The sequence below is a fragment of the Rhodococcus sp. Leaf225 genome (assembly GCF_001426145.1).
Classification (GTDB): Bacteria; Actinomycetota; Actinomycetes; order Mycobacteriales; family Mycobacteriaceae; genus Rhodococcoides.
In genome coordinates, this window is the sequence record NZ_LMRN01000008.1 from 112,269 (window position 1) to 169,075 (window position 56,807).

Sequence of the window (56,807 nt, forward strand, 5' to 3'; positions counted from 1 at the left end):
GGACATCGTCGCCACGGAGATATTCGGACCGGTCGCTGCCATCACCACGTTCGACAACGACGACGAGGCGGTCCGCGCAGCCAACTCGTCCGAATACGGGCTCAGCGCCTATGTGTTCGGCCGGGACCTCTCGCGCGCGCTCGCTGTGGCGGGACGACTGGAAACCGGGATGGTCGCCGTCAACCGAGGGCTGGTGTCCGACCCGGCGGCGCCGTTCGGCGGAGTGAAGCAGAGTGGTCTCGGCCGAGAAGGAGCACACGAGGGAATGTTGGAATACACCGAGACCCAGTACACCGCGGTGGACTGGTGACCGACATGAACGCACCGGTAGAAACTCTGTCCGAGAACGGCGCGTGGACCCCCGCATCGTCCGGCGCCCGCCACCTCGCGGCATTCACCGACGACCTTCTGCGATCCGGCTCGGTGGATCGTGAGGTGACCGCCGACTACTCGTCACTGTGGCGGTGGTCGATCGACGAACCCGACGCTTTCTGGCGAGCGTTCGCGTCGTTCTCGGGAGTCGATGTTGCGACTCCACCGGACGTGTCCGTGGTCCCGGACGCGATGTCCGGTGCCGGCTGGTTCCCCGGCACCACCGTCAACTACGCCGAGCAGGTCTTCCGCGGCCCGCCGCGCTCGGGGAACGCCGTCCTCGCTGTGGACGAGGACGGAACCACCGTCGGAACGTCCTGGCAGGAATTGAAGCGACAGGTTGCGTCGGTCGCAGAGTTCCTCCGTCGGTCCGGAGTCGGTCACGGTGACCGGGTGGCCGCGGTGCTTCCCAACCGTCTCGAGGCAGTCGTGGGACTGCTGGCCGCCGCGTCCGTCGGTGCGGTCTGGTCGGTCGTCGCGCCCGAGTTCGGTTCCGAGGCCATCGTATCGAGGCTGCGCCAGCTCGATCCCGTCGTTCTTCTCGCGACCACCGGATACGACTACGGGGGAGTGCGACGGGATCGGGAAAGTGTCGTCCTCGAGGTGGTCGGGGCGATCCCGAGTCTGCGCGAGATCGTGTGGGTGGGTCCGATGCCGACGGCGAACGACGCGAGGGGCCGGAGGTGGGACGAGATCGTCTCCGGGGATGCTCCGTGGCAGCCCGAGAGTGTTCCGTTCGATCATCCTCTGTGGGTCCTGTTCTCCTCGGGTACGACGGGAGTTCCCAAGGGCATCGTGCACGGACACGGGGGTGTTCTGCTCGAACACCTCAAGACCTGGACTCTGCACGCGGACCTCGACCCGGGGGATCGGTTGTTCGTCGTGGGATCGACGAGTTGGGTCGTGTGGAACACCTTGGTGTCCGGGTTGTTGCGCGGCGCGACGATCGTTCTCCTGGACGGTAATCCGGCGTATCCGACGCTCGATCGCGTGTGGCAGGTGGCTGCCGAGCACCGCGTCTCCGTGCTCGGTCTCGGTGCCGGGTACGTCCACGCGAGCATGCATGCCGGCCTACCCGTCGCGGACACGAACGATCTCACCGCCCTCCGGATGGTGCAGGTCACGGGTTCGCCGTTGTCGACCGACGCGTACACCTGGCTCAGGAGTGAGCTCGGCGATCTCTGGCTGGCCTCGGTCAGCGGGGGAACGGACGTGGCCGGCATCTTCCTCGGCGGCGCTCCCACCGAGCCCGTCCGCCCGGGACGACTGCAACCTCCCGCGCTCGGTGTGGCAGCCGCAGGGTGGGACGCCGACGGCAGAGCAGTCCTCGACGAACCCGCCGAGCTGGTCATCACCGTGCCCATGCCCTCGATGCCGCTCCGCTTCTGGAACGACGAGGACGGTTCGCGATTCCACGAGTCGTACTTCGCCACGTATCCCGGAGTGTGGAGGCACGGCGACCTCGTCGAGTTCGCCTCCGACGGTTCGTCCGTCATCGTCGGTCGTTCGGACTCCACGCTCAATCGCAACGGCATCCGTCTGGGCCCTGCCGATCTCTACCGCGTGGTCGAGGCGCTGCCGGAGGTGCGTGAGGCGCTCGTTGTCGGCATCGAGGATGCCGGTGACTACTACATGCCGATGTTCATCGACGTCGCCGACGGCGTGGACGACGGCGCAGCGGTCGATGCCGTTCGTGCTGCGATACGTGCGTCGTTGTCGCCGCGGTACGTACCCGACGACATCGTTCCGGTACGCACCATCCCGCACACGCGCACCGGTAAGAAGCTCGAGGTGCCGGTGAAGCGTGTGCTGCAGGGCGTTCCCGTCGACGAGGTCGTCGATTCCGGGTCCGTCGACGACGCCGCGGTGCTCGGTGAGATCCGCAGCGAGATGGTGCGTCGTCGTCCCGGTCGGTTGTCATGAGTGTCTGTGCGGCCGTGCGAGACATGCTCGCTCGCGATCACAGCGCCACCGGCAACGGGATGACGGTCCTGTCCGCGGAGAACGGCAGTGCATCGGTCTCGGTGGTGGTGGACCGTTCGTGGGTGAACGGACACGGGCTCGCCCACGGCGGCCTCGTGTTCAGCCTGGCCGACACCGCCTTCGCCTGTGCTGCGAACAGTCGGTCGCCGGGCACCGTGACCGCCGGCGCGGAGATCGTCTACTACTCGCCTTCTCTCGAGGGTGACACTCTGGTGGCCGACGCGACGGTGCGCCACGTGGCCGGCCGACACAGCCTCGTCGACGTCACAGTTCGGCGAGGCTCGGTGGTCGTGGCCGAATACCGCGGGCGAGGCGCTGTCGCACGCCCTCCCGCACAACAGACCGAGCTCGGCGCAGCCGCCGACGACGAGAGAAAGTGACGCCATGACCCGATTCGCTCTGGGGACGTTCGATGCAGGGGACGGCCCGTTTCCCGGCATCGTGATCGACGAGAACATTCACGACATCACTGCGTTCACCGACTATGCGTCGACCGACGAGGTCCTGCAGGACTGGACGAGGGCGTTCGAGCGTCTCGCCGCCGAGGCCGATGCTCCGACGACTCCGCCGACACCTGCGTCCGCCGTGCGCACGCTGCCGCCGGTGGCACGAGCCGGGCAGATCTACGGGGCCGGCGCGAACTACCGCGAGCACGTGATCCAGATGTCTGTCGCGCACAAGCTCGGAACCGAGGGACTGTCCGAGGCCGAGCTCGCCGAGGAAGCAGCTCGCGACATCGACGAGAGGAAGGCGAACGGGGAGCCGTACGTGTGGACGGGCGTGCCCTCCGCGATCAGTGGAGCGTACGACGACGTCGTCCTGCCTGCCGCCTGGGACGACCACGACTGGGAGCTCGAACTGGGTGTCGTCATCGGGACACGCGCACATCACGTCTCTGTGGACGACGCGCTGGATCACGTTGCCGGCTACACCATCTGCAACGACCTGACCACGCGCAGCCTGGTGCCCCGCAAGGACATCGCCATGATGGGTACGGACTGGATGCGTGCCAAGAACTTCCCGACGTTCTACCCGACGGGCCCGTGGCTCGTCCCGGCGCAGTTCGTCGACGATCCGCTCGACCTCGGGATTCGCCTGTCGCTGAACGGGAAACTGATGCAGGACAGCAACACCGGTGACATGGTGTTCGGACCGGCCGAACTCATCTCGTACATCTCGAAGTTCGTCGCGCTCGAACCCGGTGACATGGTCATCACCGGATCGCCGCCGGGAAACGGGTCTCACTGGGGCCGGTTCCTGCGTCCGGGCGATGTCATGGAGTGCGAGATCGACGGCTTGGGAACGCAACGAACGGAATGCGTACAGGGAGACTGACAGACGGTTCGGTGTGGCCCTCCTCCGAACTGTCGGGGGAGGGCCACAGGCGCTCAGTGCTGTCGGACGATCGACGCAGCGCGCTTGACGTCGAAATCGACGGACTCCAGGGTGGCCCTGTCGATCGCACCCGGGACGGCGAGCAGAGCCCGTGCGGAGATGTGTGCGGCAGGATGATTGACCGACTCCACGCAGACGAGGGTGTCCTGCTGGAAGCGAAGTATCGAGAATTTGCCCCTGTCGACATCGCCGATCACCGTCACGGGACCCTCGGTGTGCGCGATGCCGGCGATCTGAATCTTCGTGGGGCCCTGATGACTCCAGAACCACGGCACGTGGTGGTACTCGGTGGGATGTCCGGTCAGAGTCCTGGCCAGCGTCCGTGCATGATCGACGGCGTTCTGGACCGACTCGAGTCTCGTGGCGAGTCCCGTGTGGCGAGAGGGAAATCGGGCGCAGTCACCGATCGCCCAGACGTGGGAGTCGGTGGTGCGGAGATACTCGTCCACGACGATTCCGTCGTTCGTGTCCAGGCCACACTGCGCGGCCAGGAGGTCGTCGGGCAGCACTCCGACTCCCACGACCACGAGATCCGCCGGGTGGCGGGTTCCGTCGTCGGTGACCACGGTGTGCACCCTGCCGTCGACGCCGAGAATCTCGGTGACGACGCGACCGAACTCGAATCGGACGCCGCGAGCCTCGTGCGCACCGCGGACGTGTGCCGAGATCTGCGGGCACACTGCTCGCCCCATGGCGCGGGACCCGAGTTCCACGACAGTGACGTCGAGACCGCGATCGAGCGCTGCAGCGGCGAGCTCGAGTCCGATGAATCCGGCCCCGATCACGACAACTCGTCGCGCCTGGTCCAGTTCCGATCGTACGGTCGCAGCGTCGGCCGCATCTCGAAGCCTGCACACGCCGGCGAGATCGACTCCGGGGACGTCGAGTCTGCGCGGCCGGGCACCGGTGGCGAGCACGAGTGCCGAGTAGTGCACGACCCGTCCGCGAGACAGGGTGACCGCCCGTGCGGAACGATCGACCGAGACCACCGGGTCACCCTCGACCAGTTCGACGTCTCGGTCGGCGAAGAAACTGCGCGCGCGCAGCGGCAGGTGTTCCGGATCGCCGGCGGCCCCGAGGTAGTCCTTCGACAACGGTGGACGTTGGTAGGGCAGTCCCACCGCGGTGTCGACGAGGGTGATCCGACCTTCGAATCCTTCGGCGCGCAGTGAATCCGACAGTTGGACGCCGGCGTGACCGGCTCCGGCGACGACCACGTGGTTCGTCGTCATACCTGGGTGTCCGGCAGGTCGACGACGATCTCGTCGAGGCGTCCTCCGACCACGATCTGGCATCCCAGGCGTGAACGTGCCGGATCGCGGTCGACCGCAGTGCAGTCGAGCATCTCGTCCTCGTCCTCACCGACAGGGGGTAGAAGCTCGAGGTAGTCGTCGTGGACGAGAACATGGCAGGTCGCGCACATCGCCTGACCGCCGCACTCGCCGATGATGCCGTGGACTCCGCCCGAGACCGCGGCTCGCATGATCGACGTGCCGTCGGCGACGTCGAGGGTGTCGGTACGGCCGTCGGAATGATCGAATCGAATAGTTGCCATGATGTCGCTCTCAGTCGTCCCAGGTGACGGGCAGGGTGGTCAATCCCCGGAAGACCCAGCCGTTCCACTCGGTCTCCCGGCTGCGATCCACTCGGAGGGTGGGGAAGGCGTCGAGCAGTTTCGGAACAGCGATCTGTCCGACCGACGATTTGGCGGCCCAGTGCCCCGCGCAGAGGTGAACGCCGCTGCCGAACGCGAGATGTGGCAGTTTCGGCCGGTGGATGTCGAAGAGTTCCGGGTGGTCCGCAACATGGCGGGGATCCCGGTTGGCCGCGGCCACCACCGCTCCCAGAGGTGCGCCTGCGGGCAGTGCAATACCGCCCAGAACGGTCTCGCGCGTGGTCTCACGCGGGTACATGCCGATCGGCGACAGCCATCGCGCGGTCTCGTCGAACACGGCGGCCCACGATGATGGGTCGCTCTCGACGTGGCGCCGCTGATCAGGATGGTGGTCGAGTGCCCACACCATGTTGGTGACCATGTGTTGCGGCTCGTTCATTCCGCCCGCAATGGTCAGTTTGACGTTCGCTGCCACGGTGCGGTGGGGGAGGCCGCTCGCGACCAGCGCCGAGGTGATCGAGTGATCCGGGTGCTTCTCGTAGTGCGGGACGAGGTCGACGAGCAGTTCGTCGACCTCGGTGCGTGCAGTGTCGGCGGCATCCCAGATCTCGGCGTCGTCGAGCAGATTTCCGGTTCCGGCGATCAACGCGTGCGACCACCGACTCATGGTGGTGGTGTCGACTCCGGGCAGACCGAGCATGTCGATCAGATTCTGTGATGCCAAGGGGGCCGCGAAGTCCCGGTTCAGTTCTGCTTCCTCCGGGCCTGCGTCCGCGAGCGCGGCGAGGAAGCGATCGGCGTTGCGTTCGAAGATCGGGGCCCATACCTGCGTGACGGATCTGGGTCGTAGCGTCGGGTTGACGGCCTGACGTTCCACGGCGTGTTCGGGGTCGTCCTTGCGCAGCATCGGATTTTCCCCGAGCGCACGGATCATCGTCGCTCCACTGCCACGGACGCGCGCGGAGAAGACGGTCTGGTCGAGCTCGACAGCATGACACTCCGGATACCCGGTGATCAGATACTTGTTCACCGCGGGAACCCACGCCACGGGCGACTCGGCGCGCAATTTCTCGTACGTGTCGTAGGGATCCGTCATCATGACGTGTGGATCGACCCAGTTCGCCGTGGGCGCTGTCAGGTCCGCCATGGCGGCCTCCTCGATAGTTGTGTGGATCACACTGTGCTGTTGTTCGATTCCACATCACATCGTAATTCGCGTAAAGTGCGCATTAGAGTGCTCATTCCCCTATCGAATCGAAGAAGCATGGCCTCGTTCACGCTGCGACAGCTGGAGCTGTTCTGCGCCATCCCCGATCATCCGACTCTCGGCGCTGCCGCGGCGGCTCTCCACATGTCCGAATCCGGTTTGTCGCATGCGATCACCGAACTCGAAAGGATTGTGGGAGAGCAACTCTGCGTGCGTCGCAAGGCCCGTGGTGTGCAACTGACGCCCGCCGGGCAATTCTTCGCAACTCACGCACGAGCTCTGCTCGCGGACGCGGACGAACTCGTGAGCCGTCTGGCGGCCGAACGCGGAGAGCTCGTGGGGCCACTGTCCATCGGGTGCTATGAGGGCATCTCCACCACCATTCTCCCGGCGGTGCTCGACGGGTTCGCCTCGGCACATCCCCGTGTCGACGTCAGCGTGCACACGGGACACGACGACGAGCTTCTACCCATGCTGAATGCCGGTCGACTCGATGTGGCGATCACCTACGACATGTCGTTGACGGACGAGTTCCGCAGTCGGCGGATCTACGACACCGAGGTGTTGGCCGTTCTGCCGGAACGGCATCCGTTGGCCGGGGCGGAGGCAGTGGACCTGTCGGAGTTGGCGGCGGATCCTTTCGTCCTGTTGGACACGACGCCCAGCGCTGCCAACACCAGACGCGTCTTCGACGAACATGGGATGGTTCCGCGCACGGTGCTCGCGGTGCCCAATCTGGAACTCGTGCGCGTACTGGTCTCACGAGGTCTCGGGTACAGCTTGCTGATGTGGCGGCCCAACTACTCGATGACGACTCTCGAGGGTGGCTCCGTGGTGATGCTCCCGCTGTCACCCCGCACCGGTCTCTCGTCCGTGGTCGGAGTGTGGCCGAAGCATGCCACCCTCGGTCGGCGGGCGGACGCGCTTCTCACCCGTCTGGGGCGTGATCTGGGCTCAGTGCGGAGCGAAGCCCGTCAGCACGGCGTCGAGTAGCGCCTCGGTCGACGCGCGGTCGAGTTCGCCGGTCTGGAAGAGCAGTCGAAAGTAGATCGGTGCGTAGAGGGTCTCGGCGATGAGGTCGGTATCCAGCCCGGGGGTCAGATCTCCTTCCAGCACAGCCCGTTCGATCAAGGATTGCGCCGCGGCGACCCGGCCCTTCCAGAACCGTTCCTTGAACTCGGCGAGAGTCGCAGCGTCGTACTGGCATTCGGCGATCAGCTGAGCGATCAGGCGACCCTCGGGTCCGCTGTAGACACGGGCGAGCGATGCGAGGTGCTCGCGCAGCGCGGCGAGGGCCGGACCGTCCTGTCTCACCGGGGTCTGCACGACGTGGTTGTCGATGAAGGAGTCGATCACGATCGCAGCCTTGTTCGGCCACCAGCGATAGATGGTCATCTTGCTGACGCCGGCCTGACGGGCGATGCTTTCGATGGACAACTTCTGGAGCGTCACCGCAGGGGTGCCTCCCCGGCCGTCGAGGAGTTCCATCGTGGCCTGGAGGACTGCCTTCCGGCTCGCTTCACTTCGTACCGCCATGCCGGACATGATACGGCCCGTATCGCCTCGCCGAGTGCACCCTGACGACATGTCCGGCCGCCGCCCCGCATGTCACGGATGAGGGTCGTCGACCGAGCGCAGCGTCGACGCCGGAGCGGCCGTCGCTGTCGGACGGAGCCGTTGCGCCGTCGGGTCCACGACGCGAGTCGGGGACGGAGCCGGCAGAGTCAGGAAGGCCAGGGTGCATCCGGCGGTCAGCACTGCGCAGACCAGCAGGGTCGCGGTGTAACTTCCGGTCGCATCGTAGGAAGCGCCGATCGCGAGGGGCGCGATCCCCGCAGCCACGACGAAGCCCGCATACATCCAGGAGTACGCGCGGGCGTATCCGTCCAGCGCGAAGTACCGCGCGGTGAAATAGCTGATCATGTCGATCTCTGCGCCTATGGCCAGGCCTAAGGCCACCGCCGCTACCGGAGCCCACGGTGCACCGCCGGCGACCAGCACGAGAAGACCGGCAGTACTGACGCCGCACACCACCCCGGCCACCAGTCCTGGCCTCAGAAGGTCGAGCAACCATCCGACCAGGACACGACTGAAGATGACAGCCACGCCGATGATCGACGCCAGTGTGGCCGCGTGTGCCGGGGTGGACCCCATCGACCGCAGCATGGGAACGAAGTGGCTCAGAAGGCCGGTGAATGCCATGGCCATGGCGAAGAAGGTGGCGAGCAGACGCCGGAACATCTGGGTACGGACGATCTGGTCGAAAGCGGTCCGTGCGACGCGGGCCGCGTCCGCTCCGCCGGCGACGAGGGTCGTCGACGTCGCTACCGAACCGGATCCGGCGGCGACGGCCCGAGGCTCACGGAGAAGGGCCAGCACCGGCACGACAGCGCTGGCGGCCAGGGCGGCGAGCACGAGGAAGCCGCTGCGCCAGCCGAATCGAGTGATGACGTCGTTGAGAACGACGGGGACGACAGCAGCGGACACTCCGATGCCGGTCATCGTCAGGCCCAGTGCGAGTCCGCGGGCAGTGCGGAACCACATGGCCACGACACGGGTGTACCCGAGTGGGCCGGTCCCGCTCGCCAGCAGTCCCATGGCGAACATGACGCCGAGAAAAGTGGGCACGGAGTCCACCACGAGCCCGAGCAACGCGTAGCCGGCAGCCAGCGCTGTCGCGCCGGTGGCCACCACGGCGCGAGAACCGAACCTGTCGATCAGCCGTCCACAGGTGATAGTGCCGATTCCGACCCCCGCAGACACGAACAGCAGTCCCAGTCCGTATGCGGTACGGCTGAGGCCCAGGTCCGACTCGAGATCGGCCACGAACAGTCCGATCGTGTAGAGGAGCAGCCCGGACAGGCCCACTCCCGACCCGAAGGCGGCAACGGCCACGACGGGCCATCCTCGGCGGAATTCTTCGATTCGTGTCACAGTCGGTCCCGTTCTGTCGAGAGGTTCGGGGCGCATCGCGGAATGTCATCCACGTCACAGCGCGTGGGATCATCCGACCTCACCGAGACACGTCCGTAAAGTGACTGTCGCGCAGAATGTTCCACGACACATTCGAAATTCTCGCCAGTAGCTCGGACGTTCTCGGTCCCCGATGTCGTCCGTACGAGCATGAAGGTCGAGGAAACGCCCTGCCGACGCTTCGGATCCGCGGGCCAGTAGGGCGGCGTCGGCTCCGACGAGGACGAAGGTGGCCCCCCCAAGATGTGGGCGTCGGCCCGACGAGGGTCGAACGCATCGACGCCGAACGGTTACGGGACTGTCGCATCTATTCGACTACTCGCGTCGCCGCAGCGACGACATCGGGATGGTCCGTTGTCCGAGCAGGCACATCGACGCCGACAGATCGCTCGGTCAGGCGAACACCCCGTCGATACCTGGAGTCGCAGCGATGTCCGTTGCGCAGTGGACACCGATCGTCTCGCTGGACGATTGACGACACGTGATCGGTCGCGTCGGCGGACACCACGAGCACCGGCGTACGTCGTACCGAGAGAGTGCACCGCACGGAGTTGTGCGAGAGTGCCAGTCCGCCGGCCTTCGGACATCGGGAATTGCTGTACGGGGACCGGTCAGCCGCCGAGGATCATGGCGCTCATCGATCGAACACGACCGTCGAGGTTCCGTTACGGAGCACGCGTTCTTCACAGTGCCAACCAACCGCACGAGCGAGGACGAGTCGTTCGACATCGGCCCCCCGTTGTGCGAGCTCGGCTGCCGATGCTCTGTGGGTCACGCGAACGACATCTTGTTCGATTATCGGACCTTCGTCCAGGTCCTCAGTGACATAGTGAGCCGTCGCTCCGATCAACTTCACGCCACGCTCCTTCGCCTTCTTGTACGGCCCGGACCCCACGAACGCCGGCAGGAACGAATGGTGGATGTTGATCATCGGGACTCCCACCTCACGAATGAAGTCACCGCTGATGATCTGCATGTAACGCGCCAGAACCACGAGATCGACATTCCCGGCCAACAATCCGAGGTGCTCGGCCTCCGCGGCCGCCTTGTCACCGGCCATCACAGGAACATGGTGGAACGGAACGCCGAACGAGCGCACGTCGTCGGCCAGATCAGGGTGGTTGGATATGACCATCTGAACGGAAATCGGTAGCTCGCCGCGCCGCTGACGCCACAGCAAGTCCAACAGACAGTGATCGGTCTTGGAGGCGAAAATTGCGATCCGCTTCGGCTTGGAGCTGTCGATCAGCTCCCAGCGCAATCCGAGCTCCTCTCGCACAACACGATCGAGTGTCGACTCCAGCGAGTCCCGGATCACGGCCAGATCCGCGATTCTGACCACTGTTCGTTGGTGGAACCGACCCGCCTGCGCGTCGGTGGAATACTGATCGAGGGAGACGATCTGCCCGCCGGCCTCTGTGATCGCCGCCGAGATCGCCGCCACGATCCCGCGGCGGTCCTGGCCTTGCACGATGAGTCGGAACTCATCGTCGAGTGTGACATCGGAGGTGGCCAGTGCAGTAGGGCTGGAAAGGGTCATGTCTCACCTTCACCGGGAGTCGCGATCAGGACTGCGAGACGCGGAGCCGCTCGGCGGACGCGGTGCAGGCTGAACGACATTGTCTCGAGTGCGAACAAATACGAACCGTATCGTATCGCATAGCTCCGAACGCTACTCGGTTTTCGACTTTGACGATCGAGGCGATAGCCCACGATTCAGGCGTCAGCAAGGCGACCACTACAGATGGTGGGACAGCAAGACTGCCGTCGTCCTCGATGCAGTTGTCGGTGAGTACCTGCGCAATACCCCTGTTCGCGACGACGTGCCGTTCGCCGAAGCTCTGCGTGCGCATGTGTCATCGGTTGTCCATCAGTACGCGGGCGTCGACGGGGAGACCGTGGCGCAACTCGTCGCAGGAAGCCAGTACGGCACACAGGCATTGTCGGAGTTCCACAACCGCTTCTGGGACGATCGCCGAGCCGCTGTGCACCAGCTCGTTTCAGCGAAGAATCGTCGAAGGCGCGGTACGGACAGACATCGAACCGGCGCTGATCGGCTGCATCGTCCACGCGTCGAGATATCAGAGGCTTCTGTTTCGAGACGGTCCCCTCGATGCCCGGTTTGCGGACCAGATCGTGACCTTGGCTTGGGCGGACTGGCCCGCAAGTAGGTCCGCTCCGCCTCTGCGCGGCTTGCCCGGTCGCCCAAAGCCTGTTGTGACGCAGCGCCTGTGGCGGTGCAGATCTCTCCGTCACGCAGTCTCGAACTGGGTGAACGAATGCGATACGAGCCGTTCAGTATCGTGTTACCCTCGTCACGATCGTGCCGCAAGGACTTCTCGCCGACGGCTTGGAGGGCATCACCCGCACGGTATGCAGTGTCACCTGCGTCGGATGACCGACCGACTTTTGTTTGTCACCTCCTCCGGCCGTCGGTGCAGCACTGCAGCAATCTCGGGGCGACGACTCGTCAAAGACAGGTAAAGGATTCGACATGAGCAGACCCGATTCGCCGACAGGCTTGAGTGAAGGGACCTTCGGGCTCGCGCGACTATCGCGTGCCGGGGAGTCGGCGTTCAATGCCTTGGTACGTCCCGGCGGCGAGGTCGTCGACATCTCCTCCCGCTACTCCTCATCGACCGCTCTGTATGCGGAATGGGACGCCACATTCGACGAGTTGGACTCGGTGAGCAGGCAAGCACGGTCTACCGGTATCGATTTCGCAGATTACGACGTTCTGCCGCCGGTGGAGCGTCCTCAGATATTCTGTGCGGGGTCGAACTATCGGCAACATGCAGCCGAGATGTACACCTTCAACGAGGGTGCTTACCAGGAAGAACGGCTGCCGGGTGAAAAAGACGAGGCTTTCTTCGCGCGAAATTCGCAGTTCGTCACCGAAAAGCGGGCGAAAGGGATGCCGTTCATCTGGCTTGCGACTTTCGGGTCGATGGTGGGACCGCACGACGACATTGCGCTCCCACCGGTAGGGACCGCGCACGACTGGGAGGCCGAGCTGACAGTAGTCGTCGCCGGCGGATCCCCTCGAATGATGAACCCTGACGAAGCTGGTCTTTACATCGCGGGTTACACCATCGGCAATGACATGCACACCGGCGATCTGTACAGCCGCACGGACATCAAGTGGAATGCCGACTGGATCGCGAAACAGCAGCCCACCTTCAAACAGATCGGCCCCATGGTCGTGCCGAAACAGTTCGTCCCCGATCTCGGCTCCATGCAGATCGAGCTCGATCTGAACGGCGATCGGATGCAGGACTGGCCGGCGGACGACATGATCTTCTCCCCGGAGGAATACCTTGCCTACGCCTCCGAGCGGGTGGCGCTGCTCGGCGGAGACCTGCTGATGATGGGCTCACCGCCTGGAAACGGGGGTGTACACGGGGGGCGCTGGCTGACTCCCGGCGACGTCGTCGACATCCGTATCGACGGTCTCGGATCGCAGCGACACAACGTGGTTGCCGAAGACACGGACGGACGTACGCCGTTCTTCGGGATGCCACCTTACGACGTATCCTCACGATAGGGAAGTTGCCATGCTCAGGATCGAACACCCCGTTGTCGACGACGACGACACGATCAGCTGGAAGGGTCTGCTGCAGAACACGGACCACACTGTCATTCGTGTTCCGGACCTGGAAACCGCCACACGGTGGTACGAACAAGTCATCGGTCTGGCAGTGGTCGAAGCGTCACACGGTCACGCTTACCTGGCGAGTCCGGTCACGGGCGCAATCATTCTCGGGCTTCGGGAGGACGGAACCGGTCTCGCTTCGGTCAACTTCCGTGCCCGTACCTCGACAGCTTTCGATCTTCTCGGGTCGAAATTGGACAATGCGGGTATCGCAACCACAGTGGAATCAGGACGTCAGAGGCCAGGCGTACTGGAGACTTTGAGTTTGACCATTCCAACGGGCCACACCTTCGAAATCGTTCGCGCCGAGCCGGACCCGCCCGCTGCACCTGTGCCCGGTGAGTATCGACCGGGAGCCATCGATGTTCGCACCAGTCACCTCCAGCTTCGAACCACCGACGTCAAGCAGATGACCGACTTCCTCTCCGTCATGGGCTTTCGAAGCAGCACCTTCGTCAGCCTCCCCGGTAGTGACGGGTTCTTCATACAGTTTCTTCGAATCAACGAGCTTCACCACCAGATCGCCATTTTGACTGGACAGAACGGTGTTCACCACGTCGCTCTCGAACTGGACGAGGCCGACTTCTGGCGCTTCCTCGACAACTTGCAACTGCTGAAGAACGCAGCCGAGTACGGGCCCGTCCGTCACCATGAGGGAAACATGCTCTCGATCTACGTCCGCGACCCTTTCGGCAATCGGATCGAGATCACCAGCACGATGGAGACTGTCGGATTCGACTATCCCCCGACGGCGGCCGGTCACGAACCCTGGTATCACATGAACATGTGGGGGCCCCAACCACCGAAGAGCTGGGAAACCGAATGGATGTGACCGGCCGAGACGCGTCGGCCTCCACAACGGTCCCTGCAGCTGGTGTGGGGATGTCTCAGTTGCCACGAAAGGGCAGGAAATGACCGGAACCGAGAACGCACCACTCACGTTGCAAGACGTACCTCGCTACTTCGGGTCGACATACGTGGATTTCGGAACGGGCCTACACCTCTGGGAAAGCGACGGGTGGAAAAGTGAATCGATGTCCTGGAAAACCGGAACATACATCGCTTCCAACCTCAGTGGTATTCCGGAGCTCACCTTCAGCGGCCCACACGCGCAGGACTATCTATCCAGAATCAGCATCAACAACGTCTACAACTGGCAGATCGGTAAGTCCAAACACCTGGTGATGCCGGACGAGAACGGCTTGATCGCACTGCATGCACTGACTGTTCGCGACAGCGAAGAATCCTTCCGGATGTTCGGGGCTGGAGTGCCATGGCCGGTCTACAAAGCCGCGACTCTCGGCGCCGGTGTCGACCTCACGGCGCGTGATATCTTCATTTTCCAAATTGCTGGTCCGACGTCACTGCAAGTGCTCGAGAGACTGCTCGGCGAATCGCTGCGGACCGTTGGTTTCCTCGAAATCAAGAAAATTCGTTTGCCCGGTCTGGACGCTGACGTAGAGATCGAAATCTCCCGGATCGGAATGGTCGGTACCCTGGCGTACGAATTACGGGGTCCGCTCGATTTCGGGCCCGCTGTATTCGACGCAGTCCACAACGCTGGGTCGGAATTCGGAATCAAACGTCTCGGATGGAGGACGTACGTCGTCAACCATACCGAGGGTGGATACCCGCAGCAGGCTTGCACGTTCACGTCGTCAGCGTACGTCGACAGTGGATTCGTCACAAATCCCATGTTCGGACCCACAGTTCTCGGTGCTGCCATGACTGGAAGTATCGATCCAGCAGATGTGCGAGCACGATTGCGAACACCGCAGGAGGTGAACTGGGCATGGATGGCAAAATTCGACCACGACTTCGTCGGTCGCAGCGCGATCGAAGCAGAAGCAGCCGCCCCCCGCCGTAAAACGGTGACTCTTCGCTGGAACAAGGACGACGTCGTCGATGTCTTCGCGTCGCAGTTCGATCCGGGCGAGGAGTACAAGAACTTCGAGTTCCCCACTACTCCGCAGTCACCGGCCGGCGGTCACGCGGACCTTGTGACCCTCGACGGGAAACCGGTCGGGGTCTCGTCGGTCGCGGTCTACTCGTATTACTACCGCCACATGATTTCACACTGCACACTTGACCTGGAGCACGCCGACGTCGGCCGAGAAGTCATTATTCACTGGGGCGATCACGGTCAGCGCATCAAGCTCATTCGCGCGACGGTCGAGCGCTTTCCGTACCTCGACCTGCCGTCGAACAAGTCTTACGACCTGTCCAGTATTCCGTCGGGGGCAATGTCCCCGTCCACGCAGACATAGCTGTACGCAAGAACTCGTCCCGATGCGGTGGTCTGCGGGTCCATCGCATCGGGACGGTAGCGTCCGATTGCGATCAGCAGCGCGAGGTAACTCGGAACCGATCGACAACGACATACGAAAGCCGAGTCGAGTAGCAGAACGACAAGGCTCATTCAGTAGCTGGCGCGTGTGCCGTCCGTCGCGGATCCGATGTATTGGTGGGCGAGTGCTTCGGAGCCGCGGGCCAGAATCGCGGCGTCGGCTCCGACCAGTACGAACGTTGCACCCGCGCGAACGTACGATGTGGCTTGTTCGGCGACGAAGGCGTTGACCCCGTGGGGTTTTCCGGTGGACGCGATGGCCCCGAACGCTTCCTTCACCGCGGCCACGACGTCGGGATGGTTCTGCTGGCCGAGTAACCCCATCGAGGCAGACAGATCACTGGGTCCGAGAAAGACACCGTCGATCCCGGGCGTTTCCGCGATAGCTGCTGCGTTGGTCACCCCTTCGACGGTCTCGATCTGGACGAGCACCGACACATGGTCGGCTCCGTTCGCCAGGTATCCCTGGACTCGGTTCCATCGCGCAGATCGAGCGAGCGCACTGCCGACACCGCGCCGTCCCACCGGTGGGTACTGCGCTGAGGCAGCCACCTCGCGTGCCTCCTCGGCGGTGGACACCATGGGCACCAGGATGTTCTGTGCACCGAGATCGAGCACCTGCTTTATCGCCACGGTGTCCGCAGAAGGTACCCGGACGACCGGTGTCGTGGGGTAGCCGGAGACTGCGTAGAGCTGTGCCAGAACGGATTCGAGTCCGTTGGGTGCGTGTTCCATGTCGATGAGCACCCAGTCGAGACCGGATCCCGCCATGATCTCGGCGGCGACCGGCGAGCCGGTGGTGATCCATCCTCCGTAGAGGGGTCTGTCCGCGGAGGCGAGGTGGTCGCGGAACGTGCGGTTCAGGCGAAGCGACACGAGATGGTTCCCATCGGTCCGTAGTCGGCGAGGACGGTGTCGCCCGGGTACACCCACATGGGCCTGGTGAAGGAGCCGGCGAGCACGATCTCGCCGGCGCCGAGGTGGTCGTCGTGCTGGGCCAGTTTGTTCGCCAGCCATGCCACCCCGGTGGCGGGATGGTTCAGTACCGCGGCGGCCACGCCCGACTCTTCGATGGTCTCGTTGCGGTAGAGCAGTGCCGAGATCCATCGCATGTCCACCGTGGACGGGTCGGTGGGGTTCCCGCCGACGACCATTCCGCCGAGAGCGGCGTTGTCGCTGATGGTGTCGACGATCGTGCGGCCCTCCATCTCGATGCGGGAGCTCAGGATCTCCAGGGCCGGCACCACGTATTCGGTGGCCTTGAGAACGTCGAAGATCGTCGCATTAGGGCCGCGGACAGCCTCGCCGAGGACGAATGCCAACTCCACCTCGATGCGCACGTTCGAGAACAGGCTGTGGTCGATGACCGAACCGTTCTCGAACACCTGGTCGTCGAAGATCGCACCGTAGTCGGGCTCGGTGATGCCGGTGGCGACCTGCATCACCTTGCTGGTCAGACCGATCTTGCGCCCGACGAGGCGACGGCCGGATTCGACTGCACGGCGGCGCCATTCGTTCTGCACCGCGTAGGAGTCCTCCACGGTCATCTCCGGGAAGCGCGCGGTCAGTCGCGGAATCATCGTGCGATCGCGCTCGGCACCGGCGAGCTGGTCGGCGATGTCGGTGATCGTCTGGTCGGGAAGCATGCTTTCTCCTGAGGAAGTGTTACCGAGGGGGAGTCAGAGTTGGGCGCCGAGCTTGAACTCGCCCTTCTTCCACTCGGGCATCTCCTCGGTGTCCTCCTTGCGGGTGTAGGAGAAGCCGTCCGCGCCGATGGTGACAGCGAGTTCGGAATCGTCGGTGCGGGCGATGACGGGTTGTGGATTCCCGTCGAGATCGAGCACCAGGGACGCGTCGGTGTACCAGCTGGGGACTACCGGAGTGCCCCACCAATCGCGACGCTGATTGTCGTGGACGTCCCAGGTGACGACCGGGTTGTCGGGGTCGCCGGTGTAGTAGTCCTGGGTGTAGATCTCCACGCGGTGCCCGTCCGGGTCGCGCAGGTAGAGGTAGAAGGCGTTGGAGACGCCGTGCCGACCGGGGCCGCGTTCGATGTGGTCGGACATCCGCAGAGCACCGAGCTTGTCGCAGATGGCGATGATGTTGTGCTTCTCGTGTGTCGCGAAGGCGACGTGGTGCATGCGCGGGCCGTCGCCGCCGGTCATCGCGGTGTCGTGGACGGTGGACTTGCGACGCATCCATGCTGCGTAGGTCGTGCCCGCCTCGTCCTGGATGTCCTCGGTGACGCGGAATCCGAGGTCCTCCATGTAGCCGACGGCGCGGGGCACGTCGGGAGTGACCTGGTTGAAGTGGTCGAGCCGGACGAGAGCACCGGGGGTGTAGAGGTGGTAATGCCAGGCGAGGCGTTCGACATGCTCGACGTCGTGGAAGAACTCGTAAGGGAAGCCGAGCGGATCTTCGACGCGAACGGAGTCGCCGATACCTCTGTTGTAGCCGTGCGGGTTTCGTTCCACACGGCACCCGAGTTCGGTGTAGAACGCGACAGCCTTGTCGAGGTCCTCGGGACTGCGGACGCGGTAGGAGAACGCGGCGACACCGGCGACCGGGCCCTTGCGCAGGACGAGGTTGTGGTGGATGAACTCCTCGAACGAGCGGAGGTAGACGGCGTTCTCGTCCTCGGCGGTGACGACGAGGTCGAGCACGTCGACGTAGAAGTTGCGTGAACGCTGGAGGTCGGTGACGACGAGCTCCATGTACGCGCAGCGAAGGACGTCCGGGGGTGTGGCCCGCGGGGTGGGGACGGGGTTCGTCGAGCGGACGGGGCTGGTCGGTGTCACGACGGGTTCCGGCGACGAGGGTGTGATGGTCATGTCGAGATCCTTGGGGGAGGCTGAGGTGGGGGTCAGTGGTGGTCTGCGTCGGCTTTGCCGAAGGTGGGGTTGTGCACCTTGCCGAGCGTGATGTGCACTGCCTGTTGCTGGGTGTAGAAGTCGATGGAGCGGTAGCCGCCCTCGTGGCCCAGTCCCGAGGCCTTGACGCCGCCGAAGGGGGTTCGGAGGTCGCGCACGTTGTTCGAGTTCAGCCAGACCATGCCGGCATCGATGGCCTGGGCGAAGTTGTGTGAACGCTTCAGGTCGTTCGTCCAGACATAGGCGGCCAGTCCGTATTTCACGCCGTTGGCCAGCGCGAGTGCTTCGTCGTCGGTGTCGAACGGGGTGATGGCCACGACGGGTCCGAAGATCTCCTCCTGGAAGATGCGGGCGTCCGGCGGGACATCGGCGAACACCGTGGGTGTGACGAAGTTGCCGTGCGCGAAGCCCTCGGCCCGGCCGCCGCCGGCGACGAGACGCGCCTCGGACTTGCCGATCTCGATGTAGCTCATGACCTTGTCGTAGTGCTCGGGGTGCACGAGGGCGCCGACTTCGGTCCCGGGTTCGTGCGGGTAGCCGACTTTCACGCGCTTCGCCTGTGCTGCATAGCGTTCGACGAACTCGTCGTAGATGGACCGCTCGACGAGGATCCGACTGCCGGCGGTGCACCGCTCACCGTTGAGGGAGAACACGCCGAAGATGGTGGCGTCCACAGCGGCGTCGAGATCGGCGTCGGCGAAGACGATGGCGGGGCTCTTGCCACCCAGTTCCATCGACAGACCCTTGAGGAACGGTGCGGCGTTGCCGAAGATGAGCTGACCCGTGCTCGATTCGCCGGTGAACGAGATGAGCGGGACGTCGGGGTGCTTGACGAGGGCGTCGCCGGCGTCCTCGCCGAGCCCGTTGACGAGGTTGAACACACCGTCGGGCAGTCCCGCTTCCTCGAAGATGCCGGCCCACAGTGATGCCGAGAGCGGGGTGAACTCCGCGGGCTTGAGCACCACGGTGTTGCCGGTGGCCAAGGCGGGGCCCAGCTTCCACGACTCGAGCATGAACGGGGTGTTCCACGGCGTGATCAGGCCGGCGACCCCGATGGGTGTGCGGTTGACGTAATTGATCTGTCGCCCGGGCACCTTGTAGGTGTCGTCCGCCTGCGCGACGACGAGGTCGGCGAAGAAGCGGAAGTTCTCCGCCGCGCGCCGCGCCTGGCCGAGTGCCTGGGTGATCGGAAGTCCGGAGTCGAACGATTCGAGTTCCGCCAGTCGTGCGTCGCGGGACTCGACGATGTCGGCGATGCGGTGCAGGATCCGCGAGCGTTCGCGCGGCAGCATCGTCGGCCACGGGCCGTCGGTGAATGCGGCGCGGGCGGCAGCGACAGCGAGATCGATGTCGGCCTTCTTGCCGGCCGCGGCCTGGAGGTAGACCTCGTTCGAGACCGGGTCGAGGACGTCGAAGGTGTCGCCGTCGACCGAATCGACGAACTTGCCGCCGATGTAATGCTGGATGCGGGTGGGAAGGTCCGCCGGGACGTGGCGCCGCGCAGTATCGGACACGGTGTCGGTCATGAGGTCTCCGTTCGAGGGGTTCGGGATCGGGTCAGAGCTCGGGGAGGCCGAGGTGCTCACCGGGGTGTTCGTGGGTCAGGTAGGCGTCGAGGGTGGCGGAGCGGTGCCGACGGGCAGCGTCCTCGATACGCGAGAGTGGCGCGCTCGTTTCGATGAGCGCGATGATGTCCTCGTGTTCGGAGACCGACTCTCGGGCCCGTCCGGGTACGAAGGTGAACGTCGAGGCGCGCAGATGACCGAGTCGGCCCCATTCGGCGTCCACCAGCGCCGTGAGCCGCGGGTTCGGGCACTTGGCGAACAGGATGGAGTGGAACTCCTGATTGAGTGTGGTGAACAGGCGGGGTTCGAAGTCGCTGAGGGACTCGATCATTCGTTCGTTGACCGAGCGTGCACGCCGGATGTCGTCGGCGGAGAGTCGCCGGGCGGCCATCGCGGTCGCAGCACCTTCGAGCACGCTCAGCGCCTGCATGCTGTACCGGTATTGGGAGTCGTCGACCATCGAGACATGTGCTCCGACATTACGTTCGAACGTCACGAGCCCCTCCGCCTCGAGTTGCCGGATCGCCTCGCGTACCGGAACCACGCTCATGTCGAGGTCCTTGGCGATCGCACCGAGGACGAGGCGGTACCCGGGTGTGTACTCCTGCCGTGCGATGCGGTCCTTGACGTAGTGATAGGCGAGCTGCGATTTGCTCTGGGTCACCGATTGTCCTGACGCCACTGCTCGTACCGTCCTTTCCATTCGGAATTGGGCGGGAACAGCCCGTCGACAGCGTGACCGTCGGCGACCTGCTCGGCAATCCAGGCATCCTGATCCTCCTGGACGAGTGCGGCATCCACGACCTCCTCCACGAGATGCGGAGGGATGACGATCACCCCGTCGTTGTCGCCGACGATGACGTCCCCGGGCTGCACGGTCGCACCGCCGCAGGCGATGGTGATGTCGTGGTCCCACGGAACGTGGCGTCGGCCGAGGACGGCGGGGTGCACGCCGGAGGAGAAGACGGGCAGGCCGGTGTCGGCGACCGCGTCGCGGTCCCGGACGCCGCCGTCGGTGACGACTCCGGCTGCGCCGCGGGCACGCGCACGGAGCGCGAGGATGTCACCGAGGGTTCCGGAACCCTTCTCACCGCGTGCCTCGATGACGATGACCTCGCCCGACTCGACAGCATCGAAAGTGCGCTTCTGGGCGTTGTAGCCGCCGCCGTGCGAGTCGAACAGGTCTTCGCGATTGGGCACGAACCGGAGAGTTCGCGCGGTCCCGACAAGCTTGATCCCGCTGGTCAACGGCGCGACGCCGTCGATCGTCACGTTGTTCAGGCCGCGCTTGCGCAGTTGCTGTGACAGACCGGCGACGGGCACCTGAACGAGTTTGGCGCGCAGCGCGTCGGTGAGTGCGAAGGCGGGTGCGGGCTGCTGCAGGCCGGCGGCCTCGGCCGACCCCCACGCCTCGCTCCTCTGGAGGTCGTCGACGGCGGGCGTCGACCCCAGGGTGTCGTCGAACGGTGTGGTGCCCTGCACGACGGTGGTGGTCAGCCGACCGGAACTCGGCGCGGTGGGGGAGTCCGGAGCATCGACCTCGACCTCGACCACATCGCCGGGGACGACGACCGAGGAGCCCGCGGGTGTTCCGGTGAGGACGATGTCGCCCGGCTCGAGAGTGAGGTGTTGGGAGAGGTCGGCCACGATCTGGGCGATGGGGAAGATCATGCCGGCGGTGGTGTCGGTCTGTGCGAGCGATCCGTTGACCCACGTCCGGATGCGGAGGGCTGCCGGGTCGACCAGGCGCGCGTCGACGACTCGCGGGCCGAGCGGAGTGAAGCCGTCACCCCCCTTCGAGCGGAGGTTGGAGCCCTTGTCGTTCGCGCGCAGGTCGTAGAGACCGAAGTCGTTCGCCGCGGTCACCCCGCTGACGTGGCTCCATGCGTCGTCGATGCCGACTCTGCGGGCCGTGACACCGATGATCACCGCGATCTCGCCTTCGAAGGCCAATAACTCCGTGTCACTGGGACGTTCGATGGTCCCTCCGGTCGTCGCCACCGAGCTCGACGGCTTGAGGAAGTACGACGGGTGCGCGGGCCGACGACCGCGCTGATCGGCCCGAGACGCGTAGCTGAGGTGGACGGCGATGATTTTCCCCGGCCGCTTCGGTGGTTCCACGGAATACGCGGAGTCCGGCGCTACATCGGTGGTCATGAGGTCTCCTGCGTCCATCGGGTCTTGCATCGTATTTCAAATCATATACGATGAGTGACGCAGATCGCAATGGATCCCCCTCGAGCCCCACGGCACACGAGGCGTGGGACAACCTAGGAGCCAGCAATGAGCGCACCTCACCGACCGGGTCACCCCGGACCCATCACGGACAAGGAGCGTCGACGCGTCGTGTTCGCGGCCGTCGTCGGTACCACAGTCGAGTGGTACGACTTCTTCGTCTACGCCGCAGCGGCGGGACTCGTGTTCGGGCAGTTGTTCTTCCAGCCGGCAGGGGAGGGTGTGGCGACCATCCTGTCCTTCCTCACCGTCGGTATCAGCTTCCTGTTCCGACCTCTCGGCGCTTTCCTGGCAGGGCATTACGGCGACCGATACGGGCGCCGTGTCGTCCTGATGGTCACGCTGGTGCTGATGGGGGTGGCCACCACGTTCGTCGGGTTGCTACCCACCTACGCCGCCATCGGCGTCGCCGCGCCGGTCATGCTGATCGTGCTGCGGATCCTGCAGGGCATCTCCGCCGGCGGTGAATGGGGCGGCGCTGTCCTCATGGCCGCCGAGCACGCTCCGAACCACAAGCGCGGCGTCTACGCAGCCGCCCCGCAGGTCGGTGTTCCCCTGGGGCTACTGCTCGCCTCGGGTGTCATGGCTCTCATGACCGTGGTCGCTCCCGGTGAGAAGTTCCTGCAGTGGGGGTGGCGGGTGCCGTTCCTGCTCTCCGTGGTGCTGATCCTGATCGGGCACTACATTCGCCGGCGGGTGGAGGAGAGTCCGGTGTTCCTCGAGATCGCCGACCGACGGGAGCAGACCAAGACGCCGATCGTGGAGTTGTTCCGTCGCCATTGGAAGCTCGTCATCGTTGCAGCGCTGGTCTTCTCGGGAAACAGTGCCGTCGGATACATGACCACGGGCGGCTACATCCAGAACTATGCGACGAACCCCGACGGCCCTGTCGGGCTCGACCGCGGGCCCGTACTGTGGGCGGTCGCAGGGTCGGCCGTCTCCTGGCTGTTCTTCACGTGGGTCGGCGCGACGGTCAGTGACCGGATCGGTCGGCGGTCGACCTACCTGCTCGGGTGGGCTTTACTCCTCGCGGCACTCGTCCCGCTCTTTCCCCTGGTCGAGACTGCGAACATCTGGTTGCTACTCCTGGGGTTGGTGCTGTTGACGGTCGGCCTCGGCTTCACCTACGGTCCCCAAGCCGCGCTGTACGCAGAACTGTTCCCCGCCTCGGTGCGCTTCTCCGGTGTCTCGATCTCCTATGCCGTCGGAGCGATCCTGGGCGGCGCCTTCGCTCCCATGATCGCCGCCGCCTTGGTGCGTGCGACCGGAGGCACCACCGCGGTGACCGCCTATCTCGTGGCGGGTGTACTCGTCAGCGTCGGCGCGACTCTCCTACTACGCGATCGCAGCGGAATCCCTCTCGGCCCCGACCACGAGGCCGAACAATCAGTGAGCCCGATCAGAACAACGGCGAAGGTCTGACATGCAATTTCACCATCACGGGTACGTCTCCGGCGACCCTCGCGTTCAGCCGGCCGCGGGCGTCGGAGTGAATCGACCCGACGACCTCCCCGACGAGATCGACGTCCTCATCGTCGGTACCGGCCCCGCGGGCATGACGACGGCAGCACAGCTGTCACAATTCCCCGGCATCACGACGCGCATCGTGGAGAAGCGTGCCGGTCGCCTGGCCATCGGTCAGGCCGACGGCATCCAGGCTCGAAGTGTGGAGACCTTCCAGGCATTCGGCTTCGCCGACCGGATCACGGCCGAGGCGTACCGCATCACCGAGATGGCATTCTGGAAGCCGGACCCGCAGGACCCGTCGCGGATCGTGCGCGCCGCACGGACCCCGGACGACGCGGTCGGTATCAGCGAGTTCCCGCACCTGATCGTCAACCAGGCGCGGGTACTGGACTACTTCGCCGAGTTCATGGCCAACGCCCCCACCCGCATGCGACCCGACTTCGGGTACGAGTTCCGCACTCTGGAGATCGGTGAGGGCGAGTACCCGGTCAAGGTCACCCTCGTCAGGGCCGGCGGTGACGGCGAGGAACGCACGGTTCGCGCCAAGTACGTGGTCGGGTCCGATGGGGCGCGCAGTGCCGTTCGCGACACCATCGGCTGCCGACCGGTCGGAGACAAAGCTTTCCACGCGTGGGGCGTGATGGACGTGCTCGCCGTCACCGACTTCCCCGACATCCGCATCAAGTGTGCCATCCAGTCCGGCTCCGGCGGCAGCATCCTGCACATCCCACGCGAAGGCGGGCACCTGTTCCGTATGTACGTCGACCTCGGTGAGGTGGCACCGGACGACAACGGTCGCGTGCGGACCACCACCATCGAGCAGATCATCGCTCAGGCGAACGAGATCCTGCACCCGTACACGCTTGACGTCCGAGATGTGGCCTGGCATAGCGTCTACGAGGTGGGGCACCGCGTCACCGACCGTTTCGACGACGTGCCCGCCGACGAGGTGGGTCGTCGCACCCCGCGCGTGTTCATCACCGGGGACGCCTGCCATACCCACAGCGCCAAAGCCGGTCAGGGCATGAACGTGTCCATGCAGGACGGATTCAATCTCGCATGGAAACTCGGCCATGTGCTCGAGGGCCGCAGTCCGGAGTCGTTGCTCTCGACGTACACCGCGGAGCGGCAGGTCATCGCCCAGAACCTCATCGACTTCGACAAGCAGTGGTCGTCGATGATGGCCACCCGCCCCGAAGATTTCGACAACCCGTCGGAACTCGAGGACTTCTACGTCAAGACTGCGGAGTTCCCAGCTGGATTCATGACCGAGTACGCGCCGTCGATGATCGTCGGCGGCGCCGAGCACCAAGATCGCGCGTCGGGCTTCCCGATCGGTAAACGATTCAAGTCGGTGCAGGTGACCAGGGTGTGCGACGGCAACCCTGTCCATCTCGGTCACCAACATCGCGCCGACGGTCGTTGGCGCATCTACGTTTTCGCAGATTCCGCAGGCAGTACCGGACCAGGGATCACCCAGCTCGCATCATGGCTCGGCGATTCCCCCGACTCGCCGATCGTTCGCCACACGCGCCCGGGGGACGGCATCGACAGCGTCTTCGACGTCAAAGTCGTCCATCAGCAGCCGCACACCGACGTCGACCTCGGGAAGGTCGCCGCTGTGTTCATGCCGCGGGTCGGGCCGTTCGATCTCGTCGACTACGGGAACGTCTTCGCCGCAGATCCCTCGATCGACATCTTCGACGAACGCGGCATCGACAGGGCCGGTGCGATCGTGGTGGTGCGGCCGGACCAGTACGTCGCGCAGGTTTTCCCGCTCGACGGAACACAGGAACTCGCAGCATTCTTCGAGTCCATCATGCACGCGATGAATCAGTCCGACGTGGAGGTGCAGTCTGCGTGACGATGTTGCTCGGTTCACCGGCCGACCTGTCATCTCGCGGACCGGAACTGTGTGACGCCTCCGGTGTCTTCGGTGCGTGAGAGCGCAGACGCTCACGTCGAGTAGAACGACGTGAGAGTGTCGACCAGTTCGCGCAGTCCGATCGGCGGTTCATGTCTCCACCACGCCAGATGGACCGGGATGCTCGGTCCGTCCGTGATCGGTCGGTAGGTGACCCCGGACCGGGGATGGTGCAGGGCGGTGGCTTCGGCGGTGGAGCCCACTCCTCGGCCCGCCGCGAACGGCAAGGTTTGTCGACCGCACCTCGGCGTGCCGCAGAAGTTCGGTCGTACCCACTCGGCGTGACTCGATCATCGGGCGACGACCGGAACTGGGGCAGCGCCGGCTCACCCCGGCGAGGGGTTTTTGATGGCTCCACCTGCTTGATCCGACGATGTCGGAATCGGCACACTGCAGGTGACCACCTCGCCCCCGGTGCCACCTCCTGCATCCGGACCACGTCGCACCAGTCCTCATCGCGGTGGCCGCGAGGTACCCCGACGCAGACAGGATCCTGACCGTGACCCGAGGAGCGGACCGACGCATCGCACCGATGGCGCCGGAACTGATCGCAGCGTGTTGGACGTCGGCGGGCGATGTCCGCCCTGACGCGCCGCACCCTGTGAGTCCGATTCCGATCGCGGACCGGATCACGGCGGTCTCCGATGCCGGGTTCGCCGGCATGGGGATCGTCGCCGCGGACCTCGCGGCCATTCGCGACGACATCGGACTACCGACTCTGCGGAGCATGCTCGACGATTCGCCGTTGAGGTATGTCGAGATCGAACTGCTGGAACGGTGGTGGATCCCCAGAGGAGAGGACGGAAGCACCCACGACACTCGCGACCTGCTGCTGGAGGCCGCTGAGATCCTGCAGCCGACGCACATCAAGATCGGCTCGGAGAATGCGCCGCCTCGTGACCTGGAACCCGTGGTCGACGCGTTACGCGTGTTGACCCGCGAGGCCGTGGAGCGCGGCACCCGCATTGCCATCGAACCGATGCCGTTCTCGATCATCGCCACCATCCCGGACGGGGCCGACCTCGCCCGCGCCACAGGAGATCCCGCGTGCGGCGTGATCGTCGATGCCTGGCACGTCTTCCGGGCCGGCACCACCCTCGACGAACTGCGATCTTCCCTGACCGGCGACGTCGTGTTCGGTGTGGAACTCGATGACGCCGACGAGCACGTCGTCGGGTCGTTGTTCGACGACACGATGGACAACCGTCGATTGTGCGGTGAGGGAGTGTTCGACCTGAACGGACTGATCAGTGTTCTGCGCGAGGTCGGATACGACGGAACTTGGGGTGTGGAGATCTTGTCCGACGACTTCCGGCGCATGCCACTCGATCTCGCCCTCACCCGAGCGCACGAGAGCGCAGTCGCACTGGTGCATCCCCTGCCATGACGTCGGGTCGGCGAGGTCGATCCACTGTCAAATGATCGTGGGGAGTACACCGCCGTCGGCGCGAATGGCTGAGCCGTTGATGGCCGAGGAGCGAGGACTTGCCAGGAACGTGACCAGGTCGGCAACCTCCTCGGGTTCGATGAAGCGTTCAATGAGTGAACTCGAGCGCACCAGCGACGACGTCAGATCCTCCGGCGGGACGCGCTGGGCGGACGCGATCCCCTCGACCGCTTCGGCGACGCCATCGGAGTAGGTCGCGCCGGCAAGAACGGTGTTCACCGTGACGGCGGTACCTCTGGTGAGTTTGGCCAGCCCATTGCCGAGAGCCAGTGCCGTGGCCTTGGTCGCTCCGTAGTGGACCATGTCGACAGGGACATCGATCGCCGACTCAGTGCCCGTGAAGATGATTCTTCCCCATCCTCTGTCGATCATTCCACCGAGCAGGGCTCGCGAAAGCCGAACTGCGCTCATCACATTGATGTCGAAATAACGCGACCACTGCTCGTCGGTGATCTCGAAGAAGGGCGCGACCTCGAACACGCCGACATTGTTGACCAGAATGTCCACCTGTCCCAGCCTGCCCAGAAGGGCGGATACCTCTTCCATGTCGCACATGTCCGCTGAGATGCCGTCGACACTCGCGCCGGGGACGGCCTTCCGGAGACGGGCCACAGCCCCGCTCACCTTCTCCTCGGTGCGACCGTTGAGGACGACCGATGCGCCTTCGCCTGCGCACGCTGCGGCCACGGCGTACCCGATGCCTCGAGTGGAGCCGCTGACGAAGACTCGTCGTCCGGTGAGGTCCAGGTTCACGGCTACTCCTCCAGTCATTTTGCTTGCCTGAGCAACTTAACAGTAGCGGCAGACACTTTCCTGGGCAATCAATGGGTAGGGTGCGAGTCATGGACGAACCGCTGCATCCCGTCGACTTCACGGCCGACGAGCTCGGGACGTGGTCCTCGTTCGCCACGATGCTCGAGTGGCTTCCGGTTGCTCTCGACGCTCAGCTGCAACGGGATTCGGGTATGAGTCATTTCGAGTACGGACTGCTCTACGCCCTGTCGCGTGCCGAGGGGCGCACAGTGCGCATGAGTACACTGGCAGGCTTCGCCAACAGCACTCTGTCGCGTTTGTCCCGCGCTGTGGCACGGCTGGAGCGCCGCGGGTGGGTGCAGCGTTCCCCCGATCCGATCGATGGCCGGGTCACGACAGCGACCCTGACGCCGAGCGGTCTCGATGTCACGCGGGCTGCCACACCGGCTCACGTGGCCCTGGTCCGGACGCTGGTGTTCGGCTCGCTCACCGGCGGTCAGGCAGAGGAACTCAGGCGCATCAGCTCGCAGATCGCCAGTTCGATCGGTGCCGACGGTCGATGGGTTCCGGGTGGGTGACTCACGGAGATCCGAGCGCCCGTCGGAGAGGTCACGCGGGCCTGGTCGCCACGATCCCACCGGCGACGTCGAGGGTCGTCCCGTGTACGAAGGCAGCCTCGTCGCTCGCGTCGACGCATTCTCGTCCTCGACGAGCCGGTCTCGCTCGCCGCGGCCACGGTCGGCTACGTCAGCGCCGCGCATTTCTCGCGGGACTACCGCGCGGCCTACGAGGTGCCTGCGGCGTCCGATGCCGCGCGCCGACCACGAGCCGACACAGCCACCGGCTCGGGCATTCTCGCCGCGCGGCAGTCAGTCCTCGAGAAGGCTCAGCTCGTCCGTTGCGTGTCGTATCGGACGAGAGCAGCACCGGAAGGAAAGGCGCGGAACTCCCGCAGGACGAGGTGTCGTGGGGGAGTTCCGTCGAACATTCGCCTTCCGTGTCCCCTCGCGAACGGGTGGACGAAGAGCCTGTACTCGTCGACGAGATCTGCGCCGATCAGGGCATGGCAGAGGTCGATACTTCCCGTACAGACGATGTCGGAGCCGTCGAGTGCGGTGATTCGTCCGATCTCCTCGACGAGCGGACCCGACAACACTGTGGTGTTCGCCCACCCCGGATCCTGCAGCGTCGAGGACACCACGTACTTCGCGACGCGGTTCAGATGTTCCGTCACGCCGGTCGTGTCATCGGTTCGAGGTGCCCAGAAATCGCGCATGCCCTCGAACGTCTTCCGTCCCACGAGAAACCCGTCGGATGCGTCGCGCTGAGCGGCCAATGCCCTGTCCATGTCGGGATCGTGACCGGCGCGTGCGAACCAGTCGTCGGTAGCTTCGATCACCCCGTCGACCGTGATGTTCTGGGTCACGACAAGTCGTCGCACGACTCGATCCTTTCTCGCGCGTGCTCAGCCACGGTCGACCGTGTCCCAGAACGCGCAGTGATGTTCGGCGCGGTGGTCGATCAGGTGTACCCCGGAGCCGGTGGCGGCATTGTCGAACTGCATGACAGTGGTCTCGGTGCCGGTGGTGGCCGGCCACTCGGCACCGTCGGCAGGACCGGGTGTGCCGTTGTGGGCGAACGCAGCCCATGCCGCCACCATGGCGTCACCGAGCTCGCGTTGCCCTGGTCCCGTGAGGAGGTTCTCGCCGCCGAGATCGAACAGATACGGCAGGTCGGTGGCGTGCGCCGCGCCCTGCGGCATACCGGACGCCGACACTCCGCTGACATCGGGCGCACTGCGATCGGCGAATTCGTAGCTGTAGACCGGTGTCCCGTCGGCGGCGAGCTCACGGGCGCCACGGGAGGTCGTGCATGCCCAGGCGACGTCGGTGACCAGGGTCGCCCAGGCGACGGGCGCCGACTCGTAGTCCGCCAGCGGATACTGCGCGCCGACGGATGCAGCGTCGGCGGGAAACGAGGCTCGGATGAGGGACTGGTAGTTGTCCGCCGTGACCGCCGCGGGATCGGTCAGGAGCAGACCGCCGATGAAGGAACGGTGCTCGTCCCGGTTGCCGCCGGACAGGACGGGCACGTGAAGCCAGTCTCCGGCCTCGACGGCGAGTGCGGGTTCCTGTGGGAGCAGGCCGGTGCCGTAGGCCAACGGGTTGCCGAACGACGCGGCTTGCCCGAGCAGAGCATCGACGGGTCGTTCTCGCAGGCAACCCATCGGGTCAGGGTCGGTGCACCCGAGTGCAGTGGCGACCGCTACGCCCTGTGATTCACTGTCGGACAACGGGATCAAAGACGATGAGGCGGGTAGTCCGGGGAACAGGGTGCCGGGAGGCCACGCGAGACGGCAGGAACCGGAGGAGAAGATGGCGCGGTCGATCAGTCCTTCGGCGGCCGGTGAGGTGAGCGCCGCGCAGGTGGAGGTTCCACCGGCCGACTCGCCGTAGAGCGTCACCGAATCCGGGTCTCCGCCGAAGGCCGCGGCATTGTCGTTGGCCCAGCGCAGGGCGGCCAGTTGATCGGCGAGACCGAAGTTGCCGGATCCTGCCAGGCCGGGCAGTCCAAGATATCCGAGCATCCCGAGTCGGTAGTTCGCCGAGACGACGATGACGTCACCCTGGTCGGCGAGCTTCTGCGCGTCGTACTGCGAGCCGGCTCCGCTGGTGAATCCGCCACCGTGCCACCACATCAGAACCGGACGGGGCTCGGCGCTCGCGCGTGCTGGGACGGTGACATTCAGAAACAGGCAGTCCTCGTCGGTCGAGGAGACTGCCTGCGCGGTCTCGCCGGTCTGCGGACACGGTGAGCCCGCTTTCGTTGCGTCGAGGACCTCGTCGGTGTCGGGCATCGGCTCGGGGAGGGTCCATCGGCGGTCACCGGTGGGGGGTTGTGCATACCGCACGCCGAGAAACTGGTGCGTGTTCCCGACTGCGACTCCCTGCAAGGTTCCGGTCGTGCTGTCCACCACCGGGTTCGACTCGGTGTCCGGTTCGATCCCCGTCGAGGTGCACGCGGACACCATCAGAGTGGTGGCTGCGACGACGGCAGCGAGTGCGCGCCTCACGGGAGCGCCCGCGTTGCGGCGTCGAGGGTGTTCACGAGTTCGTCCGCGAGAACACCGGGGTCGGCTCCTGCTGCGGTGAGCCCGACCGCGGTGTCGAGAACGGCGCGGATGGTCAACGCCATGAGTGTCACATCGAAATCACGCATCTCGCCGGACACCTGACCTCGTCGGAGAAGATCGGCGACGGACATCATCTCGGTCGCGTGCTCGGGTCGCTCGTCCCGTCGCAGGCTGTCCTCGGTGCGGCTGGTGTAGATCGCCGTGAGAGCTCGAAGGTGGATCGGGTAGCGGGCGTAGAAGGCGATGCTTCCCCGGACGAACGATGCCAGCCCGCGTCGTGGGGACGGGGCGGACTCGGTGTCGGGCTGCACTTCGCGGCGGCCCAGGTCGTAGATCTCGTCGACCGCGGCCTCGAACAGTTCTCGTCGCCCGCCGGGAAAGTGGTAGTTCACCACCCCACGGCTGACACCGGCGTGTTCGGCGATGCGTGAGAGTGATGCTCCTTCCACGCCCAGGTCGGCGAGAGAACGAATGGCAGCCTCGACGAGCTGTGCGCGTCGTGCCGTGCGAAGGAACGTGCGAGTCATGGTTCAGAATCTAGCAAGCATGACCATAATCTGACAGTGCTGTCAGAAAATTTGAGGGTCGAGGTGCCTGCACGTCAGGCGGGCCCGCGAAGCTTCCCCCGTACGACGATGACTCCGACCAGGATCACCAGTGCCGCGACGACGAGCGCAGACGGTCCGCCCCGAGGTAGCGAGGTCAGAACCGGTGCGGCTGCGAACAGCGCGAGACCGAGCGGGGGCAGTGTCATCAGTCCCACCCCCGTCCCGTACCAGAGGCCTTGTCGCTTGTCCCAGTCCGGTCTGGCCTGCACGGCTTCCTCGAAGCGGACGATCGCGATTCCGAGTGGCGTAGCGACGAGCAGCCACACCAGCGGCGACGTCGGTAGTCCCGGTCGACCGAGAAGTGCATCCGTGACCAGAGTGGCACCGAGATAGGCCGGCAGGAACATACTCACCGCCAGAACGACTCCGAGCGTGACATCTGATGGCTCGTCACTTGATGGCGACCCGACAGACGAGGTCGGGTCGGGACTCATGACTCGAGCGTATCGACACCGAGGAGATCGAGGGCGGTGTGCCGCCACCGCGCCGTGCACTGTTGTCAGGACCCAGCGCGGACACATCAGAGTTCTGCGCGAGTGGACCGTTCACCGCGATCCGATCGCCGAGCGTGGTCTGTCGCGCGACGATCGGCGGTCATTCCCCGGTGTCCCCGTCGATGCACTGGCGGAGGAGATCTGCGTGTCCGTTGTGTCGGGCGTACTCCTCGATCAGGTGCAGGTGAATCCAGCGCAGCGAGACCTGCAGGCCATCGACCGTGCCGATCGACAACGCTTCCAGGTCGGTGTTCGCGGCGAGGGCCCGACTCTCCTGGACGGCCCTGTCGTAGGCGGCGAACACCTCCGCGACAGGTGTCGAGTCGAGGCTGTCGAAGTCTCCGTCGGGCTCGGCGTCCGAGTAGTACAGAGGTGGGCGTTCACGGCCGGCGAGCCGTCTGGCGTACCAACTACGTTCGACTTCTGTCAGGTGTCTCACCAAGCCGAGAAGGGACAGAGTGGACGGCGGTATCGACCGCACTGTCAACTGCGTGTCGGTGAGACCGTGGCACTTCCACAGCAGAGTTGCTCGGTGGTAGTCCAACCACGATTCGAGCATGGTCACTTCGTCCGCGACGAACGGCGGTTCCACGCGGTTCACAGGGTCGGTCATGGTCGAACTGTATGTTCGGACACCGACAAGTGGGTTCGACCGACTGGACGCCGCGGATCCAGGTGAGCTGCGCGGGTGGGTCATCCAGAGCGTTCAGTCAGTGGAAAGCGGACTCCGGGTGCTGACGCGCCGTCGAGGACCACGTCGCGCGGACGGTGGTCCCCGTGCCCGAGTGATCCACTGTCGACGAGGTGCTCAGTGCCGTGATGAGCGGCAGACCATTACCGCGAAGAGCGTTGTGCACAGGTAGTTTCCACCGTCCGAGATCAGCGACGGTGACGTCCAGCGCGCCGAGGTCGACCGAGTAGGTGGCGCTGATCTGCATCGTGCCGACACCGTCCGTGTCGAGGTACGCGTGGTCGACGACATTGGCCATCGCTTCGTACACCGCCAGCACCACATCCGCTCTGCGGGCGTCGTCGAACGGCAGGATACGGAGCCAGGCGGCCAATGCTCTGCGTACGGCGCCGATGCACAGGGCGTCAGCGGGGACATCGGACATGACGAGGCCCGGGTTCCGGACGCTCGGACCGAGAGTGCTGTCTGCGACACCGTCATGGGTCGCGTCCAGCACGCCCGCCGTGCGACCGTTCAGGACGACACCGCGGCGAGGGCCGCGTCGAGGTCGGGGTGGAGCGAGAGCATCTCGTCCATTCCGACGAGCGTGAGTGGACGGGTGGTCGCGGGCCCGTTCGACACGACAGCGAGCGCGACGAGTGCGCCGAGTCGGCGGTGCGTGTCGATGAGGGCCGTCATGCCGGTGGAAGAGAGAAAATCGACCTCGGTCAGGTCGATGATCACCGCGGAGGGCGCGTCGTCAGACAGTGCTCGGTCGAGACCTGCCGTCAACATGGGCGTGGACTCGAGGTCCAGATCGCCGCGGACCGACACGATGAGTACAGACCCGTTGCAGGCGGCGGTGACCTGGACGGACCGTCGGTCGACGTCCTGTTCGCGTGCGCGATCAAGGGTCACAGCGGTACCGCCACGACCGAGGTGACCGTGCGTTCCGCAAGCACCGACACACGCACGTTCTCTCGTTGCGATTGCTCGACCAGAGCGGCGAAGGCCGCGTCCGCGGTGATACCCCGAACTGCCATGACGATGCCCTTCGCCTGTTCGATGCAGGCCCGGGTCTCCATCGCTCTGCGGAGATTGCCTGACTCTTCCCGAGCGTCCGCGGTGTGCCGCGATTCCCACACCGCGACCTCCACGGCGGTCACGAGCACCGTGACCAGCACCTCGTCGATGTCGCTGAAGCCGTGATCGCCGAAGCTGTAGATGTTCAGCGATCCCGCATGTTCGGAATCGACGTCCAGGGGTGCGGACAGGAAGCTGCGAACACCGGCCTCGGAGGCTGCAGCGGCGAAGAGCGGCCATCGCGCCGCAGCATCCTCGACGTGCACGCACACGATGCGCCCGGTCCGGGCGGCTTCGAGGCAGGGCCCCTCGTTCACGCGGTACTGATCGGCATCGATGTCGCTGACTCGGGAATCCGACCGCGCCGCGGTCTCAGGGTTCGCCGCGTCGTGATGCAGGAGGGTCACCCCGGCCATGTCCGCTCCGGGGATCGCGGCGACCGCCTGTTCGCACAAGCCCTGGAGGATGATCTCGAACCGACTGTGCGACAGCAGGAGTCCACGAAAGGCGTCCAATGCGTCGAAGGTTTCCGCGGCGAAGTACTGCATCGTGATCGCCGTGCGGACACCACTGGCCGTGCGGGACGACAACGCTCCCGCGATCTCGTCGTCGAAGGCGTTCGCGGCGGCCAGTGCTGCCGCCGTGCTGTGATCGTCCGGGGGCAGGCCGGGCGTGACCGAATCCGTCATGCGGAGTCCTCTGTGGTGCAGTCATGACACCTGTCGACGTGCGCGGAGGACGCTGCGCGGTGATGACTTCACCGGATGCGCCCAACCGTACGCCGCGGGTCGACCCCACACACGGTATGTCGCAACGCGCGACCACCGGACGTCCGGTCGATGCTCGTCCTACGCAGACCGACTAGTGACGTGTGGGTGCGCAAGAGGTGACACGGGGCAGGAATGCGCGGTCACGACCACGGGACAGTGCGGCCGGGTTGTGAGACCGCCAGACAATGGTTCGGCCGCGCTCTCGGTGGAAGGCCCGAATCTAAAATTCATGCATGGAGCACCCAGAAGTTCGTCGAAACGGCCTGTCATGACTGCCACAGTGGAGCAGAAAGGCTCTGTCTCCGTCGAGATCGACGGTGCGGTCGCATGGGCCGTGATCAGCAATCCGACCCGCCGCAACGCATTGAGCGCAGCGATGATGCGCGATCTGCACGCGCGACTGCAAGAGCTGGACAAACGCCCCGACATCCGCGCCATCGTGCTGCGCGGGGAAGGTTCGGAGGCATTCGTCTCCGGAGCCGACATCTCGGAGTTCGAATCGCAGCACGGCTCCACCGATGCCAAGCAGGCCGCCGACGACGCCATTGCCGCGTTGTTCTTCGGACTCGCCGCCATGCACACGCCGACCATCGCGATGGTGCACGGCTTCTGCATGGGCGCCGGCGTCGCCGTCGCGCTCACCGCGGACATCCGCATCGCCGATGAGGCGTGCGCGTTCGCGATTCCCGCCGCACGTCTGGGAATCGCATACCCGGTTCCGCCGACGCGCGTGCTGCAACGCATGGTCGGCTCCGGTCACGCCGCCGAGATGCTGTACACCGGCGGTCGCGTCACGGCAGAGACCGCTCTCTCCATCGGTCTCGTGAATCGGGTGGTCCCGAAAGACCAGTTGCACGAGGCCGTGCGCACACTCGCAACGACCATCGCGGCCAATTCACCCATGTCGGTGCGGGCTGCGAAGGTGGCCCTCGCCAGCGACCTCTACCCGGAGATGCTCTCCGAGGCCGAGGCTTTCGTGGCCATGTGCGCCGGCTCGGACGATGCCGTGGAAGGTGGGCGCGCCTTCATGGAGAAGCGGCGACCCAAGTTCACAGGCGTCGTGTCCTGACGCAGTCCTGCAACCAACGACGATTCCCTCGGGTGCGCCCGGAAGCGGGACGACGGTGCCGATCGGATCCTGCGCTGCGGGCGCCCGAGCCGGTTCGGCGGCGGGTGTCTGCGTCGGCCCGGGTGCAGTGTCGTCGGTGGAACAGCCGGCGACGAGAGCCAGTACCGACAGGGCGACGACGATGCGTTTCACGGTGAACCACCGAGCTTCTGTAGTGCATCCAGGCACGTTCGTCGTAGTCGTACCCAGCACGTTCACGCGGGAAGCCCGAGTCGAGCTCCCACGAGCACAGCCGAGCTGGAGTCTGTCGGAATCGGTGCACGGAGCCGGGCTGATAGCGTCGATCGTCTCCACGCTTCATCGCACGAGGGGAACGACGAGACGATGACGGGCACACTCACCTGGCACGACGACGTCAGTCCGCAGGCACGCGTTCTGTCGGCGGCGATGAAGGCGGTCCTCAAGCCGACCCTGAGTATGTGGCCGCTCACCGACGGCGGCATCAAGGCCATCGGGCACCTCGATCGCGTCGTCGACCGACTGCCGAAGCCGCCTCGCGTCACCATCGACCAGGTGGTTCTCGGTGGTGTGCCCTGCGAGAAGACGACACATGCTCGGACGGCCACCGGCTCTCTGGCCGGTGCGACGGTTCTCTACTTTCACGGCGGCGGCTTCGTCTTCTGCGGACTGGCGACCCACCGCGGTGCGTGTGCCATGATCGCCGCCCGTGCGGGTGTTCCGGTGTACTCCGTGGAGTACCGGCAGATTCCGTACGGCGGCATCGGTACGTCGATCTTCGATGCCATGGCCGCCTACCGCGCCGCGTCGGCGACGGTGGCCGATCCGTCGAAGATCATCGTGGCGGGAGACTCGGCCGGCGGTTACCTCGCGATGAAGGTCGCCGAACTGGCTGCGCTGGAAGGGTTGACACCACCCGCGGCCGTTCTGGGATTCTCGCCGTTGCTCAATCTGGACCTGAGGAGCCATTCCCGTGCGTTCATGAAGCGGGACGCGTATCTGCCGATGAAACAGGTTCTCGCGCTGGAGGATCGTTGGATGAACGGGCCGGATTCCATCCCGGGCGCAGCGTCTCCGATCGATGCCGATCCATCGGTGTTTCCGCCGGTGTTCCTGTCCTCGGCGCAGTACGAGTTGATGCGCCCGGACGTGGAGGCGATGACGCGCAAGCTCGAGGACGCCGGCCGGATCGTCGAGACCCATGTGTGGCGCGGTCAGGTGCACGCATTTCCCGTGTTGGCAGGCGTACTTCCGGAAGGCCGCGAGACGCTGCGGAGCGCGGTGGACTTCGCTGCGCGCCACCTCTGAGCCGTTCAGACGATTCCACCCGAGCTGGTCGTCGCTCCCGCGTGGTGCACGCGCACGGCTCGGTTGTCGAATGTCCCGACCCATTGCACGGATACTGTCCACACTCCACATCGGCGGTGCCCGTCTCGGACCGATACTTGTCCCGTGACCGACATCGATGTCTCCGCACTGCTTCGCTACAGCAGGACCGGCCGGGGAGCGCCCATGCTCCTGATTCACGGGATCGGGCATCGACATCAGATGTGGGACCCCGTGATTCCGGCACTGGCAGATCACTTCGATACCGTCGCGATCGATCTCCCGGGCTTCGGAGAGAGCGATCCCCTCGGCGACGGTGACGCACCCACGCCGGCGCGACTGGCGGACCGGGTGGAGCTGGTGATGGACGAACTGGGCTGGGACAGTGCGCACCTCGTGGGCAATTCGCTCGGCGGGTGGCTCTCGTTGGAGCTCGCGCGCCGTGGCCGGGCGACGTCCGTGTGTGCACTCATGCCCGCCGGGCTGTGGCGCTCGACGGGCGGCACAGCCCGTGTGCGTCGGCAGGTGCTCTTCTCCGTGTGGGTGCACGGGTCTCGCGTTCCGGGTGCGGGGTTCCTTCTGCGCCGGCCACTGTCGCGGACCGTCGCCTTGTTCGGGCTGTTCGGCCGTCCGTGGCGCATCCCGTCGGTGGTGGCAGCCGACGATGCACGCAACCTCGCCACGTGCGACTTCGACCGCACGATGTCGGCCCTCGAGGGCACCCGCTTCGGCGGCGGAGCCGACATCGATGTCCCGATCACCGTGGTCTACGGGGGCAGAGACCCGCTCATCCGTGCAGCGGAGACGGACCTCGACGGGCTGCCGTCCCTCGCCGCCGTCATCGTCCACGAGCATCTGGGGCACGTTCCCACGTGGGACGATCCTGATCTCGTGGCAGCTGTGATCAGGGGCTCGACCACGGCGTCGTGAGCACACGTGGGATCGCCACGCTTTCGGTAGACGCTCACGCCCGCGACGCCAGGTAGTCGTCCACCGTCGTCGGGGCGCGGGGGTCGTCCCCCGCCGCGGCGACGCGTCCTGCAGAGAATGCATGGTGCATCTCGACCTGCAATCTCGCTGCATCGTCGGAGAATCCGACCTGGAGTAGCTGGGTCATCGTCTCCTCGTCGGGAAGCTGCTGGTAGGGGAGATGGCCGATGCCCTGTGCTCGGCCGACCGCGGCGGCGAGGTCCGTCAGGGTGAGATCGACTGCGGTCCTGATCTCGCGGACAGTGGTGCCCTGGTGCTCGGGTTCCTCGACTGCCGCGGCCGCGGCGGCACCGACGTCGCCGGCCGCCACCATCGGCAGGGGCACGTCGGGGGCGATGGAGTCCTGCAGTGCCCCGATGTGGCGGAGGTGGGGCAGGACGGGTTCGAGGTTGTCGAAGAAGTAGCCGGGTCGGAGAAGGACGAGATCGGTCTCGAGGGCGGTGAGTCGCTGCTCCTGCGCGTGCAGTGCGGTGAGAAATCCGGTCCCGTGCTCGAGTTCGGCGCCCAGGGAACTGAGTGCGACGACGCGTGGCACCCGTGCTCGTCGGAGTGCGTCGGTGATGGAGGACCCGATGTCGTTCATGTGTGCTCGCACGTCTGCTGCTGTGGGGTCGAACGGGACGAGGACGTAGGCCGCGTCCACGCCGGTGAACGCGGTGGTGAGGAAGTCGGTGTCGGTCAGGTCGCCCGTGTGCGTGGTGGCAGCCGGGTGTGGGTGGGGCCGTGCGGTGCGCGCGATACGGCGTACTTTCCATCCGCGGTCGAGGAGCGTGTCGGTGAGGCGTCGTCCGGTTCGGCCGGTGGCGCCGAGAACAGTGATGGTTCGTTGTGTGGTCACGATGGTCACGGTGCCGGGTTCGTGGTGGACAATGAATACCGTGGAGTCCACCATTGATGATCGATCGTCCAGGATGTGGCTCGGCGACGACGCGCTCGGCGACGCCCTGCACTCGCTGCGGATGCGTGGGGTGTTCTATGTTCGATCGGAACTGACGGCTCCCTGGGGTCTCGACATCCCCGCGATGGAGGACTGCCTGTGGTTTCACGCACCGGTGGTGGGATCGTGCCTGCTCGACCTGCCGGGGACGGAACCTCGGCTGGTGGGCGAGGGTGAGTGCGTGCTGGTCCCGCACGGTCGAGGCCACCGAGTTGTGGACAATCCGTCATCCCTGTCGGTGTCGATGTACGACCCGGAGCCCCAGTGGATCTCGGACCGCTTCATCGTCCTCGAGCACGGCGGCGGGGGCGAGCGGGCCGTGTTGATCTGTGGCGCCGTGAAGTTCGATCATCCGACTGCCCGCTCACTCCTCGACGTGCTGCCCGATGTGCTGGTGGGTGATCGCGGGTCTGCGGTCTCGGCCGCGGTACTGGAACTGCTCGCGAACGAGGCCGCTGCCCGCCGGCCGGGTGGGGAGGCCGTGGTGACGCGGCTTGCCGACATCCTGATCATCGATCTCGTCCGAGCGTGGCTCCGAGAGGAGGGCGCTGAGATCGGCGGCTGGCTGGGGGCGTTGCGCGACAGACAGATCGGTGCCGCGGTCATCGCGATGCATCGGTATCCGGAGCGGCCGTGGACGGTGGCGGATCTGGCTCGGACGGCGGCGATGTCTCGATCCGCCTTCGCCGCGCGCTTCACCGCGCTGGTGGGTGAGGCCCCGCTGGTCCACCTGACCCGTCGGCGCATGCAGCTCGCGGCGGCGGAGCTCATGAGATCGAACGCCACCATCTCCTCGGTCGCGGCCTCGTTCGGATACGGGTCCGACGCGGCGTTCTCGCGAGCGTTCACCCGCACCATGGGTCGGTCCCCGTCGTCGATGCGGCACTCAGGGTCGGCGTCGTAGGGGCATCCTGTTGTCCGACAACCCCTCACATCGGACGAAGACTCGGAGCGGCACGAAAGGAGGCTATGCCTCAGCCTTCCGCGCTGCCACACGGTGGGCGGCATCCTGCACGAACCAGTAGGCCACCAGGCCGACGTACACGCCGACGAGCCCGCCGGTCACCCGTACGCCGCGCCGGCGACACAGAGACTCCCACGACACAGACATCGCACCCCCTCTCACCGAACACGTCACCGATCCGGTGATTGTCCTCCGAACATGCCGATCAGCACAACGGCTGCGGGTGACGGCGGAACGACCGGTCTGAGTCTCGCTGTCCTGGAGTGCCACCCTCGGGTTCTGACGGGCGCCGTGGAGGCTACGCGAGAGTCAGCGCGTCGCGCACGGTCGCGGGCGACCTGCCGAGCAACTGTCCCAGCAGTGGATCGACGCCGGCGAACCAACCGCCGGCTGCAGCGTCGAACATCCCGAGTGTGAAGCGAGCTGCGAATTCCGGCTGCCCCGAAGCGACCCGGGCTGCGATCCAGTCCTCGGGGTCCATCAGGACTCGCCGTACCGTCCGCCCGGCCACGTCGGAAGCGATCGCCGCCACCTCCTCGAAGGTGGGCGCGGACTCGGCGGTCACCGTGACCGGTCCGTCGTACGCGTCGTTCGATGCGATGATCGCCGCCGCAGCCTCCGCCGAATCCGCTCGGGACGTCCACGACACCGGACCGTCGGCCGGAACGGTGATGACGCCGGACTCGCGCCAGGGGCCCGTCGACCAGGCCAGGCTGTGGGCGTAGAAGCCGTTGCGCAGCGAGGTCCACGGCAGGCCGGAACCCGCCAGCAGCCGCTCCGTCGCCGCGTGGTCTCGACCCGGACCGAATGGCGTGTCGTCCGCGGCCCCCTGATGACTCGTGTACAGGATTCGCCCCACGCCCGCGGTGACGGCCGCGTCGATCGCGTTGCGGTGCAGGGAGACTGCGTCGGCCCTCGGATCACTGGACGAGACGAGCAGCAGCTGATCGGCATTCGCGAACGCGTCCGGCAGCGATGCCGGGTCTGCGTAGTCGCCGTGGCGCACCTCGATGCCGAGATCGGCGAAGCGTCGGGCCCTGGACGCGTCTCTGACCGCCACCGCGATCTCCGAAGCGGGGCGATGTCTGAGCAGGTGGTCGACAGTGGCGCCGTTCAGCGCGCCGGTGGCGCCGGTGATGACGATCATCAGTGCCTCAGTTTCGTTGGTATCGCACCGGTGTTATCGATGGAAACACAACGGTATCACGAGACTGTTATCGTTGGAACGTGATCAAGCCGACCAGCACTCGAGACGACGTCCGGGCGCGGATCATCGAGGTCGCGGCCGCCCTGCTGCGCGATCACGGCGTGGCCGCAGTGACCACTCGTGGGGTTGCCGAGGGTGCCGACGTACAGCCCCCGACGATCTATCGACTGTTCGGCGACAAGGACGGTCTCCTGGAGTCCGTCGCAGAACATGTTCTGGCCGAGCATGTCTCGATGAAGAGACGCATCACCGAGAAGGCCGCGTCGCAGGGCGTGGATCCCCTCGTGGACCTGCGCGACGGGTGGCTGACGCAGGTCGAGTTCGGCATCGCCAACCCGGAACTGTTCCGGATGATGAACGGCCCGCAGCACCTGACACGATCTCGCGCGGCGCAGGCCGGCATGGACGTCCTCCGTGCTTGGATACACAGGATCGCCGAGACGGGCCGACTGCGGGTCAGCGAACAACGCGCGCTCGGACTCGTCCAAGCGGCGGGTGTGGGCGCGATCTCGGTGCTTCTCGCGACTCCGGCCGAGGACCGCGACGACGAGTTGGCCGACGCGATGTTCGATGCCGTCATGCGGCAGATCCTCACCGACCCGCCCGACCGCGAGCAGGACGACCACGCCGCCGCCGCGGTCGCTTTTCGTGCGATCACGCCGACGTTGCATACGTTGAGCGCCGCCGAGCGCGCGATCATGGTGGAGTGGCTCGATCGGGTGATCGCCGGACTCTGACACTCGACTCGCCGTTCTCGTCGAGGTCGTTCACAGCGGACTGCACGGACCGCGTGGTTTGTGACAAAGTACGAACAACGACGAGTTCGAGGGGTATCCGTGACACCACTGTTGAACGCTCCTGCACATCGACATCGAGTACCGGTCGAACATCGTGTGCTGGGTCTCGACCGTCGAACGTGGCCACCGGCGCTCGTCGTGCTCGCTGTGTTCCTGGTCTTCACCGTGGTGGTTCCGCGCATCGACGCTGCCCTCGACTGGGACGACCCCGTTCTGGCAGGGCAGCAGCTTGCACTCACCGACACCCTCGTCTTCACCCCCGTCGCCGGTTACGACGTCGAGTCCGGCTTCCGTGTCGGAGACGGAGGCACGTTCGGCGATGCCACCCTCGCCGGGGCCGGCATCACCTTCCAGGTGTCGACAGACTCGTACGACGGCACTCCCGATCAGCTGCTCGAACAGGTGCAGAAGGTCACGTCCCGGACGGACGACCCCACCTTCCGGGTCGACGGGAACAGGGCCACTCTCACCACGGCGGCCGGCGAGACCGGAGTCGCGCAGCCCTACAACAGCGTGCGAAGCGACGGGGTGATCGCGGCCTTCGTTCTCGGCGGCACAGGGGTCGACATCACCGCCTACGGGCCACCCACCCAGATGACCGCAGCCCTCGACGACGTCCGAGCGATGATCGCGAGCATCCGTACCGTGGACGGGGACGACGCATGAGCACTGTCGACCCCCGCACGTCTCCCGAGACGGTCGGCACGGAAGCTGGTCAGCGCCGAGCGGAAGCAGTCGAGATCTCCGGGTGGGGTGCGAGATTCCACTTCGTGCAGCCTCACAACCTCTCCTTCTGGGTCTACCTGGCGCTGACCGCCATAGGTGCGTTCCAGGCGTGGGCGTTCTTCGCACCCGACGCCGGGTTCTACGCCGAAGGGTTCGCGGTCGCAGCGGTGCTGTGCGGGTTGTGCGGACTCGCGTGGCTCGCCTGGTTCCATCACATCGACCGGTGGGAGCGGCAACCAGGCGGGCTCGTGGTCGCTGCCCTCGTGTGGGGCGCTGTCCCGGCAACGTTCGCCTTTGCGATGACCGTCAACACGGCGATGCTCGGCATCTACCCCAAGCTGTTCGGTCAGGAATGGAGCGCGAACTGGGCGGCAGGTGCGACGGCACCGTTCACCGAGGAGGCGGCCAAACTCTGTGGTTTCCTGCTCCTGATGAGCCTCGCCCCGCGTCTCATCCGCACCGCGAACGACGGCCTCATCGTCGGAGCGTTCATCGGGCTCGGATTCGCCGTGTTCGAGGACTTCCTCTACGCGGCGAGTTCCACTGCTCGGGCATTCGGCACCGATCCCGTGGGCAACGCGGTGCACATGTCCGTCGTACGCATCGCCGTCAGTTTCGCCTCCCACCCTCTGTTCAGTGCCCTCGTCTGCACCGGAGCCGTCTATCTGATCGGGACCGCAGCGCAACCCCGGCGGGTCGGGCGTGGTGCGGCCTTCGTCGTCGCCGGCATGTTCCTCCACTTCACATGGGACGACGCCGGCGGTCTCGGTGGCGGCGGTCTGGGAAACTTCGTGGTGATCCTGGCGTCGGTCGTCATCGGGTTCACGGTGCTGACCATCGCGTTCCGCCGGGCCGCACCGCGTGAGTATCAGTTCGTCCGCGACATCCTCGACCCGGAAGTCGAGGCCGGTGTCGTCACCGATGCCGAGGTCGACGGTGTGCTGGACACGAAGGCCCGCAAGGCATTCGTGAAGTCCGCGCCCACTCGGAAGGCCCGACGAGCCCGCACACATCTGCGTCGCGCCGTTCTGGACCTGGCGCACGACGTCGCCCGCGAGAAGGGGGAGGACACCGAGTCCGTACGCCACTCTCGCAGCGAGGTCGAGCGGTTACGAGCAGTGGCCGGGTGATCGATAGCCGACCTTCTGGACCACGACTGTTCCCGGTGTGGGTCAGCGCACCACCTCCACCCGAGCATCGAAGTCGAACCTGTTGATCGCTCCGATTCCCGTTGCCGTCTCGGTGCCCATCAGGAACGCGATGGGTGAATTCGGTTCGGCGGTCACGTGCCCGAGCCCGGCCTGTGCCGTCGGCCGATGGACAGTCAGGCGTAGGGCTGTTCTGCTGCTCTCGGTGTCCTTCCAGATGCTGACCTCCCCGAGAGGGGACGGCACGCGAGGAACGGGCGCCTGGTCCACGATCCGCACGGGGCCGCCCTCCGAGACGCCTCCGAACGCGTCGGCAGTGGCACCGACTCCCGGCACCAATGCGATGTCGAATCCGACCTCCCGCATCAAGTCGTAGATCTGCTGGTTGTCTGTGACCTGCTCGACGGCGTAGAAGTGGTATCCCGGCCGAGCATCCTTGCGGTCGACGGAGAGGACGCGCTCACCGAAGGCGACGGGACCGTCGAACGGTACGCCGTCGATGATCCCGCTCTGGCAGGTCTCGACACCCATCAGGAGCGATGAATTACCCGGAATGCCGGGGCCACCGGGCAATCCGATGAACGACGAGGAGGTGTAGCCGTCCGGCAGTGCGGCGGCTGCGCGCTCGGGTGGTACCGAGACGATGGCGGACACCTCGACGCAGTCCCGAGCCTGAAAGCTGCCGAGAACGTCGGTCGGTGCGGCAGAGGCGGACGGCGCGACCGCAGAGATCACCGCGAGCGCGAGTCCCGCAGTGAACGTGACGGCGGCGGGTCGCACGCCCTTCGAGTGTGTGTGCATCGGATGTCTCCCTGGAATCGAAGGCGTCAGTTCAAGGCGACGAGCTCGTGCAGCGTTCGCCCCGTCCGGGTCTCGGTCACCCCGTCGCGCACGACGGTCAGATCGAACGTCGAGTCGAAGCGGAAGTATCCGGGGTGTCCGACGAGGCTGTAGAGCAACGGTCGGAACACGCGATGGCCGGCGACGGGAACGTCGTCCAGCAGGTCGTGGGCGTGCACGACGTTCTGGACGGTCAGCAGGAGGGACACCTGTCCCGGTACCTCGATGCGGAGCCACGCGGGGTACGACCGGTTCGCGATCTCGTTGAACACCATCGGTCCCTCGGTGACGTCCGCCTCGCCGGAGCTCAGGATGATCTCGCCCTTGTACGCCAACATCAGTGGGCGACTCTCGTGGGCGCCGAGCCGGGCCTGCGTCTTGACCAAGGCATAGAGCAAGGAGAAGTCGTCGTCGTACAGTCGGCCCCAGTGCCAGCGGTCGATGACGCGCTTCATGTCGCCCGCGCCCCAGTTGTGGTCCGCGTAGCCGCGCCCGGTGACGGCAGTGGTTCGTCCGGCGATGGTGATGGATCCCTCGACGCGCGCACGCGGCGCGGCGACGACCCAGCCGAAGACGTCGGTGCCTCCGAACAACGTCTCTCCCTCGCCGGGCATCCAGCTCGGAAGTTCGTTGTGGAAGCGGAGATCGAAGGTGACGTCCTCCTCGGAAAGGTAGAGATGATGGATGGGAAGCCCGTCTGCAGGGAACTCCGCCCATGCGTGGTTCGGCCCCACGACGACGTCGCAGGCGGCGATCGACGCGGTGGCGTCCTTCTTGGAGTGGCGGACGAAAATCTGTCGGCGTGAGCCGTCGGGTGCGTAGATCAGGATCTCCACGCTCGGTTTCGCGACCAGCGCAGGCTCTTCGGGCCGGCGCAGGTTGAGGAATCCGATGATGGTATGACCGTCGTCGAGGTGGGCGTCGAAGTACCAGTGCTCGAAGCCCGATCGGCTCCCCGGCACGGGATGAGCGGCATTGTGGCGCGGGTGGACGTCGGTCAGTCGCGCGTCGCGGCGGCCGGGGCCGTTCCAGGTCTCGACGATCTCCGGCGCGCTCATGCGGAGAATCCGATGTGAACGGTCTTCTCTTCGGTGTCTCCGTCGAGTCCGGTGCGACCGAGTTCGCGGCCGACCCCGCTCGCGCCGCGTCCGCCCCACGGCAGAGCCGGATCCGGCACACCCCACCCGTTCACCCACACGGTGCCCACGCGAAGTTGCTCGACGACGGAGTGCACTCGGGAGATGTTCTGCGAGTACACCATCGCATTCAGCCCGTACTGCGTGTCGTTGGCAATCGCGACGGCTTCCTCGGTGGACGAGAAGCTGATGACGGTGGCGACGGGACCGAAGATCTCCTCCCTGGCGATGGTGAGGTCGTTGTGTCCGCGGAAGACGGTGGGCTGCACGAACTGTCCCGGTCCCTCGATCCGCCGCCCACCGGTGATCAGCTCTGCACCCTCGGCGACACCGGAGTCGATGTATCGCATGATGCCGTCCAGTTGTCGTTCGTTGACGATGGTGCCCATCGTGCTGGCGTCGTCGAACGGGTCTCCGATCACGGCCGCGTCAGCCGCGGCAACCAGCCCCTCGACGACGCGATCGACGACGGACTCGTGCGCGAGGACGCGGGTGCCCGCGGCACACACCTGCCCCTGGTGGTAGAAGTTGCCCATCGCGATCCACGGCATCGCCGCGTCGAGATCGACGTCTTCGAAGATCAGTTGCGGTGCCTTACCTCCGAGTTCGAGAACGATCTTGCGGAACGTGGTGCCCGCGAGCGACTGGATCTGCCGGCCGACACGGGGACTGCCGGTGAAGGACACCTTGTCCACACCGGGATGGCCGGCCAAGGCCGCACCGGCGGTCACGCCCAGACCGGTGACCACGTTGAGCACACCCGGCGGTAGACCGGCTTCGGCACACAGATCCGCGAGGTGCAGCGTGGACAGGGACGCGTCCTCCGCGGGCTTGATCACCACCGTGTTCCCTGCAGCGAGTGCGGGTGCCAACTTCCACGCGGCGATCAGCAGTGGGTTGTTCCACGGCGTGATCGCGGCGACGACACCGAGGGGCTGCCGAACGGTGTAGCCGAACCGGCGTTGCGGTCCGAAGTCCGGCAGCATGACGGTGGTTCCGGAGATCTTGTCCGCCCACCCAGCGAAGTGCCGGAACACCGCGGCAGCGGCCGGGATATCGCCGTTCACGGAGTCGCGGAACAACTTGCCCATCTCGACTGCTTCGAGTGCGGCGAGGGTCTCGCAGTCGCGATCGATCAGATCCGCGATCGTGAGAAGGATCCTCGTACGTTCCGGGCCGCTGACGCGCGACCAGTCACCGTCGAACTGCGCACGTGCAGCGCGCACGGCCCGGTCGACGTCGGCCTCGGCGCCGGCAGCGACGGAGGTGACGAGAGCACCCGTGGTCGGATCGATGCTGTCGTAGGTCTGCCCACCGGAGGCAGCCTGCGAGGCGCCGCCGATACGCAGCAGCGGATCGGGCAGGGCGACAGAGGGACGGGTGGGCGTGCTCGCGGTCATGGCTGCTCCGGGTTGCTGGGAGTGAGGGGAGACGTGAAATGGCGCTGCAGTCCGGCCCACGAGGAGTCGTAATCCGGCTGGCGATGCGGCGCGTCGTGGGCGAGTGGGGTGACGAGCAGGGGGAGCCGCGTCTCGAACATGAACGGCAACGATCCTTCGAGCTTCTGCGGTGCCAGGTCGGCCGCGGTGGCGAGGTCGAAGGTCTCCTGGTCCGGTCCGTGCGCACCCCACATGTTGTGCAGACTTGCACCCCCGGGCAGGAAGCCTTCCGCCTTGGAATCGTGTTGCCCCCGGACCAGTCCCATGAACTCGGTCATGACGTTGCGATGGAAGTGCGGGGGCCGGAACGTGTGCTCGGCGACGTTCCAGCGCGGCGGGAAGATGGCGAGATCCACATTCGCCTGTCCCGGCCGATCGGAGGGCGACGTCAGGAGCGTGAAGATCGACGGGTCGGGGTGATCCCACCCGAGTGTCCCCATGACGTTGAAGTCGGCGGTGTCGTACTTGTACACACCGTGATTGCCGTGCCAGGCCACCACGTCGAGAGGCGAGTGGTCCAGCTCTGTCGAGAAGAGTCGGCCGCCGAACTTCTGGATCTTCTCGACGGGTCGGTCGTCGTCCTCGAATGCTGCGACGGTGTAGTGGAAGTCCCGCGCGTGGGCGAGACCGTTCGCGCCGATGGGTCCGAGTTCGGGAAGGGTGAAGTAGGACCCGTAGTTCTCGCACACATAGCCCGCGGCATCGTCGTCGAGCAGCACGACTCGGAACGTGATGGCCCGTCCGACGACGGCGATCTCGCCGGGAGCGACGTCGACGATTCCGACCTCGGTGTGTATCCGTAGACGGCCGGACTGGGGAACGATCAGCAATTCTCCGTCCAGGTCTGCAACGTAGCGGTCGGTCATCGATCGTGTCGCGTGGTACAGGTGGATCGCGATGCCGTCACGCTGCAGCACATCACCGTTCGCAGCGATGGTCGTGAGGCCGTCGAGAAAGTCGGCCGCATCGAAGGGTCGGGCCACGGGATTCCACCGAAGCCGGTTCACGTCGAGAACTCCGTCACTCAGCGGCGCGGATCGGAGCGTCGGGTGGTCGATGGGGTGATACCGCGGGTGCGCTGCGCTGGGGCGGATCCGGTACGTCCAGGTGCGTCGGTTGACCTCTCGCGGCTCGGTGAACGCCGTCGCGGACAGTTGCTCCGCGTAGAGGCCGTGGGGCGCTCGCTGCGGCGAGTTCTGACCTCGGGGGAGTGCACCGTCGAGGGCTTCGGACTGGTGTTGGTTGCCGAAGCCGGATAGATACTCGGTCATCGTCGCAGTGCTCCGTTCGCGTCGAATTCGGCCTCGCGGCCGTTCATCTGGTCCCGGTACCACCGGAGTCGTTGTGCCACAGCGACCTTCTCGACGACGGGCGCCACTCCGGGTAGGAATCGTCGGGAGAGCTCGATCGCTGTCAGGAGAGGGAAGCGCAGGAGGATGATCAGGACCCACGGGAACGCCCGAGGCATCGTGTAGTCCGACCGTGTCACCGGACTCATGAAGAGAGCGGTGTAAGCGCCGTGAATGCCGTAGTTGTACCGCGCGCGGAGACGCGCGAGGCCTCGCTGCTCGGGGCGCGGTGCGAACCCTGCAGGGAAGGACTCGATGAGTTCCTTGCCGTGTGGTCCGGCGTCGTAACTGCGGGCGGCCGACACCATCGCCGTCATGCGGAGTGAGTCGGCGATGGTGGTAGGGAAGTTCGACACGTCGACACCCAGCAGGTGGCCCATGTACTTCTGGAAATGGAGCAACGCCCGGATCTCGTCGGCGGTGGTCTGCAGACCCACCAGCCGCAAAGCCAGAGCAGGGACGGTGCTGCCACCGAGGAGGGTCAGCATCTGATACCCCTGGCTGATGGGGTAGCCCCACTTCTCGCGATCCCACTCCGGGTGTCCGTCGACCTTGCGGCGTACGGCGACGTGCATGACGCGGACCTTCATCGCGGTGGCTCGGCCTTCCGACCCGATGCGGGACAGGGCGCCCGGCTCGGAGGTGTCGATCCAGAATTTGCAGGTCTCGAGGAATCGGCGCATCGCGTTGTCGCCGGCGTACCCGCCTGCCAGTGAGAGCGGGGTGGCGACGGCAGCCTCGGTGTACATCTCGAGGGTGATGCCGCCGGCAACGGTGAACAGCATCGTGCCCCACCGTCGCCACACCGCGGCCCCGCGTTCCACCAGATCGATGTCGAGCCAGTCCGGTTCGGTCTCGAACTCGTCGAACAGGACGCGCATGCTCTCGGGGACGTCGGGAAGAGAATCGATCCCCTGAGCGAGTGCACGGTCGAGGAGCGCGCGTGTTCCGGTCGGGTCTGCCGCATACACCTCGTCGACGAAGTTCTCGGCGACAGTGTCGCCGAGGAACAGGCTCTCGCAGAACTCCCGCGCGACGTCATCGCTGGGGAACGGCGACGACCGGAACACTCGCTCGAACAATGCTTCGGCGCGTTGTATGCGGGGACTCTTCCGGTGTTCCCAGTAGGTGAACGCGGTGGGAGTGCGCGTAGCGCTGGTCATCTCGATGTCCTCTCCGACAGTGCGTCCGTCAGCCATGCCAGCGCTGCGGTGGTGACTCGGTCGACTCCGTCGGGTTGATCGACCAGGTAGTGGTTCAGGTGGGGCATCTCGACCACTGTCGCGTCACCGCGAGCTGCGGCCATCGCACGCGCATCGTCGGCGAAGGCGGCTTGGTCGCCGAGCAGAGGCATGACGAGGGTGGGGACCGTCACGGCGGTCAGGTTGCGCACGGCATCCGCGTTCGTGTGGTCCAGGCTCCATGTGCTGAGCCAGCTGCGGACCGAGACGAAGCGCGCGAGTCCGCCGGCGGCGGAATTGGCCGCGACCGGATTCCCGTACATGCTGCCCGGAACCCGATCGCTCGGGTCCAGCGTGATGTCGACGAAGCGTGGATCCGCGACGGTGCGGTGAACGACGAAGGCTCGGTCCGACGCCCCGCCCCGAGTGAGATCCTCCAGTTCTCTCCACGCCCACGTGTCGATCCTGCGCATGCGGGAGAGCTGCGCCGCCCGGTACTCCTCGACCCACGTGCGGTCGAGTGGCGTCGTACGTCCAGGTGCGTAGAGGTCGAGGTCGGGGGCGACCGAGGACGGGTCGGACTCGTCCACGACTGCTCCGTCGATCCAGTGGCGCAGGACGCGAGCGCGTCCGGAGTGCGCTCCGACGAGCATGAGGGCATCCGCAGGAACGAGCTCCGCCGACGCGAGATCGACCGGATCACCGGCGGGAGTCGTCGTGATCGTCGGAGTCTCGGCCTGCGACTGGTAGAACGCGGACAGCGAACCGCCGCCGCTGAATCCGAGGAGAACGACCTTCTCGAACCCGAGCTCGTCCTTCATCCACCGCACACCGGCGCCCACGTCCAGGGCCGCGCGTTCCATGATCAGTGCCGGCTCGTTGGAGGAGTAGCGGGTGTTGAGACCCATCGTGGGGATGCCGGCGGCGGCGAATCCGCGGAGCAGGAAGTGCGACAGGAAGTCGCTCGACGGGTGCGCCATCAGGATGCCGACGCGTCGATCAGGGTTGCCGCTGGGCGACACCAGATTCGCATGCAGCGTCGGGTAGTGCCGGGAGAGTCCGGAATGCATCTCCACGCGCCCGTCCCGCGCCGGTTCGTACGGTATTCGCTGGAACTCGTCGACTGTCTCCGGCACCTGCCCCCTGCTTTCGATCGGTGAAATCCGGTCGTTCGTGTGGAGCGAACGTACCGTACTACCGGGTATGGAGAAAGCATTTCGGACAACGAAATCTGTTCCGCTGTTTCGGAAACAGCATCCGTACTCTGTAGTACGGTCGGACCTGACGGCCGCGCTGGAAGTGGCCCGGGACAGGAGTGGCTGTGCGCACACGAACGCGGGTGATCGTCGGTGTACTCGCTGTCGCCGCGGTGGCCACCTCGGTCACTGTCTCGGCCACGACGTGGACGCGATCTCAGGAGGCTCGGGAGCGCACCACGCTCGAGCAGCGATACCTGCAGGTCGCACGGCAGGGCGTTCTCGACCTCACGACCATCTCCGCAGACACGGTCGATGCGGACGTCGAGCGGGTGACGTCGGCGTCCACCGGTCGCTTCCGCGACGAGTTCTCCCAGCGCGCTGCGGATTTCGTGTCCGTCGTCCGGGATGCGGACGTCACTGCCACCGGAGCGGTGAGCGAGGCGGGAATCGAGTCGATGACCGATTCCGACGCGCAGGTGCTCGTGGCGGCGACATCGACGGTCACCAATGCCTCGGGAGCCACGGACGAGCCGCGTGTCTGGCGCCTGCGCGTCTCGGTCGCACGCGACGGTGACCGCCTCGCGTTGTCCGACGTGCAGTTCGTGCCGTGAGCGACGACGTGGCGGTCACTCTGGACGCCGACACGGAACCTGAGGATGCGGTCGACGACGGCGCGGCGACCGATCGACGACGGGGCCTGCGCCGGAGGGGTGCGCAGATCTCGATCGTCGTCGGAATCGTTGCGCTGGTTGCTGTCCCGGTCGGGATCGAACTGACGGTCCCGGATCGGGCGGTATCCGATGCCGTCGAGTCGGACGTCGTCCGGGCGGCGACGGAGGGGACCGTCGCCGTCCTGTCCTACCGAGCCGACAGCGTGCAGTCCGACGTCGACGGCGCGAAGGCACGCCTCACCGGCGATTTCCTCACCTACTATTCCGGTTTCGCCGAGCAGTCCGTCGTTCCGGGAGCGATCGAACGCGGACTCACCTCGAGCGCGGTCGTGTCGGGTGCCGCGCTCGTCTCGATGGACGACGCCGAGGCCGTCGCGCTGCTGTTCGTCAACCAGACTGTCACTGCGGCAGACACTCCCGATCCGCGTGCCACCTCGACCAGCCTCCGCGTGGAGATGGCGCAGGTGGACGGCCGCTGGCTCGTCTCCGCGCTGGATCCTGTGCGGTAGGTCGCCGGGTCACTCGTCCGGCAGCATCATCTGTTCCACTGTTGCGGGCGGCGCGTCGGACAGTGTCGACTCGACCCATCGCGACCCGTCATCGGTGATGTAGGACCCGTTGTTCGGGTCGTAGGCACCCTGTCGGCACAACTGCACCGTCGCCGCCCGCCGGCCCGGGAACTCCTGGCACGGCAGGTTGCGTGCACCGCGGATCGCGCTGGGGTCGTCCGGCGCAACCTTGCAGTACAGGTCGGTCGGCGTCGGCACGGTGTCGACCTCGACGGGTGATCTGCGTTGGTCGGCTGGGAGGAAACCTTCCGTGCACGGCGGCGGGTCGTTGAGTTGTGCGGCGAAGTACGTGTTCTGGCCGGGGTCACCGGCATCGGCATTCGCCTTACCGGTGCCCTGCGTGGCGGCGATGAGTGGGGGATACAGAACCAGGATCTGTTCCAGCGCAGCGTTATATGTGACGGCCACCTGCTCGACGCTGATCAGGTTCGACAACAACAGGGGGAGCGTGGGGCGCAGGTCCTGGAACAGTCCCGACACCGCAGCGCCCAGGGGTTCACCACCGTCGATGACGGATCGTAGGTTGCCGTCGCGCGCCGACACCTGACCGGTGACGGTGGCCAGCGACGCGGCCCACGACCGGACGGCGTCACTGCTCGCGGCGGTCGCACCGAGCACGGGGTCGAGATCGGTGACGAGGGCCGCGATCGGGTCGATGTTCTCCCGCGTCGCCGTGGTGACGGACCCGAACGAGTCGAGCAGCTCGCCGAGGGTGTCACCGTCGGCACCCAGCGCGAGGGAGCTGTCGTCGAGAACGCGGCCGAGAGTCACCGGGTCGACGGAGCGGAACGCGGCGTCGAGCCGGTCGATCGTCGGGGCCACCGCGGTGGGGATCGTGGTGCGGTCGATCGGGATGACCGACCCGTCTTCCAGAAAGGGCCCGTCGTCCGTGTCGGGCAGGAGATCGATGAACTGTTCGCCGATGGCCGACATGCTGTGCACCTCGGCGCGTGTCGACGCAGGAACCGACACGTCCGACGACAGGGAGACGACGGCCGACGCACCGGTGGGAGTGACGCGCAGGGCACTGACCTTGCCGATCTCGCTGCCGCGGTACGTGACGTTGGCGTTGGTGTACAGGCCGGCGCCCCCCGCGAGCTCCACAGTCACGCTGTACCGGCCCAGCCCCAGCTCTTGCGGAATGCGTGCGTAGTGGACACCCGTGATCCCCACCGACAGCACTGCCACCACGGCGATGTCCGTCAGCTGGACACGGAGTCGGACAGTCGGAGTCATGGTGCGCCGTTCTGTGGCAGAAGGTTCGGGGGCAGAAGGTTCGGGGGCAATAGCAGGTCGTTCACGGTGGGCAGCGTGGGCGTCGGGGTGGGTGCCATGGCGCCCACGGCTCCCTCGAGCCCGGCGAGCATGCCTTCGAACGGTGTGCCGAGAAGAAGTGCGTTGTCCAACGTGGCCATCCGGAGGTCGAGCGTCACCTCCCCGTTGGCATAGTCGCCGCGCACCGCGTTCTTGTAGACGTCGATGGGGAACGGGTAAGTGAGGAGATAGCGGAACGACTCGGTGAGTGACGAGCCGGAATCCGCGAGGGACTTCAGGACCGGGCCCAGATCGTCCAGGGCCGTGACGAGGTCGTCGCCGGTGTCGTTCACGATGGCCTCCGCCGTCGTACCGAGGCGGCCGAGGGAGTCGAGGGCCGAGACCAGATCCCCCCGGCGATCCGACAACACGGTCAGAGCCGGAGCCAGCGCGGTGACCGCGTCGCCCAGGACCGCGTCGTTCGCGGCGACCGTCCCGGCGAATCGGTCCAGATCCACGATGGCGTTCTGGATGTCGCTCTTCTGATCGTCGAGTCCGACGAGCAGTGTCTCCAGACCCGCGAGGACCGAGCGCAGCGACTCCTCGTTGCCGTCCAGTGCCGCGTCCACCTCGGTCGTGATGTCGTTGATGCGCGCGAGCCCACCCCCGTTCAGTACCAGGGACAACGACGACAACGTCTGCTCTGTCGTGGGGTACGCGCCCGCTCGGTCGAGGGGGATCACATCGCCATCGGAGAGTCGACCCTGTGCGTCTCCCGATGTCGAAGCGGCCAATTCGATGTGGGTCGATCCGAGGAGGCTCGTCTGCCCCACCGACGCGACGGCATCGGCCGGGAGTGTGGTGCTGCCGTCGAGACGCACCGTCACCTCGGCGTGTCCGTCGACGAGCGCCAGATCGGCCACACGTCCGACGGTGACGTCGCCGACGAGGACTCGCGCGTTGCGTTCGATCGTGGACACGTCGGGCATCTCGATGACCACCTCGTACGATCCGGGACCGTCGCCTGCCGTGCCCGGCAGCGGAAGCGAGTTCAGGCCCTGCCATCCGCACGCCGACAACAGTGCCGACGAGCACAGAACGAGTGCCACCGACGACGCGGACCTCCGTGTCGTCATCGCCCGCCCTCGCTGTCGACGATCTGGCCCGGCAGAGCGCCGACACCCGTGATGGGGTTCGCCTGCAGGGGCAGGTAGTCGAAGGCGAGAGTCTTCAGCAACGGACCCAGATAGCGGACACACGACTCTGCTCCCTCCTGCGCTCCCACCTGCTCGGCGGCGGCGATGGCCGAACAGACGAAGTCCATCGGATTCGCGAAGTTGTTCGGCGCCAACGACGACACGATCGCGTTGTGCGCCGGCTGGTAGATGTTGTTCAGATTCGACAGCGCAGTAGGCGCTACGTGGAGGATCTGCGCGATGCCGTCCCGCTGGGACGCCAGCTCGGCCGTGAGCTCCTCCAGGCTGCCCAGCGTGGTTGCGACGCCCGTCCTGTTCTCGCGGACGAAGCGCTCCACGTTCGACACCGCGCCGTCCAATGATGCCAGCGCGCTGCCGATCTCGTCCTGATCGTCGGCCAGCACGGAGGTGACCGAGGCCATCGTCTCGTTGAACGTGACGATCTGCTGATCACTCGCAGCGAGTGCCGACACGAAGACCTGGAGGTTGCGCACGAGGGAGTAGAGGTCGGTTCTACCGTCCGAGAGCGTGCGCATCGCGTCGGACAGCTGGGTCAGCGTGGTGCGGATGTCCTGCCCACGCCCGCCGATGTTCGCGTCCACCGCATCGACGAGCGCTCCGAGGGGCCTGGCGGCGTCGACCGAGTCGGGCCCGGTGGGGCCCTGCGGCGCAAGAGTTTCGGATACACGGGCGAGTTGCTCGGTGATGCGGTCCCACTCGACGGGCACGGCGGTCCGGTCGAGCGGGATGGTGTCGGCGGATCGGAGGGTGTCGCCGCCGTCGTAAGCGGGAGCGAGTTGGACGAAGCGCGACGCGACCACACTCTGCGAGACGATGACCGCCTTCGCGTCGGCCGGAAGGGGATACGACGAGTCGTAGCGCAGTCCCACCTCCGCGTGGTCGCCGCGAGGCTCGATCGAGGTCACCGAGCCGATGGTCACTCCCATGAGGCGCACGTCGTCACCGACGTACAGACCGGTGGTGTTCGCGAACTCCGCCGTCACCGCAACCGAGGTGAATCGCGGCACGATCGCGTACGACGCGGCAGCAGCGACGACGAGGAACAGCACGACGCCGACGAGCCTCCTGGTCATCGGGGTGCTCCGTTCAACGCAGTCAGCGGATTGACGGAGGTGGAATCGGCCGGAGCCGGGCCCAGTCCGAGGGCAGCCCGGATGAACGGGCTGATGACCTGGCCGGGGATCAGGTTCTGGATGTACGAGTTGAAGAACGGTCCGCTGGACACCGCCTCGCCGAGTTGCGTCACGTACGGCCCCAGGTTCTCGATCGCGGCGGAGATGTTCGCCTTGTTGTCGGTCAGGACGGTGAGGACGGAGTCGAGCGAGGCCAGTGTCGGCGCAAGCTCGGCCTGGTTGTCGGCCACCAGTCCGCGCAATTGGTCCGCCAACCGCGTCACGGTTCCGGAGAGTGTGTCCACGGCGCCGCGTCGTCGGTCGAGTTCGGCGAGAACCGTGGCCGCATCGACAATGAGCGTGTCGACCTGCGCACTGCGGTCTGCAAGGACGCCGGTGACCTTCTCGGCCGACGCCAGGAGGTCACGCAAGCTCTCGTCCCGCGACGCGACCGTCGCGGACAAACGACCCACCCCGTCGATGGCGCGGCCCAGGTCGTCCGGTGTGCGATCGAGCATCTCGGTGGTGGCGGCGAGTGAGTCGGTGAGCTGCTCGGTGTCGATACCGGCCGCGTCGTCGGTGAGGTCGCCCAGAGCGTCCGTGAGCTGATACGGGCTGGTGGTGCGGTCGAGTCCGACGGGTTCCGTCGTCGACAGGCGGCCGTCACCACGCGGATCCATCCGGAGGTTCTTGGTGCCGAGGACGGTTTCGGTGGCGATGGCGAGACGGGTATCGATGCCGGGCAGCACCTTTCCCTCGACCGAGAACGTCACCAGGACGGCCTGTCCCGCGACCGCGATGTCGGTGACCGTCCCTACCCGCACCCCCGCGACCTCCACGGCGGCGCCCGTCTCGAGTCCTCCGGTGTCGAGGAACAATCCGCTGTACGACGTTCCGGCGGAGACGATCGGCAGTGCGGCCGCGTTCATCGCTGCTGCTGCAGCGATCACCACGAGGAAGGTGCCGACGATGCCGGTGCGGACGGTGTCGACCGTGCGAAAGCGTTCCATCATGCTGGGGCACACCTTCCCGTGTTCTGACCGATGAGCGGTGTCGTCAGGCCCTGCCCGTCGGGCGTGTCGATCTTCAACCTGA

56 protein-coding genes (2 of these 56 cut by a window edge) are annotated in these 56,807 nt (G+C 65.9%); 21 read left to right on the forward strand and 35 right to left on the reverse strand.

The annotated features are described in order from the left end of the window. The 4 genes in view from ASG69_RS03970 to ASG69_RS03985 are tightly spaced (at most 5 nt apart) and all read left to right on the forward strand, a layout consistent with a single transcriptional unit that may run on beyond the window. A protein-coding gene (locus ASG69_RS03970; RefSeq protein ID WP_056449233.1) for an NAD-dependent succinate-semialdehyde dehydrogenase crosses the window boundary here: on the forward strand, nt 1-310 show its 3' end. The gene continues 1,136 nt to the left of window position 1, outside the view; the window shows 310 of its 1,446 coding nt (coding positions 1,137-1,446); the start codon falls outside the window, past its left edge; the stop codon is at nt 308-310. 5 nt (nt 311-315) lie between these two features. Beyond that, nucleotides 316-2,295: an acetoacetate--CoA ligase gene (locus ASG69_RS03975; RefSeq protein WP_156380428.1), complete on the forward strand. Its 1,980-nt coding sequence runs from the start codon at nt 316-318 to the stop codon at nt 2,293-2,295. Next, entirely contained in the window at nt 2,292-2,735 is a 444-nt protein-coding gene (locus ASG69_RS03980; RefSeq protein ID WP_056449242.1) for a hotdog fold thioesterase, read from the forward strand. Before ASG69_RS03975 ends, ASG69_RS03980 begins: the two co-directional genes overlap by 4 nt. 4 nt (nt 2,736-2,739) lie before the next feature. Further along, nucleotides 2,740-3,690, forward strand: coding sequence for a fumarylacetoacetate hydrolase family protein (locus ASG69_RS03985; RefSeq protein ID WP_056449244.1), 951 nt, complete (start codon nt 2,740-2,742; stop codon nt 3,688-3,690). Nucleotides 3,691-3,743: 53 nt separating this feature from the next. Here ASG69_RS03985 and ASG69_RS03990 read toward each other — a convergent pair whose 3' ends face one another. Genes ASG69_RS03990 through ASG69_RS04000 form a run of 3 tightly spaced genes read right to left on the reverse strand, consistent with a single transcriptional unit; the run spans nt 3,744 to nt 6,512 of the window. Continuing rightward, on the reverse strand, nt 3,744-4,982 hold the full coding sequence (locus tag ASG69_RS03990) for an NAD(P)/FAD-dependent oxidoreductase (RefSeq protein WP_056449247.1): 1,239 nt from the start codon (nt 4,980-4,982) through the stop codon (nt 3,744-3,746). Beyond that, the gene (locus tag ASG69_RS03995; RefSeq protein ID WP_056449250.1) at nt 4,979-5,305 is read right to left on the reverse strand and encodes a 2Fe-2S iron-sulfur cluster-binding protein; all 327 of its coding nucleotides are present in this window, start codon (nt 5,303-5,305) and stop codon (nt 4,979-4,981) included. Before ASG69_RS03995 ends, ASG69_RS03990 begins: the two co-directional genes overlap by 4 nt. A gap of 10 nt (nt 5,306-5,315) precedes the next feature. After that, nucleotides 5,316-6,512, reverse strand: coding sequence for a cytochrome P450 (locus tag ASG69_RS04000; protein WP_056449252.1), 1,197 nt, complete (start codon nt 6,510-6,512; stop codon nt 5,316-5,318). Between the two features lie 117 nt (nt 6,513-6,629). On the opposite strand from ASG69_RS04000, the gene ASG69_RS04005 reads away from it, so the two are divergent. Then, nucleotides 6,630-7,565, forward strand: a complete 936-nt coding sequence (locus ASG69_RS04005) for a LysR family transcriptional regulator (protein ID WP_056449255.1) — start codon at nt 6,630-6,632, stop codon at nt 7,563-7,565. Here the strand turns inward: ASG69_RS04005 and ASG69_RS04010 are convergent. From ASG69_RS04010 to purU, 3 genes are all read right to left on the reverse strand, one after another. Beyond that, on the reverse strand, nt 7,527-8,108 hold the full coding sequence (locus ASG69_RS04010) for a TetR/AcrR family transcriptional regulator (protein WP_162246797.1): 582 nt from the start codon (nt 8,106-8,108) through the stop codon (nt 7,527-7,529). The genes ASG69_RS04005 and ASG69_RS04010 overlap by 39 nt on opposite strands. A 72-nt stretch (nt 8,109-8,180) precedes the next feature. After that, nucleotides 8,181-9,467, reverse strand: coding sequence for an MFS transporter (locus ASG69_RS04015; protein WP_056449260.1), 1,287 nt, complete (start codon nt 9,465-9,467; stop codon nt 8,181-8,183). Nucleotides 9,468-10,179: 712 nt separating this feature from the next. Then, nucleotides 10,180-11,085 carry a formyltetrahydrofolate deformylase gene (gene purU / locus ASG69_RS04020; protein ID WP_056449263.1) on the reverse strand — a complete coding sequence of 302 codons (906 nt, stop codon included), beginning with the start codon at nt 11,083-11,085 and terminating at the stop codon, nt 10,180-10,182. A 954-nt stretch (nt 11,086-12,039) separates the two neighbouring features. Between purU and ASG69_RS04025 the strand changes: the two genes are divergently transcribed. From ASG69_RS04025 to ASG69_RS04035, 3 genes are all read left to right on the forward strand, one after another. After that, a complete protein-coding gene (locus tag ASG69_RS04025; protein ID WP_056449269.1) occupies nt 12,040-13,089 on the forward strand; it encodes a fumarylacetoacetate hydrolase family protein in 1,050 nt (349 codons plus the stop codon). 10 nt (nt 13,090-13,099) lie between these two features. Then, nucleotides 13,100-14,029 (forward strand): VOC family protein, encoded by a 930-nt coding sequence (locus ASG69_RS04030; RefSeq protein WP_056449271.1) that lies wholly within the window; start codon nt 13,100-13,102, stop codon nt 14,027-14,029. Between the two features lie 202 nt (nt 14,030-14,231). Next, nucleotides 14,232-15,464 (forward strand): aminomethyltransferase family protein, encoded by a 1,233-nt coding sequence (locus ASG69_RS04035; protein ID WP_200933774.1) that lies wholly within the window; start codon nt 14,232-14,234, stop codon nt 15,462-15,464. Between the two features lie 152 nt (nt 15,465-15,616). Here ASG69_RS04035 and ASG69_RS04040 read toward each other — a convergent pair whose 3' ends face one another. Genes ASG69_RS04040 through ASG69_RS04065 form a run of 6 tightly spaced genes read right to left on the reverse strand, consistent with a single transcriptional unit; the run spans nt 15,617 to nt 22,136 of the window. Next, entirely contained in the window at nt 15,617-16,420 is an 804-nt protein-coding gene (locus ASG69_RS04040) for an HpcH/HpaI aldolase family protein (protein WP_056449276.1), read from the reverse strand. Then, a complete protein-coding gene (gene hpaH / locus ASG69_RS22425; RefSeq protein ID WP_056449279.1) occupies nt 16,405-17,190 on the reverse strand; it encodes a 2-oxo-hept-4-ene-1,7-dioate hydratase in 786 nt (261 codons plus the stop codon). Before hpaH ends, ASG69_RS04040 begins: the two co-directional genes overlap by 16 nt. Nucleotides 17,191-17,223: 33 nt before the next feature. After that, entirely contained in the window at nt 17,224-18,375 is a 1,152-nt protein-coding gene (gene hpaD / locus ASG69_RS04050) for a 3,4-dihydroxyphenylacetate 2,3-dioxygenase (RefSeq protein WP_056449282.1), read from the reverse strand. A 32-nt stretch (nt 18,376-18,407) separates the two neighbouring features. Next, entirely contained in the window at nt 18,408-19,940 is a 1,533-nt protein-coding gene (gene hpaE, locus ASG69_RS04055; RefSeq protein WP_056449493.1) for a 5-carboxymethyl-2-hydroxymuconate semialdehyde dehydrogenase, read from the reverse strand. A gap of 31 nt (nt 19,941-19,971) precedes the next feature. Next, on the reverse strand, nt 19,972-20,682 hold the full coding sequence (locus ASG69_RS04060; RefSeq protein WP_056449286.1) for a GntR family transcriptional regulator: 711 nt from the start codon (nt 20,680-20,682) through the stop codon (nt 19,972-19,974). After that, a complete protein-coding gene (locus tag ASG69_RS04065) occupies nt 20,640-22,136 on the reverse strand; it encodes a fumarylacetoacetate hydrolase family protein (RefSeq protein WP_056449496.1) in 1,497 nt (498 codons plus the stop codon). Before ASG69_RS04065 ends, ASG69_RS04060 begins: the two co-directional genes overlap by 43 nt. A gap of 126 nt (nt 22,137-22,262) precedes the next feature. Between ASG69_RS04065 and ASG69_RS04070 the strand changes: the two genes are divergently transcribed. Then, on the forward strand, nt 22,263-23,636 hold the full coding sequence (locus ASG69_RS04070; protein ID WP_056449289.1) for an MFS transporter: 1,374 nt from the start codon (nt 22,263-22,265) through the stop codon (nt 23,634-23,636). A 1-nt stretch (nt 23,637) separates the two neighbouring features. Further along, nucleotides 23,638-25,545 carry an FAD-binding monooxygenase gene (locus tag ASG69_RS04075; protein WP_056449292.1) on the forward strand — a complete coding sequence of 636 codons (1,908 nt, stop codon included), beginning with the start codon at nt 23,638-23,640 and terminating at the stop codon, nt 25,543-25,545. A 92-nt stretch (nt 25,546-25,637) separates the two neighbouring features. Here the strand turns inward: ASG69_RS04075 and ASG69_RS22045 are convergent, their stop codons facing one another. Continuing rightward, a complete protein-coding gene (locus tag ASG69_RS22045; protein ID WP_235578845.1) occupies nt 25,638-25,832 on the reverse strand; it encodes a hypothetical protein in 195 nt (64 codons plus the stop codon). A gap of 272 nt (nt 25,833-26,104) precedes the next feature. Between ASG69_RS22045 and ASG69_RS04080 the strand changes: the two genes are divergently transcribed. Beyond that, entirely contained in the window at nt 26,105-26,992 is an 888-nt protein-coding gene (locus ASG69_RS04080; RefSeq protein WP_235578846.1) for a sugar phosphate isomerase/epimerase family protein, read from the forward strand. Nucleotides 26,993-27,019: 27 nt separating this feature from the next. Here the strand turns inward: ASG69_RS04080 and ASG69_RS04085 are convergent, their stop codons facing one another. Then, on the reverse strand, nt 27,020-27,805 hold the full coding sequence (locus tag ASG69_RS04085; protein WP_235578847.1) for an SDR family NAD(P)-dependent oxidoreductase: 786 nt from the start codon (nt 27,803-27,805) through the stop codon (nt 27,020-27,022). A gap of 89 nt (nt 27,806-27,894) precedes the next feature. On the opposite strand from ASG69_RS04085, the gene ASG69_RS04090 reads away from it, so the two are divergent. Further along, nucleotides 27,895-28,383, forward strand: coding sequence for a MarR family winged helix-turn-helix transcriptional regulator (locus ASG69_RS04090; RefSeq protein ID WP_056449297.1), 489 nt, complete (start codon nt 27,895-27,897; stop codon nt 28,381-28,383). Between the two features lie 308 nt (nt 28,384-28,691). Here ASG69_RS04090 and ASG69_RS04095 read toward each other — a convergent pair whose 3' ends face one another. From ASG69_RS04095 to ASG69_RS04130, 8 genes are all read right to left on the reverse strand, one after another. Next, entirely contained in the window at nt 28,692-29,231 is a 540-nt protein-coding gene (locus ASG69_RS04095) for a dihydrofolate reductase family protein (protein WP_321163731.1), read from the reverse strand. A 39-nt stretch (nt 29,232-29,270) separates the two neighbouring features. After that, nucleotides 29,271-30,878 carry a carboxylesterase/lipase family protein gene (locus ASG69_RS04100; RefSeq protein ID WP_056449302.1) on the reverse strand — a complete coding sequence of 536 codons (1,608 nt, stop codon included), beginning with the start codon at nt 30,876-30,878 and terminating at the stop codon, nt 29,271-29,273. After that, complete coding sequence (locus tag ASG69_RS04105) at nt 30,875-31,465, reverse strand: TetR/AcrR family transcriptional regulator (RefSeq protein WP_056449305.1); 591 nt, start codon at nt 31,463-31,465, stop codon at nt 30,875-30,877. The genes ASG69_RS04100 and ASG69_RS04105 overlap by 4 nt, the downstream gene beginning before the upstream one ends. Before the next feature lie 74 nt (nt 31,466-31,539). Next, nucleotides 31,540-31,899, reverse strand: coding sequence for a hypothetical protein (locus ASG69_RS04110; protein WP_156380429.1), 360 nt, complete (start codon nt 31,897-31,899; stop codon nt 31,540-31,542). Nucleotides 31,900-32,140: 241 nt separating this feature from the next. After that, entirely contained in the window at nt 32,141-32,653 is a 513-nt protein-coding gene (locus ASG69_RS04115) for a DinB family protein (protein ID WP_056449311.1), read from the reverse strand. Nucleotides 32,654-32,750: 97 nt separating this feature from the next. Continuing rightward, nucleotides 32,751-33,227: an ATP-binding protein gene (locus ASG69_RS04120; RefSeq protein WP_056449314.1), complete on the reverse strand. Its 477-nt coding sequence runs from the start codon at nt 33,225-33,227 to the stop codon at nt 32,751-32,753. Between the two features lie 17 nt (nt 33,228-33,244). Next, nucleotides 33,245-33,628 carry an STAS domain-containing protein gene (locus ASG69_RS22725; RefSeq protein WP_056449317.1) on the reverse strand — a complete coding sequence of 128 codons (384 nt, stop codon included), beginning with the start codon at nt 33,626-33,628 and terminating at the stop codon, nt 33,245-33,247. After that, entirely contained in the window at nt 33,625-34,482 is an 858-nt protein-coding gene (locus ASG69_RS04130) for a GAF and ANTAR domain-containing protein (protein ID WP_082544726.1), read from the reverse strand. The genes ASG69_RS22725 and ASG69_RS04130 overlap by 4 nt, the downstream gene beginning before the upstream one ends. 349 nt (nt 34,483-34,831) lie before the next feature. On the opposite strand from ASG69_RS04130, the gene ASG69_RS04135 reads away from it, so the two are divergent. The 3 genes from ASG69_RS04135 (at nt 34,832) to ASG69_RS04145 (ending at nt 37,906) form a co-directional block, all read left to right on the forward strand. Beyond that, nucleotides 34,832-35,632 carry an enoyl-CoA hydratase-related protein gene (locus tag ASG69_RS04135; RefSeq protein ID WP_056449321.1) on the forward strand — a complete coding sequence of 267 codons (801 nt, stop codon included), beginning with the start codon at nt 34,832-34,834 and terminating at the stop codon, nt 35,630-35,632. Nucleotides 35,633-36,016: 384 nt separating this feature from the next. Then, entirely contained in the window at nt 36,017-36,958 is a 942-nt protein-coding gene (locus ASG69_RS04140) for an alpha/beta hydrolase (RefSeq protein WP_056449327.1), read from the forward strand. Between the two features lie 144 nt (nt 36,959-37,102). Continuing rightward, the gene (locus ASG69_RS04145) at nt 37,103-37,906 is read left to right on the forward strand and encodes an alpha/beta fold hydrolase (RefSeq protein WP_056449329.1); all 804 of its coding nucleotides are present in this window, start codon (nt 37,103-37,105) and stop codon (nt 37,904-37,906) included. Nucleotides 37,907-37,940: 34 nt separating this feature from the next. Here ASG69_RS04145 and ASG69_RS04150 read toward each other — a convergent pair whose 3' ends face one another. Continuing rightward, nucleotides 37,941-38,804 carry an NmrA family NAD(P)-binding protein gene (locus ASG69_RS04150; RefSeq protein WP_162246798.1) on the reverse strand — a complete coding sequence of 288 codons (864 nt, stop codon included), beginning with the start codon at nt 38,802-38,804 and terminating at the stop codon, nt 37,941-37,943. Between the two features lie 40 nt (nt 38,805-38,844). Between ASG69_RS04150 and ASG69_RS04155 the strand changes: the two genes are divergently transcribed. After that, entirely contained in the window at nt 38,845-39,807 is a 963-nt protein-coding gene (locus tag ASG69_RS04155) for an AraC family transcriptional regulator (protein WP_235578848.1), read from the forward strand. Nucleotides 39,808-40,165: 358 nt separating this feature from the next. Here ASG69_RS04155 and ASG69_RS04160 read toward each other — a convergent pair whose 3' ends face one another. Further along, nucleotides 40,166-41,014, reverse strand: a complete 849-nt coding sequence (locus tag ASG69_RS04160; protein WP_056449337.1) for an NmrA family NAD(P)-binding protein — start codon at nt 41,012-41,014, stop codon at nt 40,166-40,168. Between the two features lie 80 nt (nt 41,015-41,094). Here ASG69_RS04160 and ASG69_RS04165 point away from each other — a divergent pair, with 80 nt between their 5' ends. The 3 genes from ASG69_RS04165 (at nt 41,095) to ASG69_RS04175 (ending at nt 43,727) form a co-directional block, all read left to right on the forward strand. After that, nucleotides 41,095-41,811, forward strand: coding sequence for a TetR/AcrR family transcriptional regulator (locus ASG69_RS04165; RefSeq protein ID WP_056449339.1), 717 nt, complete (start codon nt 41,095-41,097; stop codon nt 41,809-41,811). Nucleotides 41,812-41,910: 99 nt separating this feature from the next. After that, nucleotides 41,911-42,537 (forward strand): hypothetical protein, encoded by a 627-nt coding sequence (locus tag ASG69_RS04170; RefSeq protein WP_156382977.1) that lies wholly within the window; start codon nt 41,911-41,913, stop codon nt 42,535-42,537. Then, nucleotides 42,534-43,727, forward strand: coding sequence for a PrsW family intramembrane metalloprotease (locus ASG69_RS04175; protein WP_056449345.1), 1,194 nt, complete (start codon nt 42,534-42,536; stop codon nt 43,725-43,727). The genes ASG69_RS04170 and ASG69_RS04175 overlap by 4 nt, the downstream gene beginning before the upstream one ends. Before the next feature lie 42 nt (nt 43,728-43,769). Here ASG69_RS04175 and ASG69_RS04180 read toward each other — a convergent pair whose 3' ends face one another. The 6 genes from ASG69_RS04180 to ASG69_RS04205 are packed head-to-tail and all read right to left on the reverse strand — an operon-like array spanning nt 43,770 to nt 50,826. Beyond that, entirely contained in the window at nt 43,770-44,546 is a 777-nt protein-coding gene (locus ASG69_RS04180; RefSeq protein WP_056449348.1) for a hypothetical protein, read from the reverse strand. Nucleotides 44,547-44,572: 26 nt separating this feature from the next. Beyond that, the gene (locus tag ASG69_RS04185) at nt 44,573-45,643 is read right to left on the reverse strand and encodes a lipocalin-like domain-containing protein (protein ID WP_056449353.1); all 1,071 of its coding nucleotides are present in this window, start codon (nt 45,641-45,643) and stop codon (nt 44,573-44,575) included. Further along, on the reverse strand, nt 45,640-47,121 hold the full coding sequence (locus tag ASG69_RS04190) for an aldehyde dehydrogenase family protein (protein ID WP_056449357.1): 1,482 nt from the start codon (nt 47,119-47,121) through the stop codon (nt 45,640-45,642). Before ASG69_RS04190 ends, ASG69_RS04185 begins: the two co-directional genes overlap by 4 nt. Beyond that, nucleotides 47,118-48,431, reverse strand: a complete 1,314-nt coding sequence (gene hmgA / locus ASG69_RS04195; protein WP_056449360.1) for a homogentisate 1,2-dioxygenase — start codon at nt 48,429-48,431, stop codon at nt 47,118-47,120. Before hmgA ends, ASG69_RS04190 begins: the two co-directional genes overlap by 4 nt. Beyond that, nucleotides 48,428-49,672: an oxygenase MpaB family protein gene (locus tag ASG69_RS04200; protein WP_056449504.1), complete on the reverse strand. Its 1,245-nt coding sequence runs from the start codon at nt 49,670-49,672 to the stop codon at nt 48,428-48,430. The genes hmgA and ASG69_RS04200 overlap by 4 nt, the downstream gene beginning before the upstream one ends. Further along, nucleotides 49,669-50,826, reverse strand: a complete 1,158-nt coding sequence (locus ASG69_RS04205; protein WP_200933776.1) for an alpha/beta hydrolase — start codon at nt 50,824-50,826, stop codon at nt 49,669-49,671. The genes ASG69_RS04200 and ASG69_RS04205 overlap by 4 nt, the downstream gene beginning before the upstream one ends. Before the next feature lie 185 nt (nt 50,827-51,011). On the opposite strand from ASG69_RS04205, the gene ASG69_RS04210 reads away from it, so the two are divergent. Together ASG69_RS04210 and ASG69_RS04215 are read left to right on the forward strand one after the other, a co-directional pair. Next, nucleotides 51,012-51,500: a hypothetical protein gene (locus ASG69_RS04210; RefSeq protein ID WP_156380431.1), complete on the forward strand. Its 489-nt coding sequence runs from the start codon at nt 51,012-51,014 to the stop codon at nt 51,498-51,500. Beyond that, nucleotides 51,497-52,069 (forward strand): hypothetical protein, encoded by a 573-nt coding sequence (locus ASG69_RS04215; RefSeq protein ID WP_051613026.1) that lies wholly within the window; start codon nt 51,497-51,499, stop codon nt 52,067-52,069. The genes ASG69_RS04210 and ASG69_RS04215 overlap by 4 nt, the downstream gene beginning before the upstream one ends. 9 nt (nt 52,070-52,078) lie before the next feature. Here ASG69_RS04215 and ASG69_RS04220 read toward each other — a convergent pair whose 3' ends face one another. The 5 genes in view from ASG69_RS04220 to ASG69_RS04240 are tightly spaced (each overlapping or abutting the next) and all read right to left on the reverse strand, a layout consistent with a single transcriptional unit that may run on beyond the window. Next, nucleotides 52,079-53,365, reverse strand: coding sequence for an MCE family protein (locus tag ASG69_RS04220; protein WP_056449376.1), 1,287 nt, complete (start codon nt 53,363-53,365; stop codon nt 52,079-52,081). Continuing rightward, on the reverse strand, nt 53,362-54,519 hold the full coding sequence (locus ASG69_RS04225) for an MCE family protein (protein ID WP_056449381.1): 1,158 nt from the start codon (nt 54,517-54,519) through the stop codon (nt 53,362-53,364). The genes ASG69_RS04220 and ASG69_RS04225 overlap by 4 nt, the downstream gene beginning before the upstream one ends. Then, a complete protein-coding gene (locus ASG69_RS04230) occupies nt 54,516-55,673 on the reverse strand; it encodes an MCE family protein (RefSeq protein WP_056449384.1) in 1,158 nt (385 codons plus the stop codon). Before ASG69_RS04230 ends, ASG69_RS04225 begins: the two co-directional genes overlap by 4 nt. Further along, nucleotides 55,670-56,725 carry an MCE family protein gene (locus ASG69_RS04235; protein WP_056449387.1) on the reverse strand — a complete coding sequence of 352 codons (1,056 nt, stop codon included), beginning with the start codon at nt 56,723-56,725 and terminating at the stop codon, nt 55,670-55,672. Before ASG69_RS04235 ends, ASG69_RS04230 begins: the two co-directional genes overlap by 4 nt. After that, a protein-coding gene (locus ASG69_RS04240; RefSeq protein ID WP_056449390.1) for an MCE family protein crosses the window boundary here: on the reverse strand, nt 56,722-56,807 show its 3' end. The gene runs 937 nt beyond the window's last position; the window shows 86 of its 1,023 coding nt (coding positions 938-1,023); its start codon lies beyond the right edge, outside the window; the stop codon is at nt 56,722-56,724. The genes ASG69_RS04235 and ASG69_RS04240 overlap by 4 nt, the downstream gene beginning before the upstream one ends.

Excerpts from the sequence above, each read along its gene's own strand:
- ASG69_RS04105 (WP_056449305.1), bottom strand. The coding sequence starts at position 31,465 with ATGACTCGCACGTTCCTTCGCACGGCACGACGCGCACAGCTCGTCGAG.
- purU (WP_056449263.1), bottom strand. The coding sequence starts at position 11,085 with ATGACCCTTTCCAGCCCTACTGCACTGGCCACCTCCGATGTCACACTC.
- ASG69_RS04200 (WP_056449504.1), bottom strand. The coding sequence starts at position 49,672 with ATGACCAGCGCTACGCGCACTCCCACCGCGTTCACCTACTGGGAACAC.
- ASG69_RS04175 (WP_056449345.1), top strand. The coding sequence starts at position 42,534 with ATGAGCACTGTCGACCCCCGCACGTCTCCCGAGACGGTCGGCACGGAA.
- ASG69_RS04185 (WP_056449353.1), bottom strand. The coding sequence starts at position 45,643 with ATGAGCGCGCCGGAGATCGTCGAGACCTGGAACGGCCCCGGCCGCCGC.
- ASG69_RS03990 (WP_056449247.1), bottom strand. The coding sequence starts at position 4,982 with ATGACGACGAACCACGTGGTCGTCGCCGGAGCCGGTCACGCCGGCGTC.
- ASG69_RS04000 (WP_056449252.1), bottom strand. The coding sequence starts at position 6,512 with ATGGCGGACCTGACAGCGCCCACGGCGAACTGGGTCGATCCACACGTC.
- ASG69_RS04090 (WP_056449297.1), top strand. The coding sequence starts at position 27,895 with ATGGACGAACCGCTGCATCCCGTCGACTTCACGGCCGACGAGCTCGGG.
- ASG69_RS04140 (WP_056449327.1), top strand. The coding sequence starts at position 36,017 with ATGACGGGCACACTCACCTGGCACGACGACGTCAGTCCGCAGGCACGC.
- ASG69_RS04060 (WP_056449286.1), bottom strand. The coding sequence starts at position 20,682 with ATGGAAAGGACGGTACGAGCAGTGGCGTCAGGACAATCGGTGACCCAG.
- ASG69_RS04010 (WP_162246797.1), bottom strand. The coding sequence starts at position 8,108 with ATGGCGGTACGAAGTGAAGCGAGCCGGAAGGCAGTCCTCCAGGCCACG.
- ASG69_RS03980 (WP_056449242.1), top strand. The coding sequence starts at position 2,292 with ATGAGTGTCTGTGCGGCCGTGCGAGACATGCTCGCTCGCGATCACAGC.
- hpaE (WP_056449493.1), bottom strand. The coding sequence starts at position 19,940 with ATGACCGACACCGTGTCCGATACTGCGCGGCGCCACGTCCCGGCGGAC.
- ASG69_RS04180 (WP_056449348.1), bottom strand. The coding sequence starts at position 44,546 with ATGCACACACACTCGAAGGGCGTGCGACCCGCCGCCGTCACGTTCACT.
- ASG69_RS04225 (WP_056449381.1), bottom strand. The coding sequence starts at position 54,519 with ATGACGACACGGAGGTCCGCGTCGTCGGTGGCACTCGTTCTGTGCTCG.
- ASG69_RS04230 (WP_056449384.1), bottom strand. The coding sequence starts at position 55,673 with ATGACCAGGAGGCTCGTCGGCGTCGTGCTGTTCCTCGTCGTCGCTGCT.
- ASG69_RS04005 (WP_056449255.1), top strand. The coding sequence starts at position 6,630 with ATGGCCTCGTTCACGCTGCGACAGCTGGAGCTGTTCTGCGCCATCCCC.
- ASG69_RS04190 (WP_056449357.1), bottom strand. The coding sequence starts at position 47,121 with ATGACCGCGAGCACGCCCACCCGTCCCTCTGTCGCCCTGCCCGATCCG.
- ASG69_RS04075 (WP_056449292.1), top strand. The coding sequence starts at position 23,638 with ATGCAATTTCACCATCACGGGTACGTCTCCGGCGACCCTCGCGTTCAG.
- ASG69_RS04115 (WP_056449311.1), bottom strand. The coding sequence starts at position 32,653 with ATGACCGACCCTGTGAACCGCGTGGAACCGCCGTTCGTCGCGGACGAA.
- ASG69_RS04160 (WP_056449337.1), bottom strand. The coding sequence starts at position 41,014 with ATGATCGTCATCACCGGCGCCACCGGCGCGCTGAACGGCGCCACTGTC.
- ASG69_RS03985 (WP_056449244.1), top strand. The coding sequence starts at position 2,740 with ATGACCCGATTCGCTCTGGGGACGTTCGATGCAGGGGACGGCCCGTTT.
- ASG69_RS03975 (WP_156380428.1), top strand. The coding sequence starts at position 316 with ATGAACGCACCGGTAGAAACTCTGTCCGAGAACGGCGCGTGGACCCCC.
- ASG69_RS04025 (WP_056449269.1), top strand. The coding sequence starts at position 12,040 with ATGAGCAGACCCGATTCGCCGACAGGCTTGAGTGAAGGGACCTTCGGG.
- ASG69_RS04135 (WP_056449321.1), top strand. The coding sequence starts at position 34,832 with ATGACTGCCACAGTGGAGCAGAAAGGCTCTGTCTCCGTCGAGATCGAC.
- ASG69_RS04070 (WP_056449289.1), top strand. The coding sequence starts at position 22,263 with ATGAGCGCACCTCACCGACCGGGTCACCCCGGACCCATCACGGACAAG.
- hmgA (WP_056449360.1), bottom strand. The coding sequence starts at position 48,431 with ATGACCGAGTATCTATCCGGCTTCGGCAACCAACACCAGTCCGAAGCC.
- hpaD (WP_056449282.1), bottom strand. The coding sequence starts at position 18,375 with ATGACCATCACACCCTCGTCGCCGGAACCCGTCGTGACACCGACCAGC.
- ASG69_RS04065 (WP_056449496.1), bottom strand. The coding sequence starts at position 22,136 with ATGACCACCGATGTAGCGCCGGACTCCGCGTATTCCGTGGAACCACCG.
- ASG69_RS03995 (WP_056449250.1), bottom strand. The coding sequence starts at position 5,305 with ATGGCAACTATTCGATTCGATCATTCCGACGGCCGTACCGACACCCTC.
- ASG69_RS04235 (WP_056449387.1), bottom strand. The coding sequence starts at position 56,725 with ATGATGGAACGCTTTCGCACGGTCGACACCGTCCGCACCGGCATCGTC.
- hpaH (WP_056449279.1), bottom strand. The coding sequence starts at position 17,190 with ATGCTTCCCGACCAGACGATCACCGACATCGCCGACCAGCTCGCCGGT.
- ASG69_RS04130 (WP_082544726.1), bottom strand. The coding sequence starts at position 34,482 with ATGACGGATTCGGTCACGCCCGGCCTGCCCCCGGACGATCACAGCACG.
- ASG69_RS04220 (WP_056449376.1), bottom strand. The coding sequence starts at position 53,365 with ATGACTCCGACTGTCCGACTCCGTGTCCAGCTGACGGACATCGCCGTG.
- ASG69_RS04030 (WP_056449271.1), top strand. The coding sequence starts at position 13,100 with ATGCTCAGGATCGAACACCCCGTTGTCGACGACGACGACACGATCAGC.
- ASG69_RS04035 (WP_200933774.1), top strand. The coding sequence starts at position 14,232 with ATGTCCTGGAAAACCGGAACATACATCGCTTCCAACCTCAGTGGTATT.